General features: G+C 42.7%; 63 protein-coding genes (1 of these 63 running past the window's edge). 56 read left to right on the top strand and 7 right to left on the bottom strand.

The window, feature by feature from the left end:
* Positions 1-165: 165 nt before the first annotated feature.
* Genes fsa through AC27IJ_RS07880 form a run of 3 tightly spaced genes read left to right on the top strand, consistent with a single transcriptional unit; the run spans position 166 to position 2,627 of the window.
* Entirely contained in the window at positions 166-819 is a 654-nt protein-coding gene (fsa, locus tag AC27IJ_RS07890) for a fructose-6-phosphate aldolase (RefSeq protein ID WP_310579572.1), read from the top strand.
* Between the two features lie 18 nt (positions 820-837).
* Positions 838-1,674, top strand: coding sequence for a transketolase (locus AC27IJ_RS07885; RefSeq protein ID WP_312442993.1), 837 nt, complete (start codon positions 838-840; stop codon positions 1,672-1,674).
* The gene (locus AC27IJ_RS07880) at positions 1,665-2,627 is read left to right on the top strand and encodes a transketolase family protein (RefSeq protein ID WP_312442994.1); all 963 of its coding nucleotides are present in this window, start codon (positions 1,665-1,667) and stop codon (positions 2,625-2,627) included. The genes AC27IJ_RS07885 and AC27IJ_RS07880 overlap by 10 nt, the downstream gene beginning before the upstream one ends.
* Before the next feature lie 49 nt (positions 2,628-2,676).
* Here AC27IJ_RS07880 and AC27IJ_RS07875 read toward each other — a convergent pair whose 3' ends face one another.
* Both AC27IJ_RS07875 and AC27IJ_RS07870 read right to left on the bottom strand, forming a co-directional pair.
* Positions 2,677-4,143, bottom strand: coding sequence for a NosD domain-containing protein (locus tag AC27IJ_RS07875; RefSeq protein WP_487148277.1), 1,467 nt, complete (start codon positions 4,141-4,143; stop codon positions 2,677-2,679).
* A 140-nt stretch (positions 4,144-4,283) separates the two neighbouring features.
* Positions 4,284-5,306, bottom strand: a complete 1,023-nt coding sequence (locus AC27IJ_RS07870) for a LacI family DNA-binding transcriptional regulator (protein ID WP_313256815.1) — start codon at positions 5,304-5,306, stop codon at positions 4,284-4,286.
* Positions 5,307-5,993: 687 nt separating this feature from the next.
* Here AC27IJ_RS07870 and AC27IJ_RS07865 point away from each other — a divergent pair.
* The 7 genes from AC27IJ_RS07865 to AC27IJ_RS07835 all read left to right on the top strand — a co-directional run bounded on the left by AC27IJ_RS07865 (position 5,994) and on the right by AC27IJ_RS07835 (position 14,426).
* Positions 5,994-7,316 carry a DUF4832 domain-containing protein gene (locus tag AC27IJ_RS07865; protein ID WP_313256813.1) on the top strand — a complete coding sequence of 441 codons (1,323 nt, stop codon included), beginning with the start codon at positions 5,994-5,996 and terminating at the stop codon, positions 7,314-7,316.
* A gap of 10 nt (positions 7,317-7,326) precedes the next feature.
* The gene (locus AC27IJ_RS07860) at positions 7,327-8,616 is read left to right on the top strand and encodes an acyltransferase domain-containing protein (RefSeq protein ID WP_487148274.1); all 1,290 of its coding nucleotides are present in this window, start codon (positions 7,327-7,329) and stop codon (positions 8,614-8,616) included.
* A gap of 13 nt (positions 8,617-8,629) precedes the next feature.
* Positions 8,630-9,712 carry a hypothetical protein gene (locus AC27IJ_RS07855; protein WP_312443001.1) on the top strand — a complete coding sequence of 361 codons (1,083 nt, stop codon included), beginning with the start codon at positions 8,630-8,632 and terminating at the stop codon, positions 9,710-9,712.
* A 40-nt stretch (positions 9,713-9,752) separates the two neighbouring features.
* Entirely contained in the window at positions 9,753-11,009 is a 1,257-nt protein-coding gene (locus AC27IJ_RS07850; protein WP_487148272.1) for a Gfo/Idh/MocA family protein, read from the top strand.
* Positions 11,010-11,035: 26 nt separating this feature from the next.
* Positions 11,036-12,001: an ABC transporter permease gene (locus tag AC27IJ_RS07845; protein ID WP_312443003.1), complete on the top strand. Its 966-nt coding sequence runs from the start codon at positions 11,036-11,038 to the stop codon at positions 11,999-12,001.
* Complete coding sequence (locus AC27IJ_RS07840; protein WP_487148269.1) at positions 12,001-12,894, top strand: carbohydrate ABC transporter permease; 894 nt, start codon at positions 12,001-12,003, stop codon at positions 12,892-12,894. The genes AC27IJ_RS07845 and AC27IJ_RS07840 overlap by 1 nt, the downstream gene beginning before the upstream one ends.
* A gap of 68 nt (positions 12,895-12,962) precedes the next feature.
* On the top strand, positions 12,963-14,426 hold the full coding sequence (locus AC27IJ_RS07835) for an ABC transporter substrate-binding protein (RefSeq protein WP_487148267.1): 1,464 nt from the start codon (positions 12,963-12,965) through the stop codon (positions 14,424-14,426).
* Positions 14,427-14,618: 192 nt separating this feature from the next.
* Here the strand turns inward: AC27IJ_RS07835 and AC27IJ_RS07830 are convergent, their stop codons facing one another.
* Entirely contained in the window at positions 14,619-15,275 is a 657-nt protein-coding gene (locus tag AC27IJ_RS07830) for a CatB-related O-acetyltransferase (RefSeq protein ID WP_312443006.1), read from the bottom strand.
* Between the two features lie 346 nt (positions 15,276-15,621).
* Positions 15,622-16,017, bottom strand: a complete 396-nt coding sequence (locus AC27IJ_RS07825) for a RidA family protein (RefSeq protein ID WP_312443008.1) — start codon at positions 16,015-16,017, stop codon at positions 15,622-15,624.
* Between the two features lie 410 nt (positions 16,018-16,427).
* On the opposite strand from AC27IJ_RS07825, the gene AC27IJ_RS07820 reads away from it, so the two are divergent.
* From AC27IJ_RS07820 to AC27IJ_RS07675, 30 genes are all read left to right on the top strand, one after another.
* The gene (locus AC27IJ_RS07820) at positions 16,428-16,772 is read left to right on the top strand and encodes a BMC domain-containing protein (RefSeq protein WP_312443009.1); all 345 of its coding nucleotides are present in this window, start codon (positions 16,428-16,430) and stop codon (positions 16,770-16,772) included.
* 16 nt (positions 16,773-16,788) lie between these two features.
* The gene (locus tag AC27IJ_RS07815) at positions 16,789-17,226 is read left to right on the top strand and encodes a EutP/PduV family microcompartment system protein (RefSeq protein ID WP_312443010.1); all 438 of its coding nucleotides are present in this window, start codon (positions 16,789-16,791) and stop codon (positions 17,224-17,226) included.
* A 5-nt stretch (positions 17,227-17,231) separates the two neighbouring features.
* The gene (locus AC27IJ_RS07810; RefSeq protein ID WP_312443012.1) at positions 17,232-17,810 is read left to right on the top strand and encodes a cob(I)yrinic acid a,c-diamide adenosyltransferase; all 579 of its coding nucleotides are present in this window, start codon (positions 17,232-17,234) and stop codon (positions 17,808-17,810) included.
* A 78-nt stretch (positions 17,811-17,888) separates the two neighbouring features.
* Positions 17,889-19,028: a 1-propanol dehydrogenase PduQ gene (locus tag AC27IJ_RS07805; protein WP_312443013.1), complete on the top strand. Its 1,140-nt coding sequence runs from the start codon at positions 17,889-17,891 to the stop codon at positions 19,026-19,028.
* A 24-nt stretch (positions 19,029-19,052) separates the two neighbouring features.
* The gene (locus AC27IJ_RS07800) at positions 19,053-19,397 is read left to right on the top strand and encodes a BMC domain-containing protein (RefSeq protein ID WP_312443015.1); all 345 of its coding nucleotides are present in this window, start codon (positions 19,053-19,055) and stop codon (positions 19,395-19,397) included.
* Between the two features lie 28 nt (positions 19,398-19,425).
* Positions 19,426-20,856, top strand: coding sequence for an ethanolamine ammonia-lyase reactivating factor EutA (eutA, locus tag AC27IJ_RS07795; RefSeq protein ID WP_487148263.1), 1,431 nt, complete (start codon positions 19,426-19,428; stop codon positions 20,854-20,856).
* A 19-nt stretch (positions 20,857-20,875) separates the two neighbouring features.
* On the top strand, positions 20,876-22,255 hold the full coding sequence (locus AC27IJ_RS07790) for an ethanolamine ammonia-lyase subunit EutB (protein WP_312501315.1): 1,380 nt from the start codon (positions 20,876-20,878) through the stop codon (positions 22,253-22,255).
* Positions 22,255-23,160 (top strand): ethanolamine ammonia-lyase subunit EutC, encoded by a 906-nt coding sequence (eutC, locus tag AC27IJ_RS07785; RefSeq protein ID WP_312443018.1) that lies wholly within the window; start codon positions 22,255-22,257, stop codon positions 23,158-23,160. The genes AC27IJ_RS07790 and eutC overlap by 1 nt, the downstream gene beginning before the upstream one ends.
* A gap of 32 nt (positions 23,161-23,192) precedes the next feature.
* A complete protein-coding gene (eutL, locus tag AC27IJ_RS07780; protein WP_312443019.1) occupies positions 23,193-23,846 on the top strand; it encodes an ethanolamine utilization microcompartment protein EutL in 654 nt (217 codons plus the stop codon).
* A gap of 11 nt (positions 23,847-23,857) precedes the next feature.
* The gene (locus AC27IJ_RS07775) at positions 23,858-24,379 is read left to right on the top strand and encodes a BMC domain-containing protein (RefSeq protein WP_312443020.1); all 522 of its coding nucleotides are present in this window, start codon (positions 23,858-23,860) and stop codon (positions 24,377-24,379) included.
* On the top strand, positions 24,366-25,844 hold the full coding sequence (locus AC27IJ_RS07770; protein WP_312443021.1) for an acetaldehyde dehydrogenase (acetylating): 1,479 nt from the start codon (positions 24,366-24,368) through the stop codon (positions 25,842-25,844). Before AC27IJ_RS07775 ends, AC27IJ_RS07770 begins: the two co-directional genes overlap by 14 nt.
* Before the next feature lie 60 nt (positions 25,845-25,904).
* Entirely contained in the window at positions 25,905-26,204 is a 300-nt protein-coding gene (locus AC27IJ_RS07765) for a BMC domain-containing protein (RefSeq protein WP_038282866.1), read from the top strand.
* A gap of 91 nt (positions 26,205-26,295) precedes the next feature.
* Positions 26,296-27,039, top strand: coding sequence for a hypothetical protein (locus AC27IJ_RS07760; RefSeq protein WP_487148258.1), 744 nt, complete (start codon positions 26,296-26,298; stop codon positions 27,037-27,039).
* Positions 27,040-27,043: 4 nt separating this feature from the next.
* Positions 27,044-27,679 (top strand): ethanolamine utilization phosphate acetyltransferase EutD, encoded by a 636-nt coding sequence (eutD, locus tag AC27IJ_RS07755; protein WP_312443026.1) that lies wholly within the window; start codon positions 27,044-27,046, stop codon positions 27,677-27,679.
* A 5-nt stretch (positions 27,680-27,684) separates the two neighbouring features.
* Positions 27,685-28,302, top strand: a complete 618-nt coding sequence (locus AC27IJ_RS07750; protein WP_312443028.1) for a hypothetical protein — start codon at positions 27,685-27,687, stop codon at positions 28,300-28,302.
* Positions 28,303-28,315: 13 nt separating this feature from the next.
* Positions 28,316-28,588, top strand: a complete 273-nt coding sequence (locus AC27IJ_RS07745; protein ID WP_312443029.1) for a EutN/CcmL family microcompartment protein — start codon at positions 28,316-28,318, stop codon at positions 28,586-28,588.
* A 24-nt stretch (positions 28,589-28,612) separates the two neighbouring features.
* Positions 28,613-29,698, top strand: a complete 1,086-nt coding sequence (locus AC27IJ_RS07740; RefSeq protein WP_312443030.1) for an ethanolamine utilization protein EutH — start codon at positions 28,613-28,615, stop codon at positions 29,696-29,698.
* A 39-nt stretch (positions 29,699-29,737) separates the two neighbouring features.
* Positions 29,738-30,199, top strand: a complete 462-nt coding sequence (locus AC27IJ_RS07735) for a cupin domain-containing protein (protein ID WP_312501311.1) — start codon at positions 29,738-29,740, stop codon at positions 30,197-30,199.
* A 147-nt stretch (positions 30,200-30,346) separates the two neighbouring features.
* A complete protein-coding gene (locus tag AC27IJ_RS07730; protein ID WP_312443032.1) occupies positions 30,347-30,766 on the top strand; it encodes a MarR family winged helix-turn-helix transcriptional regulator in 420 nt (139 codons plus the stop codon).
* An 89-nt stretch (positions 30,767-30,855) separates the two neighbouring features.
* On the top strand, positions 30,856-31,377 hold the full coding sequence (locus AC27IJ_RS07725) for a dihydrofolate reductase family protein (protein WP_312443034.1): 522 nt from the start codon (positions 30,856-30,858) through the stop codon (positions 31,375-31,377).
* 84 nt (positions 31,378-31,461) lie between these two features.
* Positions 31,462-31,863 (top strand): cytidine deaminase family protein, encoded by a 402-nt coding sequence (locus AC27IJ_RS07720; protein ID WP_312443035.1) that lies wholly within the window; start codon positions 31,462-31,464, stop codon positions 31,861-31,863.
* A 232-nt stretch (positions 31,864-32,095) separates the two neighbouring features.
* Positions 32,096-32,353, top strand: a complete 258-nt coding sequence (locus AC27IJ_RS07715; protein ID WP_312443036.1) for an HPr family phosphocarrier protein — start codon at positions 32,096-32,098, stop codon at positions 32,351-32,353.
* 136 nt (positions 32,354-32,489) lie between these two features.
* Positions 32,490-33,581: a DUF871 domain-containing protein gene (locus AC27IJ_RS07710; protein ID WP_312443038.1), complete on the top strand. Its 1,092-nt coding sequence runs from the start codon at positions 32,490-32,492 to the stop codon at positions 33,579-33,581.
* A gap of 47 nt (positions 33,582-33,628) precedes the next feature.
* On the top strand, positions 33,629-35,548 hold the full coding sequence (locus AC27IJ_RS07705; protein ID WP_313257944.1) for a BglG family transcription antiterminator: 1,920 nt from the start codon (positions 33,629-33,631) through the stop codon (positions 35,546-35,548).
* 149 nt (positions 35,549-35,697) lie between these two features.
* Positions 35,698-36,036, top strand: a complete 339-nt coding sequence (locus AC27IJ_RS07700) for a PTS sugar transporter subunit IIA (protein ID WP_312443041.1) — start codon at positions 35,698-35,700, stop codon at positions 36,034-36,036.
* Between the two features lie 39 nt (positions 36,037-36,075).
* On the top strand, positions 36,076-36,396 hold the full coding sequence (locus AC27IJ_RS07695; RefSeq protein WP_025232347.1) for a PTS sugar transporter subunit IIB: 321 nt from the start codon (positions 36,076-36,078) through the stop codon (positions 36,394-36,396).
* A gap of 58 nt (positions 36,397-36,454) precedes the next feature.
* The gene (celB, locus tag AC27IJ_RS07690; protein ID WP_312443042.1) at positions 36,455-37,786 is read left to right on the top strand and encodes a PTS cellobiose transporter subunit IIC; all 1,332 of its coding nucleotides are present in this window, start codon (positions 36,455-36,457) and stop codon (positions 37,784-37,786) included.
* A 16-nt stretch (positions 37,787-37,802) separates the two neighbouring features.
* Positions 37,803-38,327 carry a GrdB-related putative oxidoreductase gene (locus tag AC27IJ_RS07685; protein WP_312443043.1) on the top strand — a complete coding sequence of 175 codons (525 nt, stop codon included), beginning with the start codon at positions 37,803-37,805 and terminating at the stop codon, positions 38,325-38,327.
* 15 nt (positions 38,328-38,342) lie between these two features.
* Entirely contained in the window at positions 38,343-39,311 is a 969-nt protein-coding gene (locus AC27IJ_RS07680; RefSeq protein WP_487148251.1) for a glycosylasparaginase, read from the top strand.
* A gap of 3 nt (positions 39,312-39,314) precedes the next feature.
* Positions 39,315-40,472 carry a Sapep family Mn(2+)-dependent dipeptidase gene (locus AC27IJ_RS07675; RefSeq protein ID WP_487148249.1) on the top strand — a complete coding sequence of 386 codons (1,158 nt, stop codon included), beginning with the start codon at positions 39,315-39,317 and terminating at the stop codon, positions 40,470-40,472.
* Here AC27IJ_RS07675 and AC27IJ_RS07670 read toward each other — a convergent pair.
* Together AC27IJ_RS07670 and AC27IJ_RS07665 are read right to left on the bottom strand one after the other, a co-directional pair.
* Complete coding sequence (locus AC27IJ_RS07670; RefSeq protein ID WP_442913618.1) at positions 40,436-40,588, bottom strand: sodium:solute symporter family transporter; 153 nt, start codon at positions 40,586-40,588, stop codon at positions 40,436-40,438. The two genes, AC27IJ_RS07675 and AC27IJ_RS07670, sit on opposite strands and share 37 nt — an antisense overlap.
* Positions 40,589-40,606: 18 nt before the next feature.
* On the bottom strand, positions 40,607-41,350 hold the full coding sequence (locus tag AC27IJ_RS07665) for a GntR family transcriptional regulator (RefSeq protein WP_312443050.1): 744 nt from the start codon (positions 41,348-41,350) through the stop codon (positions 40,607-40,609).
* 200 nt (positions 41,351-41,550) lie between these two features.
* Between AC27IJ_RS07665 and AC27IJ_RS07660 the strand changes: the two genes are divergently transcribed.
* The 5 genes from AC27IJ_RS07660 to AC27IJ_RS07640 all read left to right on the top strand — a co-directional run bounded on the left by AC27IJ_RS07660 (position 41,551) and on the right by AC27IJ_RS07640 (position 46,221).
* Positions 41,551-42,609 carry a TRAP transporter substrate-binding protein gene (locus AC27IJ_RS07660; RefSeq protein ID WP_312443052.1) on the top strand — a complete coding sequence of 353 codons (1,059 nt, stop codon included), beginning with the start codon at positions 41,551-41,553 and terminating at the stop codon, positions 42,607-42,609.
* 12 nt (positions 42,610-42,621) lie between these two features.
* Positions 42,622-43,149, top strand: a complete 528-nt coding sequence (locus AC27IJ_RS07655) for a TRAP transporter small permease (protein WP_312443053.1) — start codon at positions 42,622-42,624, stop codon at positions 43,147-43,149.
* Between the two features lies 1 nt (position 43,150).
* Positions 43,151-44,485, top strand: coding sequence for a TRAP transporter large permease (locus AC27IJ_RS07650; RefSeq protein WP_312443055.1), 1,335 nt, complete (start codon positions 43,151-43,153; stop codon positions 44,483-44,485).
* 4 nt (positions 44,486-44,489) lie between these two features.
* Entirely contained in the window at positions 44,490-45,509 is a 1,020-nt protein-coding gene (locus tag AC27IJ_RS07645; RefSeq protein ID WP_312443056.1) for a zinc-binding alcohol dehydrogenase family protein, read from the top strand.
* A 490-nt stretch (positions 45,510-45,999) separates the two neighbouring features.
* A complete protein-coding gene (locus tag AC27IJ_RS07640) occupies positions 46,000-46,221 on the top strand; it encodes a sulfurtransferase TusA family protein (protein ID WP_312443057.1) in 222 nt (73 codons plus the stop codon).
* Here the strand turns inward: AC27IJ_RS07640 and AC27IJ_RS07635 are convergent.
* The gene (locus AC27IJ_RS07635) at positions 46,211-47,110 is read right to left on the bottom strand and encodes a LysR family transcriptional regulator (protein WP_312443059.1); all 900 of its coding nucleotides are present in this window, start codon (positions 47,108-47,110) and stop codon (positions 46,211-46,213) included. The genes AC27IJ_RS07640 and AC27IJ_RS07635 overlap by 11 nt on opposite strands.
* Before the next feature lie 250 nt (positions 47,111-47,360).
* Here AC27IJ_RS07635 and AC27IJ_RS07630 point away from each other — a divergent pair, with 250 nt between their 5' ends.
* The 11 genes from AC27IJ_RS07630 to AC27IJ_RS07580 all read left to right on the top strand — a co-directional run.
* Positions 47,361-48,047 (top strand): YeeE/YedE thiosulfate transporter family protein, encoded by a 687-nt coding sequence (locus tag AC27IJ_RS07630; RefSeq protein ID WP_487148244.1) that lies wholly within the window; start codon positions 47,361-47,363, stop codon positions 48,045-48,047.
* Positions 48,048-48,073: 26 nt separating this feature from the next.
* Positions 48,074-48,301, top strand: coding sequence for a sulfurtransferase TusA family protein (locus tag AC27IJ_RS07625; RefSeq protein ID WP_312443063.1), 228 nt, complete (start codon positions 48,074-48,076; stop codon positions 48,299-48,301).
* 29 nt (positions 48,302-48,330) lie between these two features.
* Complete coding sequence (locus AC27IJ_RS07620) at positions 48,331-48,879, top strand: YeeE/YedE thiosulfate transporter family protein (protein WP_312443064.1); 549 nt, start codon at positions 48,331-48,333, stop codon at positions 48,877-48,879.
* 121 nt (positions 48,880-49,000) lie between these two features.
* On the top strand, positions 49,001-50,221 hold the full coding sequence (locus tag AC27IJ_RS07615; RefSeq protein WP_312443066.1) for an FAD-dependent oxidoreductase: 1,221 nt from the start codon (positions 49,001-49,003) through the stop codon (positions 50,219-50,221).
* 199 nt (positions 50,222-50,420) lie between these two features.
* Positions 50,421-50,855 carry a MarR family winged helix-turn-helix transcriptional regulator gene (locus AC27IJ_RS07610; protein WP_312443068.1) on the top strand — a complete coding sequence of 145 codons (435 nt, stop codon included), beginning with the start codon at positions 50,421-50,423 and terminating at the stop codon, positions 50,853-50,855.
* Between the two features lie 124 nt (positions 50,856-50,979).
* The gene (locus AC27IJ_RS07605; RefSeq protein WP_312501297.1) at positions 50,980-52,740 is read left to right on the top strand and encodes an ABC transporter ATP-binding protein; all 1,761 of its coding nucleotides are present in this window, start codon (positions 50,980-50,982) and stop codon (positions 52,738-52,740) included.
* Positions 52,737-54,581, top strand: a complete 1,845-nt coding sequence (locus tag AC27IJ_RS07600) for an ABC transporter ATP-binding protein (RefSeq protein WP_312501295.1) — start codon at positions 52,737-52,739, stop codon at positions 54,579-54,581. The genes AC27IJ_RS07605 and AC27IJ_RS07600 overlap by 4 nt, the downstream gene beginning before the upstream one ends.
* Positions 54,582-54,922: 341 nt before the next feature.
* Complete coding sequence (locus AC27IJ_RS07595) at positions 54,923-55,312, top strand: DUF2089 domain-containing protein (protein ID WP_312443071.1); 390 nt, start codon at positions 54,923-54,925, stop codon at positions 55,310-55,312.
* A gap of 19 nt (positions 55,313-55,331) precedes the next feature.
* Complete coding sequence (locus AC27IJ_RS07590) at positions 55,332-55,775, top strand: SHOCT-like domain-containing protein (protein WP_312443072.1); 444 nt, start codon at positions 55,332-55,334, stop codon at positions 55,773-55,775.
* A 326-nt stretch (positions 55,776-56,101) separates the two neighbouring features.
* Positions 56,102-56,449, top strand: a complete 348-nt coding sequence (locus AC27IJ_RS07585; RefSeq protein WP_312443073.1) for a phage holin family protein — start codon at positions 56,102-56,104, stop codon at positions 56,447-56,449.
* A 474-nt stretch (positions 56,450-56,923) separates the two neighbouring features.
* Positions 56,924-57,671, top strand: partial view of an NADP-dependent glyceraldehyde-3-phosphate dehydrogenase gene (locus AC27IJ_RS07580; protein WP_312443074.1) — the 5' portion only. 707 nt of this gene lie beyond the right edge of the window; only the first 748 of its 1,455 coding nucleotides appear in the window; it begins with the start codon at positions 56,924-56,926; its stop codon lies off the right edge, out of view.

Here is a 57,671-nt window from a genome sequence, read left to right as displayed (position 1 = left end):
TTTGTGCTGTTTTTTTGTTTGCTGATTCAGAAAGAAAAGATAGGAAAACACAAATAACCTATTGACATTTTTTTAAAAAATGTTATTGTTTAATAGAATATATTAATTAAATGAATTAATACATAAAATGAAAATAATATTAAGACCAATGAAAGGGGAAAGAAAATGAAATTTTTTGTTGACACAGCGAAGGTAGAGGATATCAAAAAGGCAAATGATATGGGGATTATCTGCGGGGTAACGACGAACCCGTCACTGATTGCAAAGGAAGGCAGAGACTTTGTGGAAGTTATCAAGGAGATCACTTCAATTGTAGACGGACCAATCAGCGGAGAAGTGAAAGCTACAACGACAGATGCCAAAGGTATGATCGAAGAAGGACGTGAAATTGCGGCAATCCATCCGAACATGGTTGTTAAAATACCAATGACTGTCGAAGGCTTAAAAGCGGTGAAGGTTTTGACTGCAGAGGGAATCAAAACCAATGTGACTCTGATATTCAGTGCGAACCAGGCACTTTTAGCAGCACGCGCGGGTGCTACTTATGTATCCCCATTTCTGGGGCGTCTCGATGATATCTCTCAGCCAGGAATGGACTTAATCAGGATGATTGCTGATATATTCCGTATCTCAGGGATTGAAACGGAGATTATTGCCGCCAGTGTGAGGAATCCGATTCATGTGATTGACTGTGCACTTGCAGGGGCGGATATCGCCACGGTTCCATACGGTGTATTGGAGCAGATGACAAAACATCCGCTGACTGATCAGGGAATTGAAAAATTCCAGGCGGATTATCGTGCTGTCTTTGGAGAGTAAACTGGGAGGAGAGAGAAGATGGGGAATTATCTGGAGTTAGAAAAAACGGCAAATGAAATCCGCAAAGGGATTGTGACGGCAGTACATAGCGCAAAATCCGGTCATCCCGGCGGCTCGCTGTCAGCAGCAGATCTATTCACCTGGCTCTATTTTAAGGAGATGAATATTGACCCGGAACATCCGGCAAAAGAAGACCGGGACCGGTTTGTGCTGTCCAAAGGCCATGTGGCGCCGGGATATTATTCAACCTTGGCGAACCGGGGATTTTTTCCGGTGGAGGATTTGAAGACCCTGCGCCATACCGGCTCCTATTTACAGGGGCATCCGGACAGAAAGCATATTCCGGGTGTGGATATGTCCAGCGGCTCTTTGGGACAGGGAATCTCGGCGGCGGTGGGGATGGCGCTTTCTGCAAAGCTCAGCAAAGAACCATTCCGCGTGTATACGCTTCTTGGCGACGGGGAGATAGAAGAGGGCCAGGTCTGGGAGGCTGCAATGTTTGCTGGTCATAGAAAACTGGATAATCTGGTGGTTATTATCGATAATAATGGGCTTCAGATTGATGGTCCCATTAATGAAGTCTGCTCTCCCTATCCGATTGACAAAAAGTTTGAGGCATTTAATTTCCATGTCATCAATATTGACGGGCATGATTTTGCACAGATAGAACGCGCGTTTGAGGAAGCAAAGCAGACGAAAGGGATGCCGACAGCCATTGTTGCGAAAACCATAAAAGGCAAGGGTGTTTCTTTCATGGAAGGCTCTGTGGCATGGCATGGTACGGCGCCCGATGACGCTCAGTATGAAATTGCCATGGCAGATTTGGAGAAAGCAGGTGAAGCGCTATGCCGGTGATAAAGGAAATGACTGCAAAGAAGATCGCCACCAGGGAAAGCTATGGCAACGCCCTGGTGGAACTGGGACAGATAAATGACAAAATTATCGTATTGGATGCAGACCTTGCAGCTGCGACAAAGACCGGAGTCTTTAAAAAGGCATTTCCGGAGCGCCATGTGGACTGCGGGATTGCAGAGTGCAATATGATGGGAATTGCCGCAGGTCTGGCCGCCACGGGCAAGATACCGTTTACAAGCACCTTTGCCATGTTTGCGGCAGGCAGGGCGTTTGAGCAGGTCAGGAATTCCATCGGTTATCCCCACCTGAATGTGAAAATTGGAGCTACCCATGCAGGTATCTCTGTCGGTGAGGATGGGGCCACCCATCAGTGCAATGAGGATATTGCCTTGATGAGGACGATTCCGGGGATGGTTGTGCTCTGCCCGTCGGATGACATTGAGACGAAAGCAGCGGTAAGGGCAGCGGTGGAATATGAAGGACCGGTTTATATGCGGTTTGGACGTCTGGCGGTTCCTGTAATCAACGATACGCCGGATTATACGTTTGAACTGGGAAAAGGCGTTGTGCTGCGTGAGGGAACGGATGTGACCCTGATTGCCACCGGGCTTGAAGTGTCGGAAACGCTTGCTGCAGCAAAAAGGCTGGAATCCGATGGGATTTCAGCGAGAGTCATCAATATCCATACCATCAAGCCATTGGATGAGGAGCTTGTCTGCAGGGCAGCGAAGGAGACCGGGAAGATTGTCACGGTTGAAGAGCATTCAGTTGTTGGCGGACTGGGAAGCGCTGTCTGTGATGCTGTATGCAAAGAATACCCGGTGCCGGTGAAGAAAATAGGAATCCAGGATGTGTTCGGTGAGTCTGGACCGGCAAAGGAATTATTGCAGAAATATCAGTTGGATGAGATGGGAATATACCGTCAGGTGCTGGAGTTTGTCAAAGGAATTTAAAAATAAAAGCGGAAGAGAAACCGGATGGGTTTTCTTCCGCTTTTAAAATTCACTTGCCCGTATTTTTGAGATACGACTCATAGAGGGATATCATCGCTTCATTTGGTACAAAGGCAGAACCAAATCCGTCCATGTCAGAACGCAATCCGCTTAGCGCATTTTCCCTATTCTCGATTGTCCTCTGCAGTTTCTGCATTTCTTGGGGGAAGATCAAGGTATCTCCATAACGTATGATTGAGAGCAAATCGTTTGCTTCGCCATCCATACAGAAAAAGTTTTCACCAAAATCGTTAACTAAATCCGTTTCGGCACAGTCTGTATTATATTCTATGCCAACCTCACCGCCGACGAATAAATTATGATGAATCTGATTGCGGGCACTGCGCTGTACAACAATCTGCACGGGATTATCCACAAAGGTATTATTGCGGAAAATGCAGTCCTCAGTCCGACCAAGATCGGCATCATAACCGCCAAATGCCAGCCCGCAATATCCCTGACAGTTTGCTATGATGTTATCGTGTACCTCTACACCCGACACGTGAAACAATGGATTGTCCTTGGGGCTATGTTCCGTTGCAACTTCAATGCCAATGTCGCAGCTGAAGATGAAGTTATTGTAAATTTCGATGTTCTGGCCTCCATCCACATAGATGCCACCGGCACAGAGGCTATAACCCGTACCTTCCCGATAGGCGTTATTTCCAAAAGTGCTGATTGCATAAACCACATTACCGTAGCACTTGCCGTTACGGGCAAAATCCACATCATAGGGATTGCCTTTATAGTCATCTCTGTGCCTGGCAGTACCCTCAAATCCGATCATGTCAATGCCGATATTATTGTTATTGTGAATCTGATTGTTGCGGATTGTGAAACCGTCTATGTTACCGTTGAAAACAGTGGACTCGCTGGAATCGCAGCGGCAGTCAAAAACCTCGCAGTTTTCCATTGTAATGTTTTTGACCGGCGCCTTGTAGTTGGCGGCATAAACACAGATTCCGTGGGTGCCGTTTATGTCATGCACTACGCAATTTTGAATCATGATATTTTCAAGTGTTTTTTCACCCTGATCCGGTGTACTTTCATAATAGATCCCATGGGTACCCCCAACAACCTCCAGACCGGAAATTACGAGATTGTCAACGTTTATCAAATGAATGCCAATATCATTCGTGCTCTGAATGACAGGTTTCTCTCCTTCGGCTGCGCGGATGGTTACCGGAGCCTTCTCTGTCCCCGAGCACTGGGCATTCACCTCAAACGGTTGATACGTACCTGCGTGGATGGAAATTGTCATACCGGGCTTTACTGCTGCAAGCGCGTCCGGAATGGTGGTAAAAGGGTGTATATCACTGCCGTCGGCGGTTTTATCATCGCCATCGGTTGAAACGTGCAGCACACTATCTGCAGGAACAATGCCTGGCGATGCATAGGGTTTACCTTCCGCGGGATCACATCCAATTAGACATATACCGCAGAGAACCGAAAGTGCTATATTCTTTACATATTTCATAGATATTATCTTACTCCTTCAAATGATCGCGTGCCTGAGTGTTGGTAAAATAATCCAAAGCCATAGGAAGATAGAAATTATCTTCCTATGGCTTTTTAATTAGCAGAATCCCATGATAATGCAGTATTCCCATAGGGCGTTCAGGTAGAGTTGCGGAGAATCAGGCTGGTAGGAAGAATTACTTTCCTGGGTAGAAGCTGATACCCGTTAATCCTCGCCAAGAGCAGATCGACTGCAACCATGCCGATTTCCTTTGTAGGAATTTCAATTGTGGTCAGAGGAGGATTGGAATATTTGGATATTTCGATATTGGACAACCCGATAACTGCTACTTTGTCCGGTACGGATATTCCCATATTATACAGGCTGCTTAAGGCGGCCATGGCCATTAAATCACTGGCTACAAAAAAAGCAGTGGGAGAATCTTTTTTCTGATAGAGCTGGCTGACCTTCTCCATGCAGAGGTTCTCATCCCAGGCACAATCAATAATCCAGTCAGAATTTACCGGCAGGCCGGCAGCATGCAGAGAGGCGTAATAGCCCCGGTACCTCTGGCTGGATTTTATATTGCCGCTCATGCCGCTGCCGCCGATAAAGCCTATCTTTTTATGCCCCTTGTCAATTAAGTGCTGCACTGCCACACTGGCTACCCTGTAATGGTCATAACCTACATTGTCGATATCCTCCCACCAGGTATCGATTCCGACGATGTTTGGAACCTGATTTCGTATGAACTGGTAGATTTCACTGTTGAGTGATTCCATCAGAATCAGACCAGAGACAGGATTGCCAAAGGCGCTGTATAAGGCCTTTTTATCCTCCAGCTCGGCACCGGTCTTAATAAAGGTAAGTTCATATCCGTTGTTTTGAAGCTGTTCCTCTACACCGGACAGGATGGACATAAAATATGGGTCGTTATATTTGTTTTTTGTTACGCTTAGGACACAGCCTATTTTTACAAGCGCATTGCCTGGATGGGCTTTATTGTCACCTGAGGAAGGGTTTGCGGGGGATTTCACTGTATAGTTCAATTCTGTAACAGCCTTCCATACCCGGGACCGGGTTTCGTCGGTCATTTTGTATTGGGTATCGTTATTTAATACCCGCGATACAGTAGCTATTGACACCTTTGCCAGATTGGCTACATCTCTGATTGTGCTCAAATTAGTTTGCCCCCTTAATCACAGCTTGTGGATTTTTTGTTTAGTGTGTTTACGTAAAACGTGCATATTACATACAGTTAAATTATAATGATATTTTACTGATTTTGTCAATACTTAATTTTCTTACCACCGAGCGGTATTTCTGGAAAAATCACCCCGATTAGAGGATTTTTATTATAGAATACCGGAATATTTCCGTATGAACTTATGAAATGAAAGGTTTAAGTAAAACAAACCTTTTAATGATAAGCAAAGTTATTTGTAAAATTTTTTACAATAATTTTTATAATAATTTTAAAAATAGTATTTACACAGGGCAGGGCAAATGTTATAATCCAGCTATAAGGTTTAGTAAACAAACGTAACAAAAAGTAACAAAAATGAAGGCAATAATAAAAAGAACCTGACTAGTTTTAACAGAAATATCTATGCAGAGCAGCAAAACAGAAGGGGAGTGTTGGGATGAAAAGTGTCCATTGCCATAAGTGTGCAAAGGAATTAAGCAATAACGAGATTGCTCTTAACCTTAAGCTGTTAGGAAAGCATATCGGGACGTTGCACTGTTATCAATGTTTATCGGAGTACCTCTGCTGTGATACTGTCAGACTGCAGGAGCTGGCAGAACAGTATAAAAGCAGCGGCTGCCTCTTATTTCAAACAAATTATACAGCCTAAGGAGATAAGCCTATGAGTGATACCTATGTAATATATCCTAAAATAATTGACGCACTCCTTGAAAATCCGGGGATTGGCTTTATTGCAGCTCCGGGTTTGATGGAACCGGCAGGGCCAATACATGATAACCGGGGCAATCCGGTGGATAAATACAAATTTACCGATAGCAGCAGAACCTGGAATCATCCCGACAGCAGGATTACCTACTGTGGAGTCCGGTGGAGAGATTTGGAGGTTGAAAAGGGCAGATACCGGTGGGATATCCTTGAGAAAAAGCTGGAGGAGGCAAAAGCATCAGGCTGTACGGCAATTGTACGCTGCTCTCCCTATGCATTGGCTAAAGAGGACGATATCCCGGATTGGTTTCGCAGGGAATGCCAGGAGGAACCGGAATTTCCCTTTTGGAGAGTTGATCCCCTGCATTCTCCCTATGTTACATACTGGTCTAAGTTTATTGCGGAATTTGCAGAACATTTTGACGGCCATCCGGTAATAAGCTCAGTGGATATGGCACTGGTAGGGGCCTGGGGCGAAGGCGGAGGTACCGAGTTTCTTGAAGAGGAGAGCATCAGGCAGATGGTAGGTGCTTATATCGACAATTTTAAAATAACCCCGCTGCAGGCTCTTCTGCATGATCCAAAGTCGGTAAAGATTATTCGGGAAAGAAGGGAAAATATAGGCTTTCGGGTGGATTGCCTGGGAGATATGGGAGGTTTCCATCAGGAAGAATGGTCCCATATGCTGGATTTTTATCCGGAAAATATTTTCAACTTTGAAATGGAGGATGCATGGAAAAAGGCACCGGTGGTATTTGAAGCCTGCTGGCACATGAATGACTGGTACCTCCAGGGCTGGGATATCGATTATATTATAGAGGAATCCTTAAAGTGGCATATCTCCTCCTTTAACAGCAAGGGCACTACCGTCCCTGAGGAATGGAAGGAGAGTGTTAAAAGGTGGCTCAATAAAATGGGATACCGCTTTGAATTAAGAAAGCTCACGTATAATCCGGTGGTAAAAAAAGGAGAAGGCTTCCGAATCAGAGGATTGTGGGCCAATACCGGTGTTGCTCCTATTTATCACAGGTATCCTCTGGTAGTCCGCCTGAAAAATGAGAAGGAAGTCATCAGCCTTACCAGTAAAACGGATATCAGAAACTGGCTGCCGGATATGGATATCCTTTGGGAAGAAGAGTTCGCCCTGGAAGGAAAGGCCGGTGAGTATTCTCTGGAAATAGGAATCGAAACCGGGATACCGGAACTTGGAAATATAAAGCTGGCAATTGAAGGCTTAAAAGACGGTTACTATTGTTTCGGTAAAATAATCGTAGAATAGAGGGAAGAGCATGGGACGTTTATCGTATGGATTCAAAGAATGTGTGGATTACTGCGGCTTTGACAATCTGCCTGAGGGGCTGGAGCAATTCTATGCCGGTTACCCAGGGGAAGATGACAGCCATTTTATAGAAAGGAGATTTTTAAAGGAAGTGTTTGAGAAATTCAACCTTCCGGAGAAGAAGCAACAGCTGTTGATAAAAGCGGCAGAAGCAGTGGAAGGGGACCCAAGACTGTTTCATTTCTCTAAATTCCTGGTATGGGATATGTGCTCTGCCAGAAACCGCTGTGACGTGGATAACTATAAAAATATGACTCCTGTGTGCATGGCAGAGTACGGAGAGCTTTATTCTTTCCTTCTTCTGCTGGCCTGTGTGGTTCCTTCCATAAAGCTTTTAAAGGAACGGGGCGTTCCGGAGCATTATTATCGGGATATTCCTTTCCAGCCCATAAAATCCCAATTAGAGAAACTGGTTCGGGATGATGTAAGCGTAAGTGATTTTCCCTGGGATATGAACTTTTATACCTGTTCCATCTTTCTTATGGACCGGTTCCTGTTTATTCCTTGCCGCTTTGGCGATACATTTACCATGTACCGGAATAATGTTTCCGGGAAGGTAACGGCCCTAAAGCATGGCGGAGAGGAATTCCGCAGAGACGGGCAGTTAAATGGAATAAACGGAGTTTATGATAAGGCAGGAGCCTTTACCTCCCTCTGGCAGGAGACGGAGGAGGAGATTACCGCAAATCCCATCAATCCCATGGGCTTTGTGGAGAGGGATCCCGTAACACTGTTAAAGAAAGAATGGGACGAAGCCTTAAGCCAGGGGGATATGCTTCTGGCGCTCCATGTGCCTTCCGGACCGGGATATAACCCTGAGAGACTTAAGAATTCCATGGTGCTGGCGCTGGAGTTTTACAAGACTTATTTTCCGGAACTGCCGGTCAAAGGCTTTTGGAGTGAAAGCTGGCTGTATGATTCAAGACTGTCGCTGGTGCTTGATCATGATACCAGCAATATTATAAAGGTCCAGCGTCAATTTTATCTATATCCGATCCAGGAGGGAGATGCCATGCTTCGGTATGAGGTATTTGGTGATTGGAAAGCCGATGAAACAAAGGTGGAGCTTAAGAGCTCCCTGCAAAAAGCGGCTGCTGCTTATATGGCAACAGGAGCGCGTTTTAATAACCTGAGTATGGTGGTTCTAAAGGAAGAAGCGGATCAAACGGATCAAATGCCTTATATCACACAGGAAGACATTGCACGCTTTTTACAGATTGCTGACAGCCATTTAAAATAAGGAGGAGTTGCCCATGGGTAAATATGCACTGGAACATTACAGTCCCTATGAGACTTATAAAATACGGCCGATGCCCCTTTCTAAGGCAACAGTTAATCCTGGCAGAGGGCAGTACCAGATAGTAGAACTCACCTGGGAGGAGCTGGAACCTCATCGGGGTAAATATGACCTAAACCGGTTAAAAGAAGCTCTTGCAGAGGTACATAATCCGGTCCTTACCATAAAGCAGGTACTTCCTTCCTGGTTAAAGAAGGACTCAGAGGAAGGTTTTATACACTTAATCAGGAGAGTTGCAAGCGCCCTGAATAATAAAAAGCTTATTGGTGTTGCGGTTTCCACGGAAGATAGCAGCCAGGGAATCTGGAATGCTTATCTGGAAGCCTTTGAGGGCCTCCCATTACTGGTTAGCCTTGAGCAGGAGGCCTTGCTGAGGTATCTAAAGGATCATGAATACCCTTTTGGCCTTATTGTAAATTGCTGCGAAGATAACTGGATCAGCTGCTGTGAAAAATTTGCCGGGTACCGGCTTCAAAATACCTGGCAGCAGATGCCGGTACTGCTTCAAATAGAAGAGGAGAGCCCTGGAGAGAATGTCCGCCGGGAAAGCTTGCGCTGGCATGCCGGTCTCTCAAACCGTCTCATGGATATGGGTTATGACTTTACCATAAGAAGATTGACCTATCCAAAGAAGATCGCATCAAAGGGAGCTCTCCCCCTCCGATTTTGGTTTGTAAATAGGGGCAGTGCGCCCTGTTACCTTGATTACAGCTTAAGGCTTCGTCTGGAAATGGAAGGGGAGCAGCAGGAATTTGTCTTAAACATTGACAAAGGTGCCTGGAAGGTTGGGGATATTACCCACAATGAGATTCTTTCCTTACCGATACTGTCCCTTGGTGAATACGGTTTGTCAGTTGGGATTTTCTTTGCTGATGAAAGCCCCATGGAGCTGGATATCCAGTTGGAGGAAAAGGACGGTTATTACAGGCTGGGAACGGTGGAGGTGTGTAAAGACACGGCAGTGGATTTGGCACATGCATGGGATGATTTCTATCCCGATGGATATTATCCGCTGGAGGACCCGCAGCTTCCCGATTGATTGGATGGACGACAGAAAATGATAGCAGGAGGAAAGAAAATTGAAAATAGCATTAGTTGGTGCAGGACAGCGGGGAATGATTTATTCCAAGCACGCCTATGAAACAAAAAAGGCAGATATTGTTGCGGTGGTGGAGCCGGAGGATGAAAGAAGGGCAGCCGCGGCGGAAAAATTCGGTATTCCGTCTGAAATGCAGTTTGAAAATATAGAGGATTTTTACCGAAAGGGCAGGATTGCCGATGCCGTTATCATTGCATCCATGGACCAGGACCATTACCAACAGGTTCTGGCAGCTCTGGAGCTGGGATATGATATTCTTCTTGAAAAGCCCATATCTCCCAATCCAAAGGAATGTCTTATGATTCAGGATAAGGCAAATCAGAAGGGCTGCAAGGTTATTGTGTGCCATGTGCTCAGATATACGAATTTTTTTGCGGCAATTAAAGAGATCATCGACAGCGGCGAGTTGGGGAAGGTAATTACCATCCAGCATAATGAGAATGTTGGAAATTACCACATTGCCCATTCCTTTGTCAGAGGAAATTGGAGAAGAAGTGATTTATCCAGCCCCCTGGTGATGCAAAAATCCTGCCATGACATGGATATCCTTGCCTGGCTGGTGGGCAGTGAGGTGAAAAAAATAGTTTCCTTTGGTAGTTTAAAATACTTTAAAGAAGAAAGTGCACCAAAGGGCAGCTCCGATCGCTGCCTGACCTGTAAGGCTGCCGGAGACTGCCGCTTTGATGCCCGCAAGGCTTACTTACCGATCGTGGGAAGCTGGCCGGCTGCGGTACTTACCCAGGACCAGACGGAAGAAGGGATAAACAAAGCTTTGGCTGAAGGCCCCTATGGACGTTGTGTATACCGCTGCGACAACGACGTATGCGACAACCAGGTGGTATTAATCGAATTTAAGAATGATGTAACGGTCAGCTTTAATTTAAGCGGTTTTACGAATAAAATTAGCCGGACAATCAAGGTTATGTGCGAAAATGGGGAAATCAGAGGAGATGACAGTCTGAACCAGATTGAGGTTACAAAATTTGCCTCCAATGCAACTGATGCTTTTGAGCAGAGAATCCTCCATACTGGTCAGCCCCAGGGAGGCCATGGAGGAGGAGATGTGGCCCTGATGGATGATTTTATCAGTCAGATGGAAGCACACAGCAATAACAGCAGATCCTCTATAACCCAATCAGTAGAAAGCCATGTGATGGCTTATGCGGCGGAGCAGTCCAGAATTACCGGCGAAATAATTGATGTGGATGCATTAAAAAGCCGGCTGCGAAACTCTTAAAAAACGGAAAAGAGTGGTGAAGAGTGATGAAATCAAAAAGAATCCAAAAGGAAGCACCGGGGCCTAAAGAAGACCGGAAAAAAGAATTCCTGCGTGAAATAAAAAGAAACAAGGGCCTGTATCTTATGTGTATGCCTGCTCTGATTGTACTGGTTATGTTTTGCTACATTCCTTTTGCAGGAACCTGGATGGCATTTACCGACTTCAATGTAATGGATGGTATCTTTGGAAGCAAGTTTGTAGGCTTGAATAACTTTAAGTATTTCTTTTCCGAGAGCAGCATGGGCTGGCGGGTAACTTATAACACACTGTTTATCAATTTCTTTGGAATCATACTGGGTCTGATTGTTCCAATCAGTATTTCCATATTTTTCAATGAAATCAGGAGCAATGTCTTTAAGAAACTGACACAAAGCTTTATGTTTTTTCCGTATTTCCTTTCCTGGGTCGTAGTAGGTACGATTATCTACGGATTCTTTTCCACCGACGTTGGCGTTATCAACAATATGCTGCGATCATTGGGAATGGATCCGGTGAAGTGGTATGCGGAACCCAAGTACTGGAAGGGCATCATAATTACTGCCAGCATGTGGAAGTGGAGCGGATACAGCTCCATCATTTACATGGCAGCCATGGCGACTTTCGACGGTTCCTTATACGAGGCTGCAAAAGTGGATGGTGCAAACAAGTTCCAGAGAATTTTGTATCTCACCATTCCGATGCTGAAACCGACGGCCGTTGTACTGACCCTTATGAGTATCGGACGTATTTTCTACGGTGATTTCGGCATGATCTACGGTATTGTAGGCAACAATCCGGTATTGATTGATGCGGTAACCGTAATTGATACTTATGTATATCAGAGTATGAGAACCCTGGGCTTTTCCTATGCAACCGCAATTGGACTGTTCCAGTCGGTGATGGGACTGATCCTGGTATCCGTTGCCAACCGGTTAGCAAAAAAATATAATGACGGGGAGGGATTATTTTAATGAGAAAAAGCAAATCATTCGGCGATCATCTGGTAACGATCCTTGCTTATTTGTTTATTGGCTTATTCGGGCTGCTTTGTCTGTATCCACTTGTTCTTACCTTAGGTGTGTCCCTCTCCTCGGAACATGAAATTGTCATGCATGGTTATTCTGCTATTCCGCAGAAATTTACCCTTAATACATACATTTATATTTTTGCAAACAGTGGCATGAGGATTTTAAAGTCTTACGGAGTCACCATTTTTGTTACGGTTGCCGGAACCCTTGGAGCTATGATCATTACCAGTATGATTGCCTTCGCGTTATCGATTAAGAGTTTAAAGTACCGTAATGTCATTGCCTTTTTATGTAACTTCACCATTGTATTTTCCGCGGGCCTCATTCCCTGGTATGTGGTTTGTGTGAATTACTACGGATTAAAGAATAACATTCTGGCACTGATACTTCCTTCTATTTTCAGTGTCTGGAACATGTTCCTTATGAGAACCTACTTTTCAAGCATTTCGCCTTCCTTATACGAGGCAGCTAAAATTGACGGAGCAAGTTATATGCTTATTTATTGGCGGATTGCACTTCCCCTCAGTAAAACGGCAGTGCTTACCGTAGGCCTTATGTATGCCCTGCAGTACTGGAATGACTGGTGGAATGCCCTGATTTTTATTAATGACAAGGATTTGTTTCCTCTCCAGTATTACCTCTACACAATTCTTTCAAATGTAAATGCCATTAGTTCGGGGCGTATTCCTTCCGGCGCTGCCGCAGGAATCACACTGCCCTCTGAAACGATGAAAATGGCAGTTACGGTTATAACCATAGGCCCGATTATCTTCTTATATCCCTTTGTACAAAAATATTTCGTACAGGGTATTATGACAGGTGCAGTCAAGGAATAAGCCCTGTAGTAAAAATCATTGGTAGGCCAGGAGAAAGGCTTAACATAAACCAAAAGGAGGGTATTGCAATGAAAAGACTATTGATACTGACGGCTGCCGTGATAATGGCAACCGGTTTGCTTGGGGGATGCAGCAGCAAGGGAGAATCGAAAGAAGGCACTAAAACCCAAACCGTAACGATTCTTTATCCCGGTGATGAGAGTGATAGAATGTCAGAATTTATGAGTAATGAGTTTGCCGAGAAAATGAAAGAGGATTTAGGCATTAAGGTGGAAATGGTTTATACTCCATGGGACCAGTATTGGGAACAAAAAGATATTATGCTGGCAGCCCAGGAGCCAATCGACCTGTATTGGGACGGACTTCCCGATCTTGCTACCATTGTAAATAAGAAACAGGCTGCTGTGCTGAATGACTTAATTGACAAATATGGCCAGAATTTGTTAAAGGTGCTTCCCGAAGAGCAATTAAAGGGTGCTACCATTAACGGAGAGGTTTATGGCATACCCTCCGCTTATGCACCTTCCTCCGGAATGTTCCAGATGGTCTGCGTCCGCCAGGATATTCTGGAAGCCTGCGGTATGACGGAGATTAAAACGACAGAGGATTTGAAATTATTTGCAGAAAAGGCAAAAAAATTGTATCCGGAAATGAAAGGGCCGGCAGACCCCATCTTTAAGCCCCTGACCAGATATTTTGCCGATGAGCAGCTTACCTGGTGCGCCAATGAAGATGCCGTTGTATATGGTGATACCACAAATAAGGTTTATGATTACTATGAAACCGATGCTTTCAAGAAGGTTGCACAGTATAACCGCCAGATGTATAACGAAGGCTTATATTCCGATGATCTGACTACCAAATACAATGAGAGGGATTCCCGTATGCAGACCGGGCTGTACCTGTGGGTAGAGGGCTCTCTCGGCAAAGAAAATGAGGTTATCAGCAGTGTAAAAGCAAATGCTCCAGATGCCAGGTTAAAGAGCTATATCCTGAAACCGGAGGAACCCCGCTATATTATAGCTACCGGCGGTGAAGTCCTTTGCATACCACAGACGGCACCCAATCCGGAAGGAGCAATGAAATTCATTGACTGGCTCTACTCTTCACAGGATAATTACCTGATGGCTTTATACGGCGTGAAGGGGAAGGATTATGATATCGTTGACGGTAGAATTAAAAAGCTGGTAAATGATGAGTTCTTCTATGAATGGATGTTCCGTAACAAGAATTATCAGTTATTTGCACCCGATATCGACCAGAGCTACATAGATACCTATGAAAGCTGGGACGATAAGGCAGTCACCTCCAATATGCTTGGCTTCCGTTTCAATAACGAAAAGGTAAAGGTAATTGAAACTGCAATTAAAGAGGTGGCAGGAAAGCAGATGGCACCGATTCTCTACGGATTCGTAGATTTTGACACAGAGTATCCCAAGGCTTTGGAGGCACTGAAAAAAGCAGGCATTGATGAATACGTGGCAGAGGTGCAGAAGCAGATGGATGAGTTTCGGGCTTCAAAGAATAAATAAACATGCCACAGCATTCAAAGAGGGCGAAGCATTCATTGCTTTCGCCCTCTTGATTATCCATTAGGCAGGGGCAGACGGTACGGTCAATGGCGGGTGTAGCCTGTTCATTTCACCATTGACGGAGACGATTGGCCCTGCTGCTCCTTACGGTTAGTTTGTTCATCATCATCTTTGCTCAATAATGCGGCTATTTTATCGCTCTAACGTTTGCCTTAGTTTTTGCCGCACCATTTCCAAATCATCATCGCAAAGTACCGGCATGAAATCAAACAATTTTTCTGGTTCAAAGTCCCACCATTGAAGTTTAAGCAGCAATTCAATGAGTTCATCGTCAAAACGCCTTTTAATAGGCTTGGCTGGGTTGCCGCCCGCTACGGTATAGGGTTCTATGTCTTTCACCACCACGGAATAAGCAGCAATAATCGCCCCGTCACCAATTTTCACGCCGGGCATGATGACACTATCCCGCCCTATCCACACATCGTTGCCGATCACGGTGTTTCCCTTAAAAGGAAGTTGGGAGAGGTGGGGCGGGGTATTTTCCGCCCATGCACCGCCAAAAACATTGAATGGATAAGTGCTGATACTGCTTATACGATGATTGGCACTGCCCATGATAAATTGCACTCCGCTGGCAATTGAACAAAACTTGCCGATATATAAGCTGTCTCCAAATTCCGGCCAGTTAAACAGTACATTGCTGCGTTCAAACGCAGTCGGGTCAACCGGGTCATCATAATAAGTGTAATCCCCAACAAAAATATTGGGGGCAGTAATCACGTTTTTTAAGAAACATGATGTTTTGTATTCATTTGGAAAAACCACATTTGGGTTTGGTATATTGTTCATAAAAAGCTCCTATTCTATTTATTATCACCTCCGAACGTATTTTGCGGTTCCGTGGCTATCGCTCTTTTTTTACGCATTTCTTTCATTGCATATTCTCCTTACTTGCAGTGACGAATCTATTCATTATTTGCCATTACGTACTGCATAAACTAAAAACAATGTTATTGTTTTCGGTGGTTAAATTGTATCATAATATGATTTATTTTTCCACCTCATTCCGTGGCTATACATGGATCATCATTTTCAAAAAATTGAGTGATTGGGAAAAAAATGTCCTCACTGTTTTTAGAACAGTGAGGACATTTTTTTATTATAAAATATTTTCATCTAGGAGTATGAGATAAAATTATGTTGCTGCCCATATTTCAATTTCTAATTTTATCTCTTCTAACCCTAAGGCATTTACATAAGCAACAGTCATCGAAGGGAAAGGCTTACCAAAAAAATCTTCATATATTTTATCAAAGTATTCCCAGTCAATATTTTCTGTTGACCATATATTAACCTTAATAACGTTATCTGGTGTTAAATCTATACTCTTTAATAGATTTGAAATATTTGTAAATGTATTGTTTACTTGTTGATTAAATTCTATAGGAAAATTACCGTCTATATCTGCTCCGACTTGACCAGAAAATGTGTAAAATGTTGCATTAGGCTCTATTTTTGTTATGTGAGTATAATTACCTACTGCCTTACTTTCTCTTGAAGAATCTAATCTACTAACTACATTATTATTCATTTTATTTAAACCTTTCTGTCTTGGGATAAAATAATTTCTACCACTATATATTGTTTATAATAAATAGTTATCCATTGATAGAAATTTATTTATCAAAGACAGAGATGGAATATCTATTGTTTTCAATGCTTCTAGTATATAAAAAATTTTCCATTCCAACACCTCCTCTATAAAAGTGTATATGTTAAAGAGAATTTTGTCAATGGAAGTTATGTGGTTATAGAAGGCTGTTTGAGTATTCTTAATAAATGGGAAAAATTGGTGGAAATAGCACAAGCGGAGTGGACTTGTGTTATAAAAAACTAAACAAATACTAAGAGATTAGAATTTGTTTATAAAGTGCATATTTATAATGACAAAAGCAAAGAATATCATGTGTGTTGTGTTTTCATTATGAAATGAGGGGCTATATGAATATATTAGAAAGAAAGATATTTGAATCAGTACCAGGTAAACAAGTGACATTAGCACATATTATAGCAAATCCAGATGATCGAATCTTTGAGAAATTAGGCTTGAATGAAGATAAGTATCATGCAATTGGTATTTTAACCATAACCCCACCAGAGGTTTCAATCATCGCCGTAGATATAGCCAAAAAGACTGCACCTATTAAAATAGGATTTGTTGATAGGTTCAGTGGGTCTGTATTTATCCTAGGGGATGTAGCCGCTGTACAATCTGCTATAGAACAGGTTGTTATTTATTTAAGTGAATTTATGCAGTTTTCTGTCCCCAAAATAACAAGAACATAATAGGTAGGTATAGAAAATGAAGAAAATCATGTTAATTGGATCAGTTGGAAGTGGGAAAACCACCCTTTGCCAAAGGATTCAAGGAGAGATCCTTAAATATAAAAAAACGCAATCAGTTGAATTCTATTCTCAGATGATTGACACACCGGGTGAGTTTGTATTGCATAGAAGATTCTATAGCGCTCTACAAATGATGGCTGCTAGTTCAGATATCATTGGATTCGTTTGTAACGTGACAGAACAAAGCCAGACATTTTCACCCTATTTTGCACAAAATTTTACAAAGCCTTGTATAGGAATTATTACAAAGATAGATTTAGCATCAAACGAAGAAGCCATTATAAATGCGGAGAAAAGATTAGAATTAGCAGGTGTTGAGAAAATTTTTCGACTCTCTGCTGTTGAAGATAAAGGAGTGGCAGAGTTGATTGCCTATCTTTCTAAGGAGGAATAATAAATTTGCAAATTTATACTAGAACAGGTGATAAAGGATATACTAGGATAATCGGCGGTATTCAATTAGCAAAAGATAGTGAACGTATTAAAGCATATGGAACTATTGACGAATTAAATAGTTTTGTAGGTTATGCTATTACACTTATAAAAAACAATGATTCTTTGAAAAAGGAATTAACACAGATCCAACAGTGTTTATTTGATTGTGGCAATGATTTAGCAACGCCAAAAGGAAAAGGAACATACCGGGTTACACCTGCTTTAACGGAGTGGATTGAAAAATGTATTGATGCCCATGTAGATATTACTCCGGAAGTGGAATCTTTTATTTTGCCAGGCGGTTCACAAGCAGCGAGTATTTTGCATATTTGCAGAACAATTGCCAGGAGAGCAGAAAGAGAGATCGTAACGTTCCAATGGACGAATGATATGAATGAAGAAGTTTTGATTTTTGTTAACCGCTTATCTGATTACCTTTTTTCCGTAGCGCGTGTTGCTAATGTAAATGAAGGCATAAAAGATGTGCTTTATGAAAGAAGTGGGAAAGTATTCCATATAGATTTGAAAAAAGAGGATTTATAAAATTAATCATACATTTTTTCTGAATTAAGTGACTATTTTTTAATGAATTTTTTTATTAGGAAGGAGGAGAAGTATGCTATGCAAGAAATAAGATTTGGAACAACATTGTACGTTGGTGACGAAAGCTTGAAACGATTATCAGATTTCAAGAATGAAAAGATTTTGATAGTAACAGATTCTTTTATTGCTTCATCAGAGTTACTTTCACATATTAAAAGTTATATTGATAGCAGCACTGAAACAATGGTGTTTTCTGAAGTCATTCCAGATCCCCCAATTGATAACATTGTTGCCGGGTTAGAATCCAGCAAAGGTTTTTCGGCCACAATTTTATTAGCAATAGGCGGTGGCTCTGCTATCGATGCAGCAAAAGCTATGCTCTATTTTGGTAAATTGACTGATCGATTTCGTGGGATACGATTTGTCACGATTCCTACAACTAGTGGAACGGGTTCAGAGGTTACGAATTTTTCGATTATCACTGATGATGAAAAGGGAACAAAATATCCTTTGATTACGGATCAAATATTGCCAGATGAAGCAATTATAGATTCTGGTCTTGTTGCAGGTTTACCACCTAAGCAAACTGCTGATACGGGCATTGATGTTCTTACTCATGCGATAGAAGCTTATGTTTCCACTAGTGCCAATGATATCTCTGATGCCTTAAGTGAAAAAGCAATATGTTATGTATTCACTTATTTAGAGCGGGCTTATAAAGATGGAAATGATAAAGTAGCACGTGAAAAAATGCATATGGCATCAACAATGGCTGGAATGGCCTTTAACACAGCCTCATTAGGGCTAAATCATGGTATAGCACATGCAGCAGGAGCACGTTGGCATATACCGCATGGAAGAATAAATGGTATCTTATTACCAAATATTATTCGTTATAATGCAGGAATTATTGAAGGAGATTACCGTAAAAATAATTCCCCTGTTGCAAATCGTTATGCTGAAATAGCTAAATTCTTAGGATTAAATGCAGGAAATGCACAAATGGGTGTACGAAGTTTAGTGAACGCAATCCTTGCACTTGAAAAGACACTTTCCATTCCAAAGAGTCTTTCTGAATGGGGAGTGAACAAGGAACAATTTGAATCAGATAAAAATGTAATAGCAGAAGCTGCTCTTGCAGATCGTTGTACAGCAACAAACCCTATTGTTCCAACGAAAGAGGATATAATTAGTGTTCTAGGGAAATCATTTAAATAAATTATGATTAAATGAGGTGATTACTTGGATGTAAATGAGAGAATTATACAGGAATATGTTCCTGGTAAACAAATCACCGTTGCACATGTTATTGCAAAACCTGATTCAGAACTATATCAAAAGGTTGGAATAGCACAATCTGGAAATGAAGCATTCGGTATTTTATCTATAACACCGAGTGAAGCATCAATTATTGTTGTAGATATAGCAACAAAAGCCGCTGAAATTGAAATTGGTTTTGTTGACAGATTTTCTGGTGCAGTGGTTATAATAGGGGATGTTTCCTCGGTTAAGATTGCTTTAGAAAACATTTTAGAAATCATGGAAAGTCTTTTGGATTTTACTGTCGTACCTTTATCCAGCACTTAATGAAACATATTCAAAGGGAGTAGATAAGATGACTGAAACTTTATTAAGCGTTGGTATTGATATTGGAACATCAACAACACAATTAATTTTATCAGAACTTTCAATTGAAAATATAGCATCAGTTTTTACAATTCCAAGGGTTTCCATTAAGGATAAAAAGGTGATATTTAAGAGTGATATTATCTTTACTCCTATATTAGAAAACAATTTAATAGATTCCGATGGTATAAAGGCATTTGTAGAGCAGCAATACAAAAAAGCAGGTATTACAAAATCAGATATCCAGACTGGGGCAGTCATTATAACTGGGGAAACAGTTCGAAAGGAGAATGCCCAGGCAGTTGCTAAAGCTTTAAGTGGCTTTGCCGGAGATTTTGTTGTGGCAACGGCTGGTCCTGATTTAGAGAGTATTATCGCCGGGAAAGGAGCAGGAACTTATTCCTATTCTGAAAGCCAATACACAACAGCGGTAAACTTTGATATAGGAGGCGGGACAACAAATCTGGCAGTATTTAACAATGGAGATGTTGAGGATACGGCTTGCTTTGACATTGGAGGCCGCTTGATAAAGGTGGATACAAGTGAAATCATTCGTTATATATCACCCAAAGTGAAGGAAATCATTAAAAGAGAAGCTTTAGAAATTCATCTAAATGAAAAGATAAATCTAAAGGAATTAGATAAACTTTTAGATATATTTGTACTAGTACTGGAAAATAGCATTGGATTAGGGAATAAGAGTCCTTATTTTGACTTGTTGATAACCAACAAACCATTGAACACAAAGCTTCAAATTAAATGTATATCATTTTCTGGTGGCGTAGCAGATGGTATTACAAAAGAAAATTTACAAAATCCGTTTAAATATGGTGATATTGGACTTTTGTTAGGTAAGAAAATAAGTGGTTCCCTTCTTATGACTGCCCTTAAGTTGATTCCAACTGTAGAAACCATTCGTGCAACAGTAGTTGGAGCAGGATCACACACCACTGATGTTTCCGGGAGTACAATCACCTATAAAGAGGATATACTTCCACTTAAGAATATCCCCATATTACAGTTATCTAAAGATGATGAAAGTGCCGATAATAGTGGGAATTTAGGGAGTATTATTGAAGAAAAAGTAAAATGGTTTATGGTAGATGGAGAAGTACAAACGATTGGATTAGGGATAGAAGGTGCACATAGCCCTTCCTTCCAGTTTATTCAAGGCCTGGCAAAAGAAATGATAAAAGGTTTAGATTTGTTGATTAAGGAGAAATTGCCACTTGTTATTATAGTAAAAGAAGACATGGCAAAGGCATTAGGACATAGCCTTTATGCACATCTTCCAAAAGATTATCCTTTTGTATGTATTGATAGTGTTCATGTACGAAATGGAGATTATATCGATATCGGAATGCCGATTGCAGAAGGCTCTGTTTTACCAGTAATCGTAAAGACATTAGTATTTAATTAATGATAAAAGGAGTTGCACAATGATTTTAAAAACAAAACTTTTTGGCAAAACCTATCAATTTTCGTCTGTAATGGAAGTTATGGGGAAGGCAAATGAAGAAAAATCAGGGGATAAATTAGCTGGAGTTGCAGCAGGCAGCGCGGAAGAAAGAGTTGCAGCTAAAGTTGTTTTATCACACTTAACGCTTTCAGATTTATTTAACAACCCTGCTGTGCCATATGAAAAGGATGAGGTAACACGCATTATTATTGATCATGTGAATCTTAGAACTTATGAAAAGATTAAAAATTGGACAGTGGCTGAATTAAGAGAATGGATTTTAGATTGCAATACGACCAACTATGACATTCATCGTATATCAAATGGTTTAACTTCTGAAATGGTTGCAGCAGTTGCCAAAATTATGTCCAACTTAGATTTAATAGTAGGTGCTCAGAAGATTATAGTAACTAAGACTGCTAATACGACAATTGGTATCCCGGGAACTTTTTCAACTCGTCTGCAGCCAAATCATACGACTGACAATGTGGACGGTATCATGGCTTCCGTTATGGAAGGTCTATCTATGGGATCTGGTGATGCAGTCATAGGTCTAAACCCAGTAGACGACACAACAGAAAGTGTAAAGCGTATTCTTCATAAATTCAATGATTTTATTAATGAGTGGGAAATACCAACACAACATGTTGTTTTAGCTCACGTAGCGACTCAGATGGAAGCAATGGAACAAGGAGCACCAACAGGATTGGTATTCCAATCGATTGCAGGATCTGAAAAAGGAAATACAGCTTTTGGGATTACGGCTAAGATGCTTTCAGAAGCAAAGGACATGGCTTTGAAGCTAGGTACGGCAGTTGGTCCAAATGTTATGTACTTTGAGACAGGACAAGGTTCTGAGCTTTCTTCCGATGCTCATAATGGTGTAGATCAGTTGACTATGGAAGCCAGATGTTATGGATTTGCAAAATATTTTGATCCATTCCTTGTTAATACAGTTGTTGGATTTATTGGACCAGAGTATTTGTATGACTCCAAGCAAGTGATCCGTGCAGGTCTGGAGGATCATTTTATGGGTAAATTAACTGGTATTTCTATGGGGTGCGATGTTTGTTACACGAACCATATGAAGGCAGATCAAAATGATGCTGAAAACTTAACAGTTTTACTTGCAACAGCTGGTGTAAACTTTATTATGTCTATTCCAAATGGTGATGATATTATGTTAAATTATCAAACCACAGGGTACCAGGAGGGTGCTTCCATTAGAGAATTATTAAACAAACGAACAATAAAAGAATTTGACCAATGGTTAGAAAAAATGGGGTTCAGCGAAAATGGACATTTAACTTCTAAAGCTGGCGATGCATCTGTATTTTTGAAGCAGAGGAGGGATAACTAATGGACGAATTAAACTTAAAAGAAATGATTAAATCGATTTTAAATGAAATGGTAAATGAAGTACCGCCAGTTATAAATGCTCCATCAAAAGAAGCAGCTGTAAGCACCAAGCAATCTGCTAAGTCCTGCGAAGTTGAAGAGGGATTTATACCAGATATTACAGAAGTGGACATACGCAAGCAATTTTTAGTTCCAAATGCAGCAGATAAAGAAGGTTATTTAAAAATGAAATCCTATACACCAGCTCGCTTGGGATTGTGGAGGACAGGTACAAGGTATCTGACGGAGCCTAGCCTTCGATTCCGTGCTGACCATGCTGCAGCCCAAGATGCTGTATTCTCCTATGTTAGTGAAGATTTAATTAAAGAGATGGGATTTGTAGAGGTTGCTACAGAATGCAAGGATAAAGACGAATATGTTACACGTCCGGACTTAGGCCGTAAGTTTTCAAATGAAGCAATAAATACAATAAAAAATGCGGTGAAACCAAATCAGAAAGTTCAAGTTATCGTTGGTGATGGTTTAAGTTCAGCAGCAATAGAGGCAAATATCAGAGATGTTTTACCTTCTTTACAACAAGGACTCAAGATGTTTGGACTTGACTTTGGACAGGTTGTTTTTATAAAACATTGCCGCGTCCCGGCTATGGATCCAATAGGTGAAGCAACAGGAGCTGAAGTCGTCTGTCTTTTTATCGGAGAAAGACCAGGCCTTGTTACAGCAGAATCTATGAGTGCATATATCGCTTATAAACCAACCATTGGTATGCCAGAAGCCAGAAGGACAGTAGTTTCCAATATTCACAGACAAGGAACCCCGGCAGTAGAAGCAGGAGCATATATTGCTGAAATTATCAAGAGAATGTTAGATAAAAAAGTGTCCGGATTAGATTTGAAAGAAAAATAAAAAACCGTTTGATTTAAAAAGGAGGTTTCCTAATGAAAAACGAACGATTAGGTGCAAATGTTCTATGTGTAAAAATAATTCCAAATGTGGATGATGGATTGGCAAAGGAATTAAAATTAGCATCAAATCAAAAAAGTCTAGGGATTATTACTTCTGATTCTGATGATGTAACCTATGTGGCATTAGATGAAGCAACGAAGGCATCTGATGTAGCAGTTGTATATGCAAGAAGTATGTATGCCGGAGCTGCTAATGCTTCTACAAAATTAGCAGGAGAAGTTATCGGTATTTTAGCTGGTCCTAGTCCAGCAGAGGTACGAAGTGGCCTGGATCGAGCGATTGAGGTAATAAATAATGAAGCCAGTTTTTATAGTGCGAATGATGATAACTCAATCGTTTATTTTGCCCATTGTGTATCGAGAACTGGTTCTTATCTTTCGAAAGGAGCAAATGTGAAAGAAGGAGAAGCCATTGCTTATTTAATAGCACCACCGCTTGAAGCAATGGTAGCGATTGATTCGGCTTTGAAAGCTGCTGATGTAAAAATGAGTGTATTTTATGGGCCGCCATCTGAAACAAATTTTGCAGGAGCATTACTAACAGGGTCTCAATCTGCTTGTAGATCAGCATGTGAATCATTTGCTAAAGCTGTAGAAGCTGTTGCTGACAACCCAACTAATTATTAGGCGGCGTTAATATGGCTAAAGCTTTAGGTTTAATTGAAGTACGTGGAAAATTAGGAGCAATCCTGGCAGCAGATGCAGCTGTAAAGGAGGCAGATGTAATTCTACTTGGAAGTGAAACAATCCGTGGAGGATTGACAACAATTCATATTATTGGAGATATTGCGGCAGTAAAAGCAGCGATTAAGGCAGGTGAAGTTGCTGTGGCAAATAAGAATTGTCTAATCAGCAGTCATGTTATCCCACGCTTGGATGGCCAAGTTGAGCAGATGTTGATGAAATCATTTGGCAAAAAGGAAGATAATCCTTCGGATTCAAATGAATCAAATCAACCTATTGTAGAAGAAATAGAGAAAGATGTGAATTCATCCTTTGATAAAGAACAGCTGGAAAAAATGAGAGTGACCGATTTACGTTCACTTGCTTATAAATCAAGTCTTTCTACCATAAAGAAGTCAGAAATTAAATCTGCTAACAAAGCAGTGCTTATTGAAACATTGCTGGATAAAGGAGTTAAGCATAATGGGATTGATTGATAAAGATCTTGTTTCAGTTCAAGAAACCAGGGATTTACTGAAGAAAGCAAAAGAAGCGCAAATAGAAATAGCCAAGTTATCCCAAGAAGAAATCGACACCATCTGTAAGGCTATGGCAAAAGCAGCTTTTAACAATCGTGTGAAGCTGGCTAAAATGGCACAAGAAGAAACCGGGTTTGGAAAATGGCAGGACAAAGTCCTTAAAAATGCCTTTGCATCAAGAGATTTATTAAACTCGATGAAAGATATGAAGACAGTAGGTATAATCACAAACAATATAGACGCAAAATATATGGAAGTAGCTGTTCCTGTTGGAGTCGTTGCAGGCCTTATTCCTTCAACGAATCCGACATCAACCGTTATCTACAAGGCACTAATCAGCATTAAGGCAGGAAATGCTATTGTATTTTCCCCTCATCCAAGTGCATTAAATTGTATCAAGGAAACAGTCCGCATCATAAATGAAGCAGGAAAAAGCGTTGGTTTACCGGATGGTGCTATTAGTGTAATTACAACAGTTACAACACAGGCAACAAATGAATTAATGAAAAATGAAAATACAAATTTGATTCTTGCTACTGGCGGCTCTGCAATGGTTCGTGCAGCATATTCCTCTGGAACACCGGCAATTGGAGTTGGACCGGGGAATGGACCTGCATTTATAGAGCGCAGTGCAGATATCCCGAAAGCAGTTGAGCTAATTCTTGAATCTAAGACATTTGATAATGGTACAATTTGCGCTTCGGAACAGTCTATCATTGTTGAAGAAATCAGTAGAGAAAACGTGATTTCGGAATTCAAGAAACAAGGTGGTTATTTCTTATCAAAAAATGATGCACTAAAACTTGAAAAGTATATTCTACGGCCAAACGGTACAATGAATCCTAAGATCGTTGGAAGGACGGCACAGGCTGTTGCTGAATTAGCCGGTATTTCTGTACCAGAAGATGCAAAAGTTCTTATTGCCGAAGAAACACGTGTTGGTGATCTTGCACCTTATTCAAGAGAAAAATTATCACCGATTTTAGCCTTCTATACGGTAAATACCTGGGAAGAAGCCCGCGATTTAAGTATCAAGATTTTAAACTTTGAAGGCGCAGGACACACGATGGTTATTCACACAGCAAACAATAAAATTGCAGAAGATTTTGCCTTAAAAGTACCGGTTTCGCGACTACTTATAAACTGTTCGGCTACATTAGGCGGAATCGGAGCAACGACTAACCTTAGACCTGCCTTGACACTGGGGTGTGGAGCTGTAGGAGGAAGTTCTACTTCTGACAATGTTGGCCCACAGAATTTATTTAATCTGCGCAGGGTCGTATATGGCGTCAGGACATTAGATGAAATACGTGGAGAAGATAAATTTGATGATGTTAGCGGGAAAGCTGTTGAAGACTTGGGTCTTAATAAGGATCAATTAATCGATTTACTCGTTGAACGTGTTCTGCAAAAGCTAAAATAAGCAAAGAGCAACTCAATCATTGATAACAAAATAAAAAATATTATCTAGGAGGAAGATACAATGGCTAATACAAACGCATTAGGAATGATTGAAACAAAAGGATTGGTAGCTGCAGTAGAGGCAGCAGATGCAATGGTTAAAGCAGCAAATGTAACGTTAATTGGAAAAGAACAAGTAGGTGGCGGACTGGTAACCGTTATGGTTCGTGGAGATGTAGGTGCGGTTAAAGCTGCAACAGATGCTGGAGCGGCAGCGGCAGAAGCAGTTGGTGAATTAATATCTGTTCATGTAATACCACGTCCACATGCGGAAGTAGATGTAATCCTGCCAAAATACGATTCGCAGGCTTCGAACTCATGATGAATGCTTAAAGTTGCAAGATAAAAAGTGAGGCTAGGCATAATAAAAGCTTATGCCCAGCCTTTTCTTTATCGAGGGGATGTGAGTACTAATGGCCATTTTAACGGAAAGTAAAATAAAAAGACTGCTGCGTACGACGAACTTAAAAGAAACAAAATTCTTAGTTTTAGAACCTGGGACTGTAATTACACCTTCTGCAAAAGAGTATTTAAAGGATATTACGATCGAATATATGAAAACACCAGAAGCATCTGAAACTAAGACTCTGGAAGCAGCCTTCCCAATGACCCAGTTGAACGTAATTGAACCCCAAAATGTAAAAAATATCCAGGATGTTTTAATATATACCAATGGAAATGGACAAGTTATGTGGAAAAGTCACTTAACTTATCAATTTGGAATTAAAATAAATATTACAATAAGCCGTATAGTGGGGTTACAAAAGAAAAGTCACTGTATAGGAAATACGGAGCTGGCAGAGGCTTTAAATACGATCCTAATGGCAGTCAAGACAATCACAATGGAGACTTTAGCTTCGTACCGGTTAGATCTGGTACAGGAAATTGAAAAGTTGTTGGAAGACAAAAAGCCATACATTGACAGCATATATCCAGAAGGTTCCTTTATTCCAACCTATAAAGATGAAGAATGTGTCATTGCTTTATTTGAGTTACATGCATATTTACAAGAATTAGAACATTTTATTGCGAAAGAAATGAAGGAAGGCCTGAGATTTGAGGATTATATAAAATGCATTTCCATAGCAACTACGTTGAAGGATTATTGTTGGTTTTTGATGGTGCAGATGATAGAAAATTCAGTAAAACAGGGGTGATAATATGACTGATTATAACATTGATACAATTGTAGATACAGTTGTCTCTCGTATACAGGAAGTAATGGATCAATCTTTTGAAATAGAAGCAAGCGGACGCCATATTCATCTGACTCGGGAGGCTATCGATACCCTCTTTGGTGTGGGTTATCAATTACACCCAACGAAGTATTTATCACAGCCAGGCGAATTTGCATCAGAAGAACGAGTGAGTATTGAAGGACCGAAAGGCACGATTAACGATGTTATCATTCTTGGACCAGAGCGGAAAAACTGTCAAGTGGAGGTCTCATTAACAGATGCACGTTCACTAGGTGTAAATGCGCCAGTTCAATTAAGCGGAAATATTGATAACACTCCAGGGATTATTGTGCGGAATGGCTCTAAGTCTATTGTTTTAGATAGAGGAGTCATAGTTGCAAAACGCCATATTCATGTAAAAGATACAGATGCTGAAAAGTTAGGTGTTAAAGATCAAGAGAGAGTATCTGTTCAAGTGTTTAGTAAAAGACCACTTATATTTGAGGATGTTATGGTGAGAATAAGTCCCAAGTTTGAAACTTATATGCACATTGATTACGATGAAGCAAATGCTTGCGGCCATAGTAAAGGCGTACGTGGGTGTATTGTTAAGAGGTGATATGGATGGATAATATTGAAATAGCAGTGCAAAAGATCACAGATATTATCATACAACGTTTGCAGAAGGAAGAAAATAGAAAAAACGTTGCATTTTTAGGGAAAGAATATTCAAGTATTCGGACTTACTATGAAAATAGAGGCTATAAAATAGCGTCAGGAAAAGATAAATCTGATACGGATATAGTAATCGTTACTGAACTTGCTATTTTAAATATGAATCGAATTGCACTGGGACTTCCTCAAACAGAAGATGAAGTAATTATTTTTCAACATTTATTAAATAAGAAAAAAGTCTTTTTTTTAGAAGAAGGAATGGAACTTCATGCAAGTCAGAATTTTGCCCCACGAGCATTGCTGCAAGTCCTTGAGAATTATAAAAACCAATTGGTAAGATATGGTGCATCTATACTTCCGTTAAAGCATTTTGAAACGATTAATGAAACAATCAATCAGGAAGTAAAAGATATAACTCATGAAAGTGATAGGAAAGAGCTTCTTACCATAGCAAAAGTGCGAAAACTGAACTTACATGCAGGAGACATCTTTGAAACAGATAAGAACATCATTGTTACAGCATTGGCCAGGGATTATTTGCGTGATTTAGGTGTTGAGATCGTATAGAAAGGAGCATGCTATGTTCATTGGCAAAGTTGTTGGCAGCTTATGGGCTACTCGCAAGGATGAAAAGTTAAATGGTTTAAAGTTCATGCTTATTGAAAAACAACGAAACGAACATGAGGCTGATCCTGCTCTGGTTGTTGCAGTTGATCATGTAGGCGCGGGCATTGGAGAATCTGTACTGATTACGACCGGCAGCTCTGGTCGTCTATCTTTTGATGGTAAAAGTATTCCTGTTGATATGGTTATTGTCGGTATTATAGACACTGTGGACTATCCAAAGGAATGATAAAAACTGAATGGAGTGAAATGTATGAGTATAAATGAAATCATAATTTGGCTTATGGTAATTATAATGGTCATAGGTGCAATCGACCGTTCCCTGGGCAATAAAACCGGTTTAGGTAAACAATTTGAAGAAGGTATACTGGCAATGGGTTCCTTAGCACTTTCAATGGCTGGTATCATCGTTTTAGCACCGAAGTTATCAGATTGGCTAAGTCCTATCATTGTTCCTTTATATAAATTGTTAGGAGCAGATCCGGCAATGTTTGCAGGAACTCTATTAGCAAATGATATGGGTGGGTTTTTCTTAGCACAACAAATGACTTCTGACCCTTCAATTGTACTTTTCTCAGGTGGTATTTTAGGTGCCATGATGGGAGCAACACTTGTATTTACAATCCCGGTTGGATTGGGTCTTATCAGTAACGAAGATACAAAGTATCTGGCACAAGGAGTATTATGTGGGATTGTGACAATTCCAATTGGAGCATTAGTTTCAGGAATCATGATGGGTATGCCAATCATTAAAGTCTTTATGAATTTAATACCAATCATAGTTGTGGCGATTTTAATTTCAATTGGACTATTTAAAATCCCTGAAGGAATGATTAAAGGGTTCAATGTATTTGGGAAAATCATAGTGGCTGTTGGAGCCATTGGGTTGGCAATTGGAGGGTTAGACTTACTATTAGGTATCAAAGTATTTGAAAATCAAGATACACTTGAAGTCGGATTCCAAACAGTTGGTGGTATTGCCATTACTTTAGCTGGTGCTTATGGATTGGTGTTCTTGATCACAAAGATATTCAAGAAACCATTGATGAAACTAGGCCATCTGTTAGGAATGAATGATATTGCAGCAGCAGGTCTTATTGCATCTCTTGCAAACAATATTGCCATGTTCCAAACGGTAAAAGATATGGATAAACGTGGAAAGGTGATTAATATCGCTTTTGCAGTTTCAGCATCTTTTACATTTGGTGACCATTTAGGATTTACAGCCGGTGTTGCCCCAGAGTTAATTACTCCAATGATTATTGGCAAGCTAGTCGGTGGTATTTCTGCTATTTTTGTTGCCATATTTTTATCTAAACGTGTATTTAGGATTGAATAAAGCGAATACGATAGAGATTTATGTACGGATGGAGGTAAGATGTTGAATATAGACAGATCAGAAATTGAAAAGCTAGTTCGTAGTATTATAATGGAAGAATACAGCAATAAGTTAAATGATTCTTCAAAGAGGCATGTTGACTCTAGTGGTGTAATGTCCATTTCGCTGCCATTGTTTTCTGTAAATGAAGAAGATCGGTTGGACACAGGCAATCCTAATCATAAAGTCTATACGAAGGATTTAGTTTCACTTACTGAAAGTCCCAGACTGGGTTGTGGACTAATGGTAATGGAAGATACTACCTTTGATTGGACTTTAGGGTATGATGAAATTGATTATATCATTGAAGGAACTCTAACGATTATCATAGATGGCCGTCGTATAACTGCCAATGCAGGAGAATTGATTTTGATTCCAAGTGGCTCAAGTATTCAGTTCTCAGTGGAAGGAAAGGCAAGATTTATCTATGTGACTTATCCCGCTGATTGGCAACATAAATAAAAAGGCAAGGCGTTATTACAAGATAAAGAAGTTAAGTGGCATTAGCATAAACCATTAAATAGTTTCAAAAACGAAACTACTTGATGGTTTTCTTTATTGGTGATATAATAGTTTTGTATTTGAAACTATTATAACTGGAGGCATTCTGTGAAAGAAGCATTTGAGCGATTCATGCGGGCTATCGATATGGATCAATATAACGAAATGAAAAATAGCGATTGGGGCAAAGAAACCAGTTATATCAATATTCTGCATTTGTTTATCATTGGACACAGCGAAAGAACGACGGTCAGCGAACTGGCAGAAAAATTAGGACTTTCCCGTCCTGCCGTGACTCAAAAGGTAAATGAGTTGGAAGAGCTGGGGCTTATTCAAAAAGTCCAGTCTACACAAGATAAGCGGTTCTTTTACATCTCATTATCCGATAAAGTAAAGGAAGGCAGCCAAAGTACAAAAACGGACTCTGTACTGAATGCAGTAGAGAATGCATTTTCCGAGGATAAAAAAGCTGTTTTCACGGAAGTACTAAATTTTATGGCAGACTATATAAATGGAAGTGAAGAATAATATTTACAGGATTATATTGCTGTCTTCCTGTGGCTAGACCCGGTTCTGTACCCACCACGCCAACACACGATGCAAAAGGAGTAGATACAATGAATGGAAAAATTATTATGAACTTAGCCATCAGCATTGACGGATATATTGCTGATGAAAACGGAGGCTTTGATTGGATTGTTGGACAAGGCGATACCTCTATTGATACAGCCGAAAAAAGTGAGTTTGAAGAGTTTCTTGCGGGTATTGATATGGTCGTTATGGGCAAAAACTGCTATGATCAGGGTTTTGCTAAAGAGTATTCAACAAAAACGGTTTATGTAGCTACAAGTGAAGAGAAAGAAGATGAGGGTAATATCCGTTTTATCCGAGGCGATATTGTCAGCATATTTGAAAAAGAAAAGGACAGTGGTAAAAATATATTCCTGTTTGGCGGCGGCGGTCTGGTAGATCACTTTGTTAAGGCCAATGCTATTGACGAATATATTGTGGGTATTATTCCGACGATACTTGGAAAGGGCCGTCCGCTGTTTTTGGGAAACAATCCAATGATACAGCTTCATCTAGACAAATACACTATTAGTGATGGAATTGCTGTGTTTTATTACTCAAAACGATAAAAGGAAACCGGCGTAATAAAATGCTGTATTCAAGATTTTAAAATTAGCCCGGTGGCAGTTTGGGCTTAAAGGAGTGATAGGATTATGGACATTTGGGAAGAAATGTATCAGAAAGCGAGAAGGGTTCAAAATGGAAGGGAGATTTCTCCATTCATAGAAGCCGGCGGTGTTGCCGCAGCAATTTTAACTAAAAAAGGTAATATTTATGTTGGTGTTTGCATTGACACCGCAAGTACCCTGGGAATGTGTGCGGAGAGAAATGCGATTGCTAACATGATTACAAATGGAGAAAGTCAAATAGATAAAGTCGTAGCAGTCATGCCCGATGGTAAAGTTGGGTCCCCCTGTGGTGCCTGCAGAGAATATATGATGCAGTTAGACCGTGAAAGCGGCGAGATTAAAATTTTACTTGATCTTGAAACAAAAAAAGCGGTTAAACTAAAAGAACTTATTCCGGATTGGTGGGGAAAGGAAAGATTTTCGTAAACGTTATCTATCAAGGTAAGTTGAAAATCGAACCATATCTTCCAGTGTGTTAACAAGGCGACTCGGGAGTTTGTCATGAATATGTAACGACACTGCTTGTCTCCCTTTTACATAGATGACTCAGACTTTCAAAAAAGTCGGCAAGATGCCGGCTTTTTTGGTATAATAGAATCAAAGATGCTATTATTTGCCTGAGGTGTTTTTGCATGAATGGAAAAAAGGTGATGATGAGATGATAAGTTATGAATACATAGTATCGGACAAGCAGGGGCTTCATGCCATCAATGCTATGAGGCTGAGCAGGGCGGCAGCGGAATATGAGAGCCGTATAACCCTTAAGAGCAGGAAAGGCACAGCGGACTGCAAGAATGTGCTCTCACTTATTGGCATGGGTGCACGCCAGGGAGAATGCCTGGAGCTTATCGTAGAGGGGCCGGATGAGAACAAGGCATTCGGTTTCCTTAAGGAGTTTCTTCGGACCAATTTGTAGCAGAACCAAGATTATTTCCTAGCAATTAGGAAACAGATTTACCTCCAAACTCTTTCTTGACGGACTATAGTTAATGTCAAAGAACCATCGGGCACGTAAGTACCGACCGGTCAAATATAAGAGAGGGGTTAATCATATGGCAAGATTGGGCATTTCCGTTTATCCGGAACATTCTACCGAAGAAAAGGACATGGAATATATCAAAAAGGCAGGGAGATTGGGGTATAAGAGAATCTTTACCTGCCTCTTAAGCGTGGAGGAGAGCAGGGAAGAGGTGATCAGCCGTTTCCGGAGACTGGCGGATGAAGCTCATGCCTGCGGTATGGAGATCATACCGGATGTGAGCCCTGCCGTATTCTCCCGGCTGGGAATCTCCTACGAGAACTTATCCATATTTCAGGAAATGCATGTGGATGGCATCCGTCTGGACGAAGGCTTTGACGGCATGAAAGAAAGCCTTATGACTTACAATCCCCAGGGGCTTAAAGTAGAGCTCAATGCCAGCACCAAGCTGGCATATGTGGAGAATGTCATAGACCACCATCCGGACCGTGACAAGCTGATTACCTGCCACAATTTTTATCCGCAGAAGTATACGGGATTAGGCCTTGAACATTTTAATGCCTGCAATGATAAGATGAGATCACTGGGGCTTAAGGTTGCTGCCTTTGTGTCCAGCAATGCGCCCGGAGCATACGGCCCATGGCCCGTGAATGAGGGACTGTGTACGCTGGAGCTGCATCGTGGCCTTCCCCTTGATTTTCAGGTACGTCATCTGTTTGCCACCGGCATGGTAGATGACGTGCTTATCGCCAATGCCTATGCCACTGATGAGGAACTTAAGGCTTGTGCAGACCTTAATTCAAGCATCCTGACCTTTGGTATCCAGATGGAGAAAGAACTGACTCAGACTGAGAACCAGATCTTAAATTATGAGTTCCATCATGTGGTACGGGGTGATTTGAGTGACTATATGATCCGTTCCTCCGGCCCCAGAATCACATTTGCGGACCGGTCTATTCCTGCTGCCAATACCAGGGACTTAAAGCCCGGCGATGTGGTCATCTTAAATGACGGTTATCCTAAATATAAGGGAGAACTGCAAATTATCACCAAAGACATGCCAAATGACGGCCGCAAGAACGTGATCGGTCATCTTCCTGAGTATGAACACGTTCTGATAGATTACGCAAAACCATGGACGGTGTTTAAATTCTGCATCCTCTAAACAGGGGATTTTGCAGAAGAACACAGCAAGAAAAGGAGTATTTAGACATGCAGAATCAAAGACAGGAGCAGCTGCTTGCCATATTATCAGAGCGGGAAGACTGGATAACCAGCCGGCGCCTGGCCGTTCTTCTGCAGGTGTCGGACCGTACCATACGTTCCGATGTAGAATCCATCAACAGACACATGACCCCGCCTCCCATAGAGTCTAATGTGCGGCGGGGCTACCGCATCTGTGAAAAGGCCAGACTATCGCCTTTGCCACCGAAAGAATCCCGGGGAGGGGATATTCCCCAGACTCCAGGTGCCCGCTGCGCATACATGATTCAGAAGCTGTTATTCGAAGTTAAGGAACTGAACCTTACCCTTCTCCAGAGCCAGATCTATGTCAGCGGAGCCTCCATTGACAATGACTTAAAGCGTATACGGAAGATGCTGGAACCCTATCCTGGTTTAAGGCTGGTCCGCAATAAGGAATGCATATCCTTAAAGGGGGATGAGGCCGGAAAACGGCGGTTTTACAGGGATCTGCTGATGGCTGAGGTACAGGAGAATTTTCTTAACTTAAATATGCTGGCCAATTTATACAAAAGCTTCAACTTAATCGAGGTAAAGGACATATTCGTGGATGTACTGAAGGAATATGATTATTCCATACATGAATCTATGTTTCCCATGCTTATTCTGCACGCTGGTACCAGCATTGAGAGGATGAACTGCGCCAACTACATCAGTATGGAAGAGGGGATGCAGGGGTTGGAGGATACCATCGAGTACCAGATTTCCAAGGACTTCTTTGACCGCATTTCCAAACGCCTGCACATAAAGATCCATGAAGGAGAAGTAGGTATGTTCGCCCTGGTCGTCATGGGGAGAAAGGCCTCCAATTATACCGACGATTACGTGAATTTCGGCGGCAGGTGGCTGAGTACCAGGAAACTGGTAGGCGAGGCCCTGGAGCAGATACACACTCTGTTCGGGCTGGATTTCCGTCAGGATGAGGACCTTATCGCCGGTCTTAAGATGCATATCCACGGACTGGTTGAGCGTGTCAGGAACCAGGTCCGGATGGAGGATGTGTTTGTGGAAGAGATCAAGCGCAAATACCCTCTGGTCTTTGAGATGGGCATCTACGTGGTGGAATTTCTGGAAGAAAGGCTTAAGACTTCCATATCCGATGCAGAAAGCTGCTATATCGCCCTACATTTAGGAGCTGCCAGTGAGCGTATGAAAACAGAAAGAAAGTATCATGCCGTAATGATCCTGCCCCATAACCAGTCTTTTTCTGATATGTGCGTAAAGAAAATTTCCGATATGTTTCGTGAGAGGATGGAAGTGGTAAAGGTCTTTGGTTATTTTGAAGAAGAGGTAGTATCTTCTCTGGATCCGGATCTGCTGCTCAGTACATTTCCACTGGAACATGGGCTGAATGTGGAGACCGTCTCCATTAACTTATTCGTGGATTCCGAGACAGAGTCCAGGATTCTCCAGGCCATCAACCGGCTGGATAAGAAAGGATTCCGGCTGGAATTTTCCTCCCATATCGGCAGCTTAATCCGCCGGGAGCACTACCACACAGAAGTGAACTGCACATGCCCGGAGGAAATCATCCGCATGCTGTGCGCAGGTCTGGTGCAGGAGGGGGTTGTGGAGCCGGAATTTACAGATGTGGTATTAAAGAGGGAGCAGATGTCCCCCACCTCCTTTGTGAATACATTTGCGATTCCCCATGCGTTCGGAGCCTTTGTCAGTAATTCCACCATTGCGGTGGCCCAGCTTAAGAATCCTGTGAAATGGGGTGCCTTTGAGGTGCGGCTTGTGATGCTGTTTGCCATCAATAAAGGGGACGCCAGGATGATTAAAATCTTTTTTGACTGGATATCCAACATAGTGAATCAGCCTGAGGAACTGGCAAAATTGGCGGCTCCCTGCGGATATGAAGAGTTTATCGACCGGATCATGGAGTGAATTTCCTAAGAGCTAGGAAATTCCTTTAAGGAAAAAAGTGAATAAGAGCCTTATAATTATAATTAATTAAGGCAGCTTAAGTTAAGATGCAGCAAACAAACGGTTTTGCTGCATTTTACATTTCATTAATGCATTCAGGAGGCAGCAATATGTTAGAGGGTTTAGAGACGATTTGCTTTAAAATCATATCCAATGTAGGCGGTGCAAGGTCCAGCTACATTGAGGCGATTAAGAAAGCAAAGCATGGGGATTTTGGCGGTGCCTGGGAATGCATGAAAGCCGGTCAGGAGATGTTCCTGGCAGGACATGAGGCTCACTTTGAACTGATCCAGAAAGAGGCCCAGGGTGAGCCGGTGGGCAGTTCCCTGATTCTGATCCATGCGGAAGACCAGCTTATGAGCGCGGAAGGATTCAAAATCATCGCAGAGGAGATGATCGCCAGCTATGAGAGGATATCAGAGCTGGAAGAGAAGGTGGGGAGTAAATGATGGAAATAAAAAAATGCAAATAGTAAGGAGGATTTTACAATGAAACGAGTGTATTTATTCTGCAGTGCAGGAATGTCAACCAGTATGCTGGCAAGCAAGATGCAGAGCGTAGCCAACGAGCATAACCTTCCCATTGAAGTGGAGGCTTTCCCGGATGGCAAGATCGGACAGATCATCGATGAAAAGCATCCGGATGTGATCCTTTTGGGACCCCAGGTCAAATACCGTTACGGTGAGATTGTGGAAAAGTTCGGAAGCAAAGGAATCCCGATCCAGGTCATAGACCAGACCGATTACGGTATGATGAACGGTGAGAAGGTCCTTAAATCAGCAATCAAACTTTTAAAAGCTTCCAAATAAGGCTATAAAAGCAGAACTTCCATAATAGCAAAAACAAATAAAAACGGGGGAATACAATATGTTAAGTAAATTAGAGTCAATACTCATGCCTTTGGCAGAGAGAATCGGAAAGAACAAGTATCTCATTTCAATTCGTGACGGCTTCCTGCTGTCCATGCCGCTGTTAATCGTGGGTTCCTTTTTCCTGCTCATTGCCAATTTCCCGATTCCTGGGTGGACTAATTTCTGGGCAAGGTTCTTTGGGGAACACTGGGATGCCTACTTCGCCAAGCCAACCGATGCTACGTTCTCAATCATGGCAATGCTGGCAGTAATTGGAATCGGCTATTCTTTTTCCGAACAGATGAAGGTAGATAAACTGTTCGGCGCTGCCGTATCACTGGTATGCTGGTTCTTAATCATGCCTTATAAGATCCTGGTAAATGATACTGCTGTGTCCGGCATTCCGCTGGGCTGGGTGGGTTCCAAGGGAATCTTCGTAGGAATTATTGTGGCGTTCCTGTCTGTGCACATCTATGCATGGGTCAATAAAAAGGGGTGGATCATCAAGATGCCTGACGGTGTACCACCTACAGTGGCAAAGTCCTTCTCTGCCCTGATTCCTGCCGGAATTTCCGTGCTGGTGTTCTTCATTATAAACATTGTTTTTGCCATGACCCCATATGACAACGCATTTAACTTTGTGTTCACGATCCTGCAGACTCCTCTCCTTAAGCTGGGCAACACCCTACCGGCTATGGTAATCGCTTATATCTTTCTCCATCTCTTCTGGTTCTTCGGAGTAAACGGCGGTTCCGTGGTGGGCGCGGTATTCAATCCCATCCTTCAGACCCTGTCTGCCGAGAATCTGGCTGCATTCCAGGCAGGTCAGCCGCTGCCTAATATTATATCCCAGCAGTTTCAGGATCTGTTCGCCACTTTCGGCGGATGCGGCTCCACCTTGTCGCTGTTAATCGCAATGCTTTTTTTCTGCCGCTCCAAGCGTATCAAAGAGTTAGGTAAACTGGCATTTATCCCTGGTTTGTTCGGTATCAATGAACCCATTGTGTTCGGCCTTCCCATCTTACTGAACCCAATGATACTCATTCCTTTCATGCTGGTGCCCACCATCAACATTGTGATTTCCTACTTCTGCATGAGCATCGGCCTGGTTCCTCTGTGCTCTGGTGTAGCAATCCCGTGGACCATGCCTGTTATCCTCTCCGGATTCCTGGCAACCGGCTGGCAGGGAGCCGTGCTTCAGATGCTTCTTCTTGTGCTGGGGGTATTCATCTATATGCCGTTTATCAAAATGATGGATAAACAGTACATGGAAGAAGAGACCAAGGCGGCGGAGAAATCCGATGATGACGATATTGATCTTAACGATCTTTCTTTTGATGATCTGTAAAATGAGGGAAACTGTGATGAAACTTATTATGATATACGACCAGATTCAGTCAGGACTTGGGACCAAGGACGACACCATGGTTCCCCTTACAGGGAAAAAGGAGCCCATTGGCCCGGCAATCATGATGGAACCTTTCTTAAAGCAGGTGGACGGACACGTCATGGCCTGCCTGTGCTGCGGCAACGGTACATACCTTGCCGATCCGGAAGAGGTAAGCCGCAAGCTTTGTGCCATGGTGAACAAGCTGCAGCCGGATGTGGTAATGTGCGGACCGGCCTTTAACTATGCGGATTACGCACAGATGTGCGCCAAAGTTGCTTGTGATATCAACGCTACCACCGGAGCAAAGGCATTTGCAGCCATGTCTGTGGAGAATGCAGATACCATTGCAGCTTATAAGGATAAAGTAGCGATTGTGGAAACGCCGAAAAAGGGCGGTCTGGGCCTTAATGACGCATTAAGGAATATGTGTGCACTGGCCAGGGCGCTGGCTGACGGTGCGGACACTTCAGAGCTGATCCATGAATTCTGTTTTAAATAAAAGGAGGCCTTTGCAATGTGGGGTATGATAGCAACCTGGCGTATGGCCGTAGAAGGGATTACAAAGGGAGCTGAGATGCTGAAAGAAAGGGTTGACGCGGGAGATGCCATTGAGGCAGCCATCTGTCTGGTAGAGGACTTCCCTTACTATAAATCCGTGGGCTATGGCGGACTGCCTAACGAGGAAATGGAAGTGGAAATGGACGCGGCCTATATGGACGGCAGCACACTGGATATAGGAGCGGTGGCTGCCATCAGGGACTTTGCCAATCCGGTGTCGGTTGCCAGGCGTCTGAGCCAGGAGAAAGTCAACAGCATGCTGGTGGCTGAGGGAGCCGAAAAATTCGCCCACAAGGAAGGCTTTGAGCGCAAAAATATGCTGACAGACCGGGCAAAGGCACATTACAGGAAGCGGATAAAAGAGATGGCGGCCCAGGCGGCCACTAAGGAGCTTAAGCCTTATTCCGGTCATGATACCGTGGGTATGGTCTGCCTGGATGGAAAGGGCAAGATGACGGCAGCCACCTCAACCAGCGGCCTGTTCATGAAGAAAAAAGGCAGAGTAGGTGATTCTCCCATATCCGGTTCCGGCTTCTATGCCGACAGCAAGAAAGGAGCCGCCAGTGCCACCGGCTTAGGAGAGGATCTGATGAAAGGCTGTATTTCTTATGAGATCGTCCGCCTTATGGGAGAGGGAATGCATCCTCAGGAAGCCTGTGAGACAGCGGTGAACCGTCTGGATGGAGAACTTCGGGAACGCCGGGGCGAAGCTGGTGACATATCCCTTATTGCCATGAATCCTAAGGGAGAGTGGGGGGCTGCCACAAATATAGAGGGATTTTCATTTGCAGTGGTCACGGAGGAGCTGGAACCTACGGTTTACCTGGTAACCCGCGGGGAGGACGGCCGCTGCACTTATGAAAAAGCCTCTGAAGAATGGATGGAAACTTACATGAAGACGCGCATGGCGCCCATAGAGGAATAAGATATGGGATATGGAAAGATTGAAAATGAATCAGATAAGAAGATACTTGACTGCGTGGACCGGTTAAAGGACCGGTTCATCAGCAGTGTCCTGGAGCTGGTGCGCATTGACAGTGTGGAAGGGGAGGCTTATGTGGGGGCTCCCTTTGGCACTGGTGTGAAGTGCGCACTGGAATTTGCCCTGGATATCAGCGGACAGCTGGGATTTGATACCGTGAACCTGGATCATTATATCGGATATGCCCAGTATGGAATGGGAGAAGACTATGTCTGTGCCATCGGTCATGTGGATGTAGTTCCGTCGGGAGAAGGCTGGAAACACCCGCCTTTCAGCGGCTATATGGAGAACGGGTTCATCTACAGCAGGGGAGTGCTGGACAATAAAGGACCAGTCATGGCATGCCTCTTTGGACTGGCCGCCATTAAAGAGGCCGGACTAATTCTTAAGAATCCGGTGCGCATTATCTTCGGATGTGATGAAGAATCCGGATTTGAGGATCTGAAGTATTATCTCTCAAAGGAGAGGCCTCCCCTCTATGGATTCACACCGGACTGCAAGTACCCGGTAGTGTTCAGCGAGCGGGGCAGGGCTATGGTACGGATTACAGGCAGTCTTGAACAGTTGGAGACATTTTTTGACTTTGTAAACAAATATTTTATTGGAGCCAGGAATACAGGCGACCGGTTGGGGATTGACTTCTGCCACAAGGAATATGGCATGATGGAGATGCGCGGATATAAGCTGAGTGTGGTTCCTGACAGTCTCTGCGGCCGGAGGCAGGCAGCCTTTGATGTGACGTTAAGCTATCCGGGAGGCGTCACCATAGATGAAATCATGAAGCGCATCTGCGGTAAGGCCGGGGCAGAGGGGCTTAAGGCCGAACTCATACAGAACTTTGATCCGGTAGTATTCCCAAAGGACACACCCATGGTTAAGGCCATGCAGGAGAGCTATGAACTGGTCACAGGGATGGACGGTACCCCTGTAACCACAACAGGCGGCACTTATGCCAAGGCCATGCCGGGAATTGTCCCCTTTGGACCAAGTTTCCCGGGCCAGAAAGGCATCAGCCACAATCCCAATGAGTGGATGAGCGTGGATGACTTGATGGCCAATGCAAAGATCTATGCACTGGCACTGTACCGTCTGGGACAATTATAACATATGCCGGCCGCCGCTCCGGCCCGGTTTGTCCGCTTCCAGAATAGCGAAAGCAGCATAATGGAAGCGAAGGTAGTTACAAAACCTGCCCATGTAAAGGATACGATAGTAAAAATAAGACCTCTAAAGCCGCCCTATTTCAATTGCGACAAAAAATCTCTCGTAAATATATTTTCTGCAAGCTCATTTGTCTTGTTTTCTCCCTCAAAAAGCTCGGGATATTTTGATTTTAATTCCTGCTTATCGCTGTCCACCTTCATTACATGCTCACGGACGGCTTTTTTTAGTGCGGCTTTGTCTTTTTTCTGAAAGAGCTCAACCATGGCCTTGTGCTCCAGGATAGAACTGCTCACCACCCGGTTTTCCGTGCAGGTGAGCAGGCGAAGCCGGTTGTAATGACCGATGTTATTTTGTAAAAGATTGAAGGAAAACTCTTTATCCGTACGCAGATAGAGGTATTTGTGAAATTCGTCATCCTGCTTTAAGAAAATTCGTACATCTTCATCCATTGATCCCTTTTCCTGGATTTTAATATATGCTTTGAGCTTGGAAATATCATCTGCATTGCATAAATCCGAAAACAGGGAATAGATTTCCTCTTCAACAGTGATACGGAGGAAGCATTCTTCATTGGCCTGCTTTAAGTTTATTTTTGAGACCAGAGTGCCCTTATGGGGCATGGAGGTGATCAGTCCCTCATTTTCCAGGCGGATCACAGCATCCCGAAGGGGGGATCTGCTTACCTTTAAATGCTCGGAAAGCTCCTCAAGATTTAGGGGCTGGCCGGGCTTTAGCTTCATGCCTATGATACTGTCTCGCAGAAAATCATAGGCTATGTTTGCTGCTGATTTTTCCGTAGTGCGGGTGCGGTTAGCCATTTCATTTCTCCTTTTGTATGTAGATTTTCTTATAGATTCCCTTAATTTTAAATATTAGCATGAAATAATATGAAAAAATATATTAAACATGCACAAGAAGTGTGTAAAATAATTGTAAAAATTAACACTTGCAACAGTTAATATATTAAGCGTAATATATTAATGTAAAATATTACCATATTACATGAAAGGGGAATCATATGAGGAAAAAGAACTGGATTTTGGGTATGATGACAGCTTGTATTTTGGGAGCGGTTTTGACAGCATGCAGTGGCAGTCAATCCGCGGAGAGCAAGTCTGCAGAAAGCAAAACAGCGGCAGGGGGCACGGATGACAAGGAAGTGAGCATTACCTTGGGCGACACATGGGCAGAGACACATCCCATGGCGCGGGCGATGGACGAGGTTTTTAAAAAACAGGTAGAAGAGAAATCGGGCGGAAAGATCACCGTAAATATTTCCCACAATGGACTTCTTGGCAACGAAGCGGATTTATGGAGCGGTGTGCGATCAGGAACCATCGATATGGCAGTGGTTGGTACCGTTATGAATCAGGAATATACAAAAATGCTGATTGCGGACTGGCCCTTCCTTTACCGGGATTTGAACCACGCAAAATCTGTATGGACGGGCGAAATCGGCAATGAGGTGGCCGCAGAGTTTCATGAAAAATTTCCTACCACCTATTTGCTGGGCTGGGGACCAAACTCAGCGCGTACGTTCAGCTCCAGCAAAAAGCTGGAAACAGTGGAGGATTTCAACGGCTTGAAGCTCCGTATGCCGAACAATCCTATACATATCGGCATAGCGGAAAATCTGGGGGCCAGCTCACAGACGATTCCCCTCGGAGACTTATATTCGGCTTTGGAGACCGGCGTAGTGGATGGTCAGGACAACGGAATGGTGACTATACTCAGCCAGAAGTTTGAAGAGGTACAAAAATGGGTCTATGAGACGAACCATATCATAGCCACACTTCAAATCGTCATAAGCGCCGATTGCTTAGACGGCTTAAGTGAAAATCAGCAAAACATCATAAAGGAAGCATCAAAGGAAGCCTCCGCATGGGCTTGGGACGAATACATCAAGAGTGTAGACGAAGACCGGGAGACCTTAAAGGCGGCCGGCGTGACCGTGACGCCACTCACCCCGGAGAATCAGGCAAAAATAATAGAAAAAATCAAACCTGTCTATGACAAGCTCTACTCTGAAAATGACTGGGCGGAGGATTTGGTAAAAAAGATCCAGGCAGTAAAGTAGGAGGTGGCGGAATTGAAAAAAACGATCGATGCCATATTTAAGGGCATAGAGGTACTGATTTCTGTATGCCTTGCAATCATGATAGTATTGGTTTTTTTAAATGTTGTCCTGCGTCAGTTTCATATGGGTTCGGCTCTGACGGAGGAGATAGCCAGACTTTGTTTTATTTATCTCGTATATATGGGTTCGATCCTGGCAATGCGGGATAATAAGCATCTGCTCATCGAGAGCCTTCTGGTGCGTCTGCCAGAGCACGCTGCAAAGGCTGTATTTGTAGTATTGCAGGTCATCATCTTCTGGCTCATGTACATTGTAGCCAGAGGCACCTTTGATTATATGTGGCTGATGAAGGCGGACAAGCTGGTTGCTACAGGCACACCCATGTGGATCATGTATCTGCCGGGGCTGATCATGGGAATATCCATCATGATTTTGTCAGTGGTAAATATATATAAGGCAGTGTTTACGAACGCTACACTTACGGAGCTGCTCATGCCCCACGACGAAGACGAAGCGGAACAAACCGCAAAGGAGGCTTAGGATGTTTGCAGGACTCGCACTTTTTGGCTCTGCCAAAATTACTATCATAGTAGTATTTTTTGCAATATTGCTCATAGCCCTTGCTTTTGGGCTGCCCATATCGTTTTCCCTTATTTTATGCGCTGCAGGCACCGGTTATCTGCTTCTCGGCGGTGGAAATGCAAAGCCTCTGCTTTATGCACAGCAGCTCATGCGCGGAACGGACAGCGTGACCATGATGGCTCTGCCTTTCTTTGTAGTAGCAGGCGAGTTAATGAATCGGGGCGGTCTGACGGACCGCATTATCAAATTCTGTAATATTTTCGTCGGACGGATTCCAGGCGGTCTTGGCTATGTGACGATTCTGGCATGCCTTTTATTTGCTGCCTTAGTCGGCTCCGCGGTGGCTTCTACTGCGGCGCTTGGAGCGATTCTCATTCCGATGATGGCGAAATCCGGTTATGACCGGGCGAAATCAGCCGCACTGGTGGCCAGCGCGAATCTGGTGGCTCCCATCATGCCGCCTTCAATCCCGTTTATCATCTATGCGATATCGGCGAAGGTATCAGTGAAATCTATGTTCATGGGAGGTATCGCTCCTGCTATCTATTTGACGGTACTGATGTCTGCCTGCTGGTTTTTCATTTCCCGAAAGGACTGCCCGCCGGTGGACGGTATACCGAAGATGACCTTCAAGGAGATCGTAAGGACATTTACCTCCGGGCTTTGGGCGCTCCTGCTTCCCGGGATCATACTCTTCGGCCTTAGGGGCGGAGTGTTTACCGCTACCGAGGCAGGCGTAATCGCTGTGGTCTATGCTCTCATTGTAGGCGCTTTTGTGTATAAGGAGCTCAAATTTAAGGATTTTATTTCAGCCATGGTATCCAGTGCAAAAATGTCTGCGGTCGTCATGTTTTTGGCAGCTACAGCTCAGTTGGCCGCTTATACCATGACGGTGGCACATATACCGGAGATGATGACAGAGGGGCTTTCAGGACTGGTAGCACATCCGATTCTACTGAATTTTACGTTGATGCTGATCGTGATTGTCGTAGGACTGGCTATGGATGTGGTACCATGTATTCTTATTCTCACACCTATCTTTTTGCCGCTGGTGATTGAGGCAGGCCTGGATCCGGTCGCGTTCGGAGTGCTTTTCTGTCTGGCAAATGTACTGGGCCTCACCTCTCCGCCGGTAGGGCCGGTGCTGAATGTGGCATGTGCCACGGGTAAGGTGACTATGGAGGAGATCATACCGCCGACAATGCCCTATTTTATTGCGCAGTGTGCCCTTCTGCTGGTATTGTCGCTTTGTCCGGCCCTGATAGAAGTGCCACTTCATTGGTTGGGAGGATGATGTCATGAAGGTAAGTTTAATAGAAAAGCCGGGAGCCTTAGCTTTGGCGGACCGAAGCGAGCCGCAAATCATGAATCCCACGGATGTAAAGATGAAGGTAAAATGTGTGGGAATATGCGGAAGTGACATGCACATCCTGCACGGGACCAACGCATTTGCCGTATATCCCCTGGTCTGGGGGCATGAGGCCGTCGGAGAAGTGTTAGAGGTGGGGAGTGCCGTCACGAAGGTGAAGCCAGGTGATCACATCGCCGCAGAGCCGATTCGGTACTGCGGTACCTGCTACGCCTGTAAAAAGGGCAGGCACAACGCCTGCCACAATTTAAAGGTGATGGGAGCCCATATAGACGGAGCGGCACAGGAATATTTCGTATTGCCGGAGGAAAACTCCTTTCTGATACCAAGTGAAATTCCGTATGAGCATGCAGTGCTCATAGAGCCCTTCACCATAGGAGCGCAAGCCTGTCTGCGCGGCGGTGTGGAAGCAGGAGACACGGTGTTTATCATGGGAGCGGGGACCATTGGCCTTACCATTTTGGTCAATGCAAAGCTGCTTGGCGCCAAGGTAATCATTTCAGATATATTTGACGAAAAGCTAGATTTTGCAAGGGGGCTGGGGGCAGATGTCTGCCTGAATGCAAAGAAACAGGACGTGATAGAGGAAGTAAAGAATATTACGGACGGATATGGTGCCAATGTAGTGGTCGATGCAGTCTGCACGGTTTCCAGTTTTGAGCAGGCCATCGATGCGGCTGGTGCGGCCGGCAGGATCGTGGAGATGAGCTTCAATACAAAGCCATCGGAGATTGCTCCCGTGAAGCTGGCGGCGAAAGAGCTGACTGTTTTAGGTTCCAGACACCAGACAAACCGGTTTTTACCGGTTATCGAATACTTAAAGGCTGGGAAGCTTCCTGTGGAGGACTTTGTCACAAGGAAATATCCATTATCAGAAGTAAACGAAGCGTTTCATTACGCGGATAAACATGCTGCTTTGGTTCGGAAAATCATTGTGGAGATGGAATGATCCGTAGCTTTCTTCATTTGGTACCGGGTCAAGGTTGGAGCGGGATTTGATTGAATCCTGCTCCAGCCTTGTATATCGAGCCGTTTCAGTCGGTTGGAGTACAGTTATCAACTTTATTAATGTTTTCAATTTCTGTTTTCCTTGGGCAATAAGCTTTAGCCTCTTGACAATATCCCGACAGTCGGATAACGTATAATTAATTTCTCAATATCCACAGCATTAAATGCAAAAAGATAAGTGATGAATCGCCAAAACGACAGCCCAGAGAAAAAATGTGCCCCAAGAGAAGCAATAACAGATGTATATTAAAGGTAAACGTAAAACTGAAAATGTCACTGAAGGAAAGATTTCCTCATGATAAAGATGGATATATAGACACGAAAGGTGAATTTATCAGGCGGTATACCGGTAAATATCAAATCCAGGCATTTTGTTCAGAATTAAAGCACAGCAGCTGGCGAAGGCATAGGAATGTGCATAAGGAGTGTTTATGGTTAAAATCGATTGTTTGGGTGATATGTGCCCGGTACCTGTTATGAGATTAAAATTGGTCATTGATTCCTTAAAAAACGGTGAGGAATGTATGGTAGTTACGGATCATAGCTGTACAATTTCTAATATTAAAGCTTTTTGTAAGGCAAATAATTTAAATTATGATACGGAAGAAGTCATTAACGGTGTATGGGAAGTCACCGTTTCCGCTAACAAATAGTCTCTTTTAGTATTGCTTCAATGTACTTAATGAGTTTTGACGATTCACAATTGAGAGGAACACTGGCTGCATTTTTTATGGAATAATATTCATTATCAAATTCCAGGCAAGGACATTCAATGATTCGAAGCTGTTTATTGTAGATTTCCTTCTTGATTGCCATATATGGAAGAAAAGCAAGTCCGAAGCCGTTAATAGCGGACAGTTTAATGGATTCCGTGGATTCAAGAGAGTAAGGAATATGCAGCTGATTGATGCGGATCCCGTTTTTGTTCAGCATTTTATCCAGTACCTGTCTTGTTTTTTGGGCTTTTACCAGCATCAGAAGAGGATACTGATAAAGATCCTGGCAGTCTAACTGGGAAGGAACCTTCATTTTTTCCCCTGCAACCAGAAAAACACGGTCAGAAAACACTTTTTTGGCACATAGATTTTTATCCTTGGGCTTATCTATGATAATTCCCATATCAGCAAAGCCTTTTGATACTTTCTCTTCTATGATTTTGCTGGACATCATTTCCATATTAAGTGTAAATTCAGGGTACTTGTTTTTCACATGGTAAAAAGTGCATGGCAGGGCATAAGAATATACACAGGGAGAAGCAAGGATGTGTATTGCTTTATTTTGGTTCTGCGCATTGGATATATCAAGGAGCATTCTGTCATAGGACGATAATATCTCAAGAGCTCGGTTGTAAACAATCATACCAATGGTAGTTGGAATCACGCCCTGATAGTTCCGTTCGAAAAGCCGTGCACTGAATTCCTGTTCCATGACCCGCAGCTGCTGGCTTAGTGCGGACTGGCTGATATTCATCAGTTCCGCAGTTTTTGAGATGCTGCCGGATTCCACTATCTTTATAAACATTTTCAGGTTATGAATGTTCATGTTACCCCGCCTTTCTGAATTTAACTCAAAACCAGTTGATTGAACTGTTAAAAACTTAACAGTTCTTTTTTTGTTCTTTCATTATAACAAATATAATTCCATGTGGCTAGTGTGATAAAATAATAGGTTATAAGTAAATCTTATGACATATCGGATTCTTGATTAACTGAATTTCTATAAGTATGGTATAATTTGAACTGTGATTTTGTTATTATATTAACAAATACTATTTCAAGAAAGGGGGATTTACGTGTCAGAGGTTAACACAAGTATAAGTGGGGGAAGAGTGCGTAAACCAAGAAAGCCCAAAAAGAGCCAGATTCCATTTGCAATTTTGCTCACAATCCTGATTATTGCTTTTGGATCTTATTTGGCAGGAGGGAACAATAAGCTGCCTGTTTATTGGGGATTCGGAATTGCATTCGGGTATATCCTGCAGCGTTCTCGTTTCTGCTTTACGGCAGCATTCCGTGACCCATGTATAACAGGAAGCACATCCGTAACAAGAGCCGTATTGGTGGCAGTTGCAGTTGCAAGCGTTGGTTTCTGGGCAATCAAGTATGCCAGTATCATGGCAAATGCGGATTCCAATCTCAACATGATTGGCGTAGCGCCCATCGGTTTGCCCTTGGCTGTCGGTGCGGTTCTGTTTGGTATCGGAATGGTCATTGCCGGTGGCTGCGCATCCGGAACCTTGATGCGCGTTGGAGAGGGCTTTACCATGCAAATGCTGTCTTTGGTATTTTTCATAGCAGGTTCTTTCTGGGGTGCCCACGATATGAACTTCTGGAGCAGATTTAATGAAAATGCTCCGAAGATCTTTTTACCGAATGTGTTTGGCTGGTTTGGTGCAATCGTTGTACAGGGATTGATCATTGTCCTTTTATACATAGCAGCAGTCAAATGGCAGGAAAAGAAAATGGGAAGTGCGGAATAAAATTAAAAAATAAAGGAGATATAAAAATGGCTGAATTTACATTAGATTGTCTGGGAGAGGCTTGTCCTGTCCCGCTTATGAAAACTGAGAAGAAAATGAATGAGATATCCGTAGGAGACGTTTTAGCCGTATCCATCGATCATAGCTGTGCAATGAAGAATATTCCTGAGTGGGCAAGAAAACAGGGACATAACGTAGAGATTGAAGAAGTGGATGATGGTGAGTGGGAAATTGTCATTGAAAAGACGAAGTAAATTACTTCTGTGAAAGCAGGTGAATAAATTTGAAACAATTTTTTATTAAGCTTGGCGATCATCCGATTTACAAAAAGCTGCTAAAAGAACCCTTAACATATGTGGCCGGAGCCGTTTTGCTAGCCGTTTTCCAAATCGCCCATTTTGCAGCCCTGGGCAGCGGCTGGGGAGTGACAAGCGCATTTGCCAACTGGGGTACTTGGGTCTACAAAGCACTTGGCGGTGACGCAAGCGGCTGGGTATATTATGCCTCTGAAAAAATGCAGAAGGAGCTAAATACCAGCTTTCTGGCAGACGGTGCCTCCATCCGGAATTTGGGCATTGTACTGGGAGCCTTTGCAGCAACGTTATTTGCATCACAGTTTAAGATCAAGAAGATCAAGTCGCTTCGGCAGGTAGTGGCGGCAATTCTTGGCGGTTTATTAATGGGCTATGGAGCAAGGCTGGCTAATGGCTGTAATATAGGAGCGTTATTTACCGCAATTGCATCTTTTTCCTTATCCGGATGGGTCTTCGGGGCATTTCTGCTTGTAGGCGCTTTTCTGGGAAGCAAATTATTGGCCAAATATTTTATGTGATTTATAATCATGGGGCGATCATATTTGATTGCCCCTATAAAATATGAATCCCCGGTCATGGGAAAAGAGAAAAACGGCTGTGGAGGCTCAAAAAAGAGCATTCAGAAAGGAACGGGTTATAATGACTAAGAAAACAGAATCATATGATGTTGTAATTATAGGGGGCGGAGCAGCCGGCTTAACAGCGGGAATATATTGCGGCAGAGCCAAACTTAAAACCTTGATCATAGAAAAAACCCTGGTAGGCGGGCTTGCTACATATACCAATGAAATAGAAAACTATCCCGGTTTTCCGGATGGTGCGACAGGGCTTGGACTGATGGAATTATTTCATAAACAGGCTAAAAAGTTTGGTGTGGAGTTTAAATTGACTGATGTAAAATCCGTATCTCTGGCAGGGGATATAAAGCAGGTAGAAACATTTCGTACCATTTACCAGGCTAAAGTTGTCATTATCGGAAGCGGCGGAAAACCCCGTCTGACCGGTGCCAAAAACGAGGAATTATATCTTTATGATAAAGGGATTTCTTTCTGTGCCACCTGTGATGCAGCGGCGAATACAGGTAAAACCGTTATGGTAATAGGAAGCGGAGATGCAGCCATTGAAGAAGGGATATTTTTAACCAAATTTGCAGACAAGGTTATGGTATCTGTTATGCATGAGAATGGCAAAATGGACTGCAACGAGATTGCAAAAGCGCAGGCTCTTTCAAATCCGAAAATGGAATTTATCTGGAATACGGTTGCAGACAGTTTTGAAGGAGACGAAAGACTGCATAGGGTTGTGTTAAAAAATGTGAAAACAGAGGAAAAAATTCCTGTTCAAGTGGACAGTTGTTTCCTGTTTATCGGTTACCTGCCAAATACAGAATTATTCCGTGATATTCTGGACATGAATAGGGGAGGTTATCTGATAACAAACGAACGGATGGAAACAAACATACCCGGAGTATTTGCGGTTGGAGATGTACGTGACAAATACTTAAAGCAGGTAGCGACAGCGGTGGGAGATGGAGCCGTTGCCGGATACGGCGCGGAAAAATATGTATCGGAAAGTGAAATTTTTGATAAGCAGATTATGAATGAAGGGAACCCTTCCCTGGTGTATATTTATAATGCAATTGATCCCCAGGCAAGAGAACTGCTGCCGGTTTTCAAAGAGTTTGAACAGGATCATTGCGACATCCGGGTATCCTGCATCGATATTTATAAATCAGATGGAATTGCAAAACGCCTTGATGTTGAGAATGCTCCCTGTATCGCCTGGATCAAGAAAGGTCAGATTATGGAGAAGTATTATGGTGAAATAACTCCGGAGCGCATAAACAGCATTTGCAAATAGGAAAAATACAATTGATCCGGTTATTATCTCAACGTCCTGCGGCCAGGCCTGGCCCAGGGCGTATTTTTTTTGTTCCGGTTAACGGTGTTAGTACAGATGTGCATAAAAAAACTTCTTGACAAAGCTTGTCGAACAGTATACACTATTAACAGTGTTAAATATAAACACGAATATTTGTTTGAAAAATGGGGTGAATAGATTGAGCGGTATAGAAGAACTGGTCGGTTCATTGGAGAAACTGATGTCGCGCGGAAAAGTTATGGATGAATATAATCGTTCTGGTAAAGGTGAAATTTTTATTTTAAAATATCTCTATATGAAAGAATCACCGGCGTCACCGTCTGAATTAAGCGAAGCGCTGAACAGCAGTACAGCCAGAATCTCTGCGGCCCTCGGTACCCTTGAAAAGAAGGGGCAGATTCACCGTGAAATTGACACCACAAACCGGCGTTTTGTTTTGGTTACAATTACGGAAGATGGCCGTGAACGGATTCGTGCAAACATTGATCGAATGCGAAGTCATTTAATTCAGGTATTTACCGAAATGGGGGAAGAGGATGCAAGAGAATTTGTACGTCTCTCCAAGCGTTTCTTTGAGGTTGCCCAACGCTCTAGGCCTGATATTTGCGAATAGGGCAATTGATAACCTGGTGATTAAAAGACAGTAAGATAAAAATGCAGACCTTATACGGTCTGCATTAAAAAAACTAGATAGCTAACATCGTTTAATATGAACACTGATAACAAGGAGGATTTTTATGATTAGAATTTTCAAGTATCTCAACCCTAAAGAATGGCTGATGGCTGTATTTAGCCTGATTTTTGTGGTGGCCCAGGTCTGGCTGGATTTAAAATCGCCGGATTACATGTCAGAAATCACCATGCTGGTTCAGACGCCTGGCAGTGCCATGAGCGATATCTGGCTTGCCGGGGGTAAAATGCTTCTCTGCACACTTGGCAGCCTGGCAGCCGCTGTTATCGTCGGTTTCCTTGCCGCACGGATTGCTGCCTCATTTTCCAAACGTCTGCGCAGTCTGCTCTTCCATAAGGTGGAATCCTTTTCCATGGAGGAAATCAACCGCTTTTCGACCGACAGTCTGATTACCCGGTCTACGAACGACATTACCCAGATTCAGATGCTGGTTACAATGGGATTAATGCTGATTATCAAAGCTCCGATTATGGCCGTTTGGGCGATTACCAAAATAGCCGGAAAGGGATTTGAATGGACACTTGCCACAGGTGCGGCGGTTGCGCTTTTGGTTCTTATGATAGGCATTATCATGATTTTTGTTATGCCGAAATTTAAGAAAATGCAGGAACTGACGGATAACATGAACCGGGTTACCCGTGAAAATCTGACCGGGCTTCGGGTAGTAAGAGCTTATAATGCCGAGGATTATCAGGAAAAGAAGTTTGAGAAAGCGAATGAGGAATTAACCGGCACCCAGTTATATACAGGCCGGGCTATGGCAATCATGATGCCGGTCATGACCATGATTATGAGCGGGCTTTCCCTTTCAATTTACTGGATTGGCGCTTATTTAATTAATGTGGCACAGATGACGGATAAACTGACGCTATTTTCTAATATGGTGGTTTTTTCCAGCTATGCGATGCAGATAGTCATGTCATTTTTGATGCTGGTCATGATTTTCATCATGCTTCCCCGTGCCAGCGTTTCTGCCAAACGAATCAATGAAGTGCTGGACACCGAACCTACAATACTTGATGGCAGCAGGACAGAGGGAGTTCCCGGTTTGAAGGGTGAGGTTACGTTTAAGCATGTGGGTTTCAAATACCCGGATGCAGCGGATTACGTGTTGGAGGATGTAAACTTTACGGTAAAGCAGGGGGAAACGATTGCTTTTATCGGTTCCACAGGCAGTGGAAAATCAACGCTGATAAATCTTGTGCCGCGCTTTTTTGATGCGACAGAGGGAGAAATCTTGATTGACGGAGTGAATATCAGGGAGTACACACAGGAAGCAGTGCACAATAAAATTGGTTATGTGCCGCAAAAAGCGGTAATGTTCAAGGGGTCAGTTTCGTCCAACGTGGCTTATGGAGATAACGGCGGCAATGGTTTTTCTGAGCAAGAAATTAAGAGAGCCGTCGCAATCGCACAGGGAACTGACTTTGTTGAGCGCATGGATGGCGGCTATGAAGCAGATATTGCCCAAGGCGGTACGAATGTTTCCGGCGGGCAGAAACAGCGGCTTGCAATTGCCCGCGCAGTCTGCCGTAAGCCAGAAATCTATATATTTGATGATTCCTTTTCGGCACTTGATTATAAGACTGACCGGATTTTGCGTAATATACTGAAAAAAGAAACTGCCGGCGTGACCAGTATGATTGTGGCACAGCGTATTGGCACCATAATGGATGCTGACCAGATTATCGTGCTTGACGAAGGCAGAGTTGTGGGCAAAGGCAGACACAAAGACTTGCTGCAAAATTGCGAGGTATACAGGCAAATCGCCATAAGCCAATTAAGTGAGGAGGAACTTGTATCATGAGTGAAGTAAGATCGAACAAAAGGCCGGTGGCTGGAGGTCCGATGGGACCGGGTGTTACCGAAACACCAAAAGATTTTAAGGGAACATGGGGCAAGCTGATTGCCTATTGTAAAAATTATATGCCTGCGGTGATTGTCGCTCTTGTTATGGCAGCGATCGGAACAGCACTGCAAATTATCGGTCCGGATAAGTTAAAGGACATGACCAACGAGATCATGAAAGGACTGCCTGCGTTGATAGATGGCGTTCCTACTGCCGGGGCGATTAACTTAGATGTGGTAAAAAGCATTGCGTTTCTGTTGGTAGTATTTTATGCAGGTTCAGCGTTCCTCAATTTTATTCAAAGCTTTATGATGACAACGATAACACAAAAAATCAGCAGAAATATGCGTGCCGATATATCACATAAAATCAACAGGCTGCCATTAAAATATTTTGACAGGGTAAGCTATGGTGATGTCCTAAGCAGAGTAACCAATGACGTGGATACCATCGGGCAGACCATGAACCAAAGCATTGGAAATCTGGTTACATCCATCACCATGCTTGTGGGTTCAGCAATAATGATGTTCTATAATAACTGGATTATGGCGTTGACTGCCGTCGGAGCGAGTGTTTTTGGATTTATTATCATGGGTGTTATCATGGCAAAATCACAGAAATATTTCGTTCAGCAACAAGAAGATCTGGGTATTGCCAATGGCCATGTTGAAGAAGTTTATTCCGGTCATAATGTAGTGAAGGCTTATAACGGCGGCAAAGAAGCGAGACGGTTTTTTGAGAATGTGAACGAGAGCCTGTATAACAGCGGCTGGAAGAGTCAGTTTATGTCCGGACTGATGATGCCGCTTATGACGTTTATCGGTAACTTCGGTTATGTGGCCGTCTGTGTGGTAGGTGCGGCACTGGCTATGAACGGAACCATCAGCTTCGGTGTGATTGTTGCCTTTATGATGTATATCCGTTTGTTTACCCAACCGCTTTCGCAAATTGCTCAGGCATTCCAGAATCTGCAGAGAACCGCAGCCGCCAGTGAGCGCGTATTTGAGTTCCTTGATGCAAAAGAGCTGTCTGATGAGAGCCAAAAAGCAAAGAAGCTTACCAGTGTGAAAGGTCATGTGGAATTCCGTCATGTGAAGTTTGGATATACCCCGGATAAAATGATTATCAATGATTTTTCAGCCCAAATTAAAGCCGGACAGAAGATAGCCATTGTGGGGCCGACCGGTGCAGGAAAAACAACAGTGGTTAACCTGTTGATGCGTTTTTATGAACTGAATGGCGGAGAAATCCTGTTGGATGGCATCCCGGTCAGCCAGGTACCAAGAGAGAATGTCCATGAACAGTTTTGTATGGTATTGCAGGATACATGGCTTTTTGAAGGCACCATAAAGGAAAACATTATTTATAGCAAGCAGGGAGTGACAGATGAGCAGGTGGTTGCCGCATGCAAAGCAGTAGGGCTTCATCACTTTATCAGAACTTTACCGCAAGGGTATGACACATTGCTAAATGACAGGGCTAATCTCTCTCAGGGTCAGAAACAGCTTGTCACCATTGCCAGAGCGATGATTCAAAATGCCCCCATGTTAATTTTGGACGAAGCAACAAGTTCTGTTGATACGCGCACTGAAATTTTGATTCAGGAGGCTATGGATAAGCTGACGGCAGGACGCACTTCCTTTGTCATCGCCCATAGGCTGTCTACCATTAAAAATGCAGATTTGATTCTGGTCATGAAGGAGGGGGATATTATCGAAAGCGGTAATCATAAGGAACTGCTGGAAAAGGGTGGCTTCTACGCCGAACTATACAACAGCCAGTTTGAATCCGCTGCATAGACCAGTTCAGTTACCATTAATATTGTGGGCGTGTATCCCCACATATCGGGAGAGCGCTTGAATGACATTCAAGAGATCATGGGTTCGAACCCCGCTATCTCCGGTCAAAATAATAAGCTGCAGGCAGGAAAGCCTGTAGCTTAATTTTATATAGGGAAGAAATGGGCTTAATTTCCTCTCATTTCTCTGCAAAATTGATGTTTTTAAAAGATTGATTTGACATATTTAATTTTAAAATTAATTATATTAACATTATAATTAATATCATTGATTTTTATATTGACATATTTAATCTATAGTTGTATATTATAATCAAATAATACATCAGGGTGGTGAAAACAATGAAATACAAAGCTCCGGGTAAATGCCCCGTATGCGGTGAGAAACTTTCCATAACCAAGCTTGGCTGTCCCAAGTGCTCCACAGTTATTGAAGGAGATTTCCAGCCTTGTGAATTCTGCCGACTACCAGAAGAAGATCTTGAGTTTGTCAAGGTATTCATAAGATGCCGCGGTAATATCAAGGATGTTGAGAAAGAACTGGGTATTTCTTATCCCACGGTCCGCGGTAAACTGGATTCGGTCATAAGAGGTCTTGGATATGAAGTGTCATCAAAAGAAGTGATTAAAGAAAATGAAGATAAAACAACCGCCAGGAATGAAATTCTTGACCAATTATCAAAGGGTGAAATTTCCCCGAAAGAAGCAACGGAACGGATTAAAAACATATAATTAATAGGAGGGTCAGACCATGAGTGAACAACAAAAAATACTGGAAATGATAGAAAAAGGGCAGATTACCGCTGCCGAAGGTATGGAGCTATTGGAGGCTTTGAAAACGACTAAGGAAACAGAAACGATTCAGGTGGTTGAAACTGAAACAACTGCAAGGAGAAACTATAAGTTCTTTAAGGTCAAGGTCACGTCAGATAACAATGCCGTTAATGTTAACGTAAATATACCGATACGTCTGCTGACCACGATCAGTGAAATCGCTGATAAGATGACTAATATGGTTCCTGCGGATGCCAGAAGGGAGATGGAGGCGAAAGGTATCGATATTTCCAGCATTGATTTTGCAAAGATCATCGAGGAGGTCATAAACGGTACCTTGGATGACCCGAATATTGTGGATGTGGAAGCCTGGGATGAAAGCCATAACGCAATGGTAAAGGTGAGAGTATATGTCGATTAGGAGCTGTCATTTATTGTGGATCAGGCTCCAGATTGAGAATAGAAGGTTCATAAATATTCCCTTTCCAATCCCCTTGTATATCTTTCAGGAATTATTGGACTGTTTTCAGGACTTACTGACAGCCGCATGCTATTTTGCACCGAAAGTGCCTGATCCGAGTTCATCCTCCCGAATTAACATTTATTCAGTGAAAGTACTCGTATTCATGGTCATGAAACTGCTGGATTCTTTAACCGGGGATGCACCCTATGATCTTGTTGATGTTACAACCGACAAAGTCAAAGTATTAATTAAAATCAGGTAAAGCATGTCTATTGGAGGTAAAAATGACGAAACTGTTCTTAAAATATATATCTATCATATTAACGATATATCTGCTGTCACTTGTTTCGCAAACGATTTATATTGGCAGTATCCCGGCACTTCTTATCATGGGATTGGTGCTTTTAGTAGTAAACTTTATATTAAAGCCGATTCTGCTGTTGATTACATTACCGGTCAGTTTGCTGACCTTAGGATTATTCAGCTTTATTGTGAATGCATGGACGATCATGATTGCAGATTATTTTGTAACAGATATAAGTATGGGTGGCTTTCTTAATTCGCTGCTTGCCGCTTTCATCATCGTTATCTTTAATCACCTGTTCAAGGATATGAATAAGGTGTCATATTAATAGGTTACAAATATTAGATGTACTAGGTAATATCATAATCGCAGAAAATAAGAGGAAGAGGGTAGTCCAGATATATTTTGGAGTGCCCTTTTAAGCATTCTGATCTGTGCAGGCTATGCCTGAACGCCGGAGATCTTTAAAGTCAATGGACTCTTCTAATAAAAAATGGACTTTTGCAGACAATAAATGTATGTGATCGCCTTCATTATTACGTGTTACCAGGAAATTTAACAGATCAATCTGTCGAGTGTAGTCCTTGGCTGAGAATCCAGTTACTTAAGACAGGCCTTCGGCTTGTATGCAGTATACAGCAATGCTCTGCATGTTCTTTCAATCGCCAGTTTCACACTTTCCCAAGTAACACTGATGCTGCGCTGGCAGATTAAATTATAATGGCAGTGACATTTGATTCTTGTTTTTATGATATATTATAACCAGGTAAAAATTTTGAAGGCATTGAAGGGAGAGAATAATATGACTGGATTATGCAATGAAAAGCTTGTTTATGGAAACTTAATCAATGGAAGATGGGTGGAATCAGCATCGGGTAATGTCATTACCATAACATCCCCTGTAGACGGTTCTTTAATCGGAGAGATACAGGCAATCAGCAAAGAAGAGGTCAATGAGGTTATCCGGTATTCGAAAGAAAGTCTCTCTTTGTGGACCGGTATACCAATATTTGAAAGGGCCCGGATATTATACAAAGCGGCAGAGCTTTTGGAGGAAAGGGCAGAAGAAATATCAAATATCCTGATGATGGAGATTGCAAAAGATAAGAAATCTTCCATATCAGAAGTGAAGAGAACCGCAGATTTCCTCCGTTTTACTGCAGATGCAGGAAAAAGTCTGGAAGGAATAGCAGTAAGCGGTGAAAATTTCCCAGGTGGCTCCCGCAATAAGATATCCTATGTAAAAAGAATTCCTCTTGGTACCGTATTAGCCATATCACCTTTTAATTACCCAATTAATTTATCAGCTTCCAAGATAGCACCGGCGTTGATCGGGGGCAACACGGTTATATTAAAACCGGCGACACAGGGAGCTATCAGCGCTCTTCACCTTGTAAACGCATTACAGGATGCCGGATTGCCGGAAGGAGTGCTGCAAACCGTTACCGGTAAAGGCAGTGAGATTGGTGATTATATTGTAACGCATGAAAGCATTGACTTTATTAATTTTACAGGCAGTACGGAGGTTGGCAGGCATTTATCCAAGATTT

The sequence above is a fragment of the Lacrimispora sp. YZC11 genome, assembly GCF_057543815.1.
This window is presented reverse-complemented; position numbering and strand designations above follow the sequence as displayed.

Coding starts and splice junctions, on each gene's coding strand:
- AC27IJ_RS07685 (WP_312443043.1), top strand. CDS start 37,803: ATGAAACTTATTATGATATACGACCAGATTCAGTCAGGACTTGGGACC.
- AC27IJ_RS07585 (WP_312443073.1), top strand. CDS start 56,102: ATGACGAAACTGTTCTTAAAATATATATCTATCATATTAACGATATAT.
- AC27IJ_RS07815 (WP_312443010.1), top strand. CDS start 16,789: ATGAAGAAAATCATGTTAATTGGATCAGTTGGAAGTGGGAAAACCACC.
- AC27IJ_RS07640 (WP_312443057.1), top strand. CDS start 46,000: ATGGTTAAAATCGATTGTTTGGGTGATATGTGCCCGGTACCTGTTATG.
- AC27IJ_RS07745 (WP_312443029.1), top strand. CDS start 28,316: ATGTTCATTGGCAAAGTTGTTGGCAGCTTATGGGCTACTCGCAAGGAT.
- AC27IJ_RS07715 (WP_312443036.1), top strand. CDS start 32,096: ATGATAAGTTATGAATACATAGTATCGGACAAGCAGGGGCTTCATGCC.
- AC27IJ_RS07615 (WP_312443066.1), top strand. CDS start 49,001: ATGACTAAGAAAACAGAATCATATGATGTTGTAATTATAGGGGGCGGA.
- AC27IJ_RS07845 (WP_312443003.1), top strand. CDS start 11,036: ATGAAATCAAAAAGAATCCAAAAGGAAGCACCGGGGCCTAAAGAAGAC.
- AC27IJ_RS07875 (WP_487148277.1), bottom strand. CDS start 4,143: ATGAAATATGTAAAGAATATAGCACTTTCGGTTCTCTGCGGTATATGT.
- AC27IJ_RS07790 (WP_312501315.1), top strand. CDS start 20,876: ATGATTTTAAAAACAAAACTTTTTGGCAAAACCTATCAATTTTCGTCT.
- eutD (WP_312443026.1), top strand. CDS start 27,044: ATGACTGATTATAACATTGATACAATTGTAGATACAGTTGTCTCTCGT.
- AC27IJ_RS07825 (WP_312443008.1), bottom strand. CDS start 16,017: ATGAATAATAATGTAGTTAGTAGATTAGATTCTTCAAGAGAAAGTAAG.
- eutA (WP_487148263.1), top strand. CDS start 19,426: ATGACTGAAACTTTATTAAGCGTTGGTATTGATATTGGAACATCAACA.
- AC27IJ_RS07700 (WP_312443041.1), top strand. CDS start 35,698: ATGTTAGAGGGTTTAGAGACGATTTGCTTTAAAATCATATCCAATGTA.
- celB (WP_312443042.1), top strand. CDS start 36,455: ATGTTAAGTAAATTAGAGTCAATACTCATGCCTTTGGCAGAGAGAATC.
- AC27IJ_RS07660 (WP_312443052.1), top strand. CDS start 41,551: ATGAGGAAAAAGAACTGGATTTTGGGTATGATGACAGCTTGTATTTTG.
- AC27IJ_RS07735 (WP_312501311.1), top strand. CDS start 29,738: ATGTTGAATATAGACAGATCAGAAATTGAAAAGCTAGTTCGTAGTATT.
- AC27IJ_RS07775 (WP_312443020.1), top strand. CDS start 23,858: ATGGCTAAAGCTTTAGGTTTAATTGAAGTACGTGGAAAATTAGGAGCA.
- AC27IJ_RS07720 (WP_312443035.1), top strand. CDS start 31,462: ATGGACATTTGGGAAGAAATGTATCAGAAAGCGAGAAGGGTTCAAAAT.
- AC27IJ_RS07590 (WP_312443072.1), top strand. CDS start 55,332: ATGAGTGAACAACAAAAAATACTGGAAATGATAGAAAAAGGGCAGATT.
- fsa (WP_310579572.1), top strand. CDS start 166: ATGAAATTTTTTGTTGACACAGCGAAGGTAGAGGATATCAAAAAGGCA.
- AC27IJ_RS07625 (WP_312443063.1), top strand. CDS start 48,074: ATGGCTGAATTTACATTAGATTGTCTGGGAGAGGCTTGTCCTGTCCCG.
- AC27IJ_RS07885 (WP_312442993.1), top strand. CDS start 838: ATGGGGAATTATCTGGAGTTAGAAAAAACGGCAAATGAAATCCGCAAA.
- AC27IJ_RS07880 (WP_312442994.1), top strand. CDS start 1,665: ATGCCGGTGATAAAGGAAATGACTGCAAAGAAGATCGCCACCAGGGAA.
- AC27IJ_RS07835 (WP_487148267.1), top strand. CDS start 12,963: ATGAAAAGACTATTGATACTGACGGCTGCCGTGATAATGGCAACCGGT.
- AC27IJ_RS07710 (WP_312443038.1), top strand. CDS start 32,490: ATGGCAAGATTGGGCATTTCCGTTTATCCGGAACATTCTACCGAAGAA.
- AC27IJ_RS07820 (WP_312443009.1), top strand. CDS start 16,428: ATGAATATATTAGAAAGAAAGATATTTGAATCAGTACCAGGTAAACAA.
- AC27IJ_RS07635 (WP_312443059.1), bottom strand. CDS start 47,110: ATGAACATTCATAACCTGAAAATGTTTATAAAGATAGTGGAATCCGGC.
- AC27IJ_RS07645 (WP_312443056.1), top strand. CDS start 44,490: ATGAAGGTAAGTTTAATAGAAAAGCCGGGAGCCTTAGCTTTGGCGGAC.
- AC27IJ_RS07725 (WP_312443034.1), top strand. CDS start 30,856: ATGAATGGAAAAATTATTATGAACTTAGCCATCAGCATTGACGGATAT.
- AC27IJ_RS07605 (WP_312501297.1), top strand. CDS start 50,980: ATGATTAGAATTTTCAAGTATCTCAACCCTAAAGAATGGCTGATGGCT.
- AC27IJ_RS07770 (WP_312443021.1), top strand. CDS start 24,366: ATGGGATTGATTGATAAAGATCTTGTTTCAGTTCAAGAAACCAGGGAT.
- AC27IJ_RS07760 (WP_487148258.1), top strand. CDS start 26,296: ATGGCCATTTTAACGGAAAGTAAAATAAAAAGACTGCTGCGTACGACG.
- AC27IJ_RS07680 (WP_487148251.1), top strand. CDS start 38,343: ATGTGGGGTATGATAGCAACCTGGCGTATGGCCGTAGAAGGGATTACA.
- AC27IJ_RS07830 (WP_312443006.1), bottom strand. CDS start 15,275: ATGAACAATATACCAAACCCAAATGTGGTTTTTCCAAATGAATACAAA.
- AC27IJ_RS07750 (WP_312443028.1), top strand. CDS start 27,685: ATGGATAATATTGAAATAGCAGTGCAAAAGATCACAGATATTATCATA.
- AC27IJ_RS07595 (WP_312443071.1), top strand. CDS start 54,923: ATGAAATACAAAGCTCCGGGTAAATGCCCCGTATGCGGTGAGAAACTT.
- AC27IJ_RS07855 (WP_312443001.1), top strand. CDS start 8,630: ATGGGTAAATATGCACTGGAACATTACAGTCCCTATGAGACTTATAAA.
- eutC (WP_312443018.1), top strand. CDS start 22,255: ATGGACGAATTAAACTTAAAAGAAATGATTAAATCGATTTTAAATGAA.
- AC27IJ_RS07695 (WP_025232347.1), top strand. CDS start 36,076: ATGAAACGAGTGTATTTATTCTGCAGTGCAGGAATGTCAACCAGTATG.
- AC27IJ_RS07675 (WP_487148249.1), top strand. CDS start 39,315: ATGGGATATGGAAAGATTGAAAATGAATCAGATAAGAAGATACTTGAC.
- AC27IJ_RS07600 (WP_312501295.1), top strand. CDS start 52,737: ATGAGTGAAGTAAGATCGAACAAAAGGCCGGTGGCTGGAGGTCCGATG.
- AC27IJ_RS07840 (WP_487148269.1), top strand. CDS start 12,001: ATGAGAAAAAGCAAATCATTCGGCGATCATCTGGTAACGATCCTTGCT.
- AC27IJ_RS07650 (WP_312443055.1), top strand. CDS start 43,151: ATGTTTGCAGGACTCGCACTTTTTGGCTCTGCCAAAATTACTATCATA.
- AC27IJ_RS07860 (WP_487148274.1), top strand. CDS start 7,327: ATGGGACGTTTATCGTATGGATTCAAAGAATGTGTGGATTACTGCGGC.
- eutL (WP_312443019.1), top strand. CDS start 23,193: ATGAAAAACGAACGATTAGGTGCAAATGTTCTATGTGTAAAAATAATT.
- AC27IJ_RS07740 (WP_312443030.1), top strand. CDS start 28,613: ATGAGTATAAATGAAATCATAATTTGGCTTATGGTAATTATAATGGTC.
- AC27IJ_RS07705 (WP_313257944.1), top strand. CDS start 33,629: ATGCAGAATCAAAGACAGGAGCAGCTGCTTGCCATATTATCAGAGCGG.
- AC27IJ_RS07765 (WP_038282866.1), top strand. CDS start 25,905: ATGGCTAATACAAACGCATTAGGAATGATTGAAACAAAAGGATTGGTA.
- AC27IJ_RS07865 (WP_313256813.1), top strand. CDS start 5,994: ATGAGTGATACCTATGTAATATATCCTAAAATAATTGACGCACTCCTT.
- AC27IJ_RS07805 (WP_312443013.1), top strand. CDS start 17,889: ATGCAAGAAATAAGATTTGGAACAACATTGTACGTTGGTGACGAAAGC.
- AC27IJ_RS07665 (WP_312443050.1), bottom strand. CDS start 41,350: ATGGCTAACCGCACCCGCACTACGGAAAAATCAGCAGCAAACATAGCC.